At 63.0% G+C, this 51,477-nt stretch carries 50 protein-coding genes and 1 pseudogene; 27 read left to right on the top strand and 24 right to left on the bottom strand.

Annotated elements, in window-relative coordinates; genetic code table 11:
* Positions 1–206: pseudogene (locus AC1Q6J_RS20465) on the top strand (hypothetical protein); the annotation flags it as partial.
* A 105-nt stretch (positions 207–311) separates the two neighbouring features.
* On the opposite strand, the gene AC1Q6J_RS20460 reads toward AC1Q6J_RS20465, so the two are convergent.
* Positions 312–773 carry an Hsp20 family protein gene (locus AC1Q6J_RS20460; protein WP_492281018.1) on the bottom strand — a complete coding sequence of 154 codons (462 nt, stop codon included), beginning with the start codon at positions 771–773 and terminating at the stop codon, positions 312–314.
* Positions 774–1,146: 373 nt separating this feature from the next.
* On the opposite strand from AC1Q6J_RS20460, the gene AC1Q6J_RS20455 reads away from it, so the two are divergent.
* From AC1Q6J_RS20455 to AC1Q6J_RS20445, 3 genes are all read left to right on the top strand, one after another.
* The gene (locus AC1Q6J_RS20455; RefSeq protein ID WP_492281017.1) at positions 1,147–2,094 is read left to right on the top strand and encodes an alpha/beta fold hydrolase; all 948 of its coding nucleotides are present in this window, start codon (positions 1,147–1,149) and stop codon (positions 2,092–2,094) included.
* A gap of 184 nt (positions 2,095–2,278) precedes the next feature.
* The gene (locus AC1Q6J_RS20450; RefSeq protein WP_492281016.1) at positions 2,279–3,679 is read left to right on the top strand and encodes a selenium-binding protein SBP56-related protein; all 1,401 of its coding nucleotides are present in this window, start codon (positions 2,279–2,281) and stop codon (positions 3,677–3,679) included.
* A gap of 47 nt (positions 3,680–3,726) precedes the next feature.
* Complete coding sequence (locus AC1Q6J_RS20445; RefSeq protein ID WP_492281015.1) at positions 3,727–4,401, top strand: hypothetical protein; 675 nt, start codon at positions 3,727–3,729, stop codon at positions 4,399–4,401.
* 13 nt (positions 4,402–4,414) lie between these two features.
* Here the strand turns inward: AC1Q6J_RS20445 and AC1Q6J_RS20440 are convergent, their stop codons facing one another.
* From AC1Q6J_RS20440 to AC1Q6J_RS20415, 6 genes are all read right to left on the bottom strand, one after another.
* Positions 4,415–5,791 carry a M16 family metallopeptidase gene (locus AC1Q6J_RS20440; RefSeq protein WP_492281014.1) on the bottom strand — a complete coding sequence of 459 codons (1,377 nt, stop codon included), beginning with the start codon at positions 5,789–5,791 and terminating at the stop codon, positions 4,415–4,417.
* Complete coding sequence (locus AC1Q6J_RS20435) at positions 5,788–7,185, bottom strand: M16 family metallopeptidase (protein WP_492281013.1); 1,398 nt, start codon at positions 7,183–7,185, stop codon at positions 5,788–5,790. The genes AC1Q6J_RS20440 and AC1Q6J_RS20435 overlap by 4 nt, the downstream gene beginning before the upstream one ends.
* A 177-nt stretch (positions 7,186–7,362) precedes the next feature.
* Positions 7,363–8,082 carry a hypothetical protein gene (locus tag AC1Q6J_RS20430; RefSeq protein WP_492281022.1) on the bottom strand — a complete coding sequence of 240 codons (720 nt, stop codon included), beginning with the start codon at positions 8,080–8,082 and terminating at the stop codon, positions 7,363–7,365.
* Between the two features lie 138 nt (positions 8,083–8,220).
* On the bottom strand, positions 8,221–8,718 hold the full coding sequence (gene lspA, locus AC1Q6J_RS20425; protein ID WP_492281012.1) for a signal peptidase II: 498 nt from the start codon (positions 8,716–8,718) through the stop codon (positions 8,221–8,223).
* A 178-nt stretch (positions 8,719–8,896) separates the two neighbouring features.
* Positions 8,897–12,001: an isoleucine--tRNA ligase gene (gene ileS, locus AC1Q6J_RS20420; protein WP_492281011.1), complete on the bottom strand. Its 3,105-nt coding sequence runs from the start codon at positions 11,999–12,001 to the stop codon at positions 8,897–8,899.
* Between the two features lie 178 nt (positions 12,002–12,179).
* Entirely contained in the window at positions 12,180–13,166 is a 987-nt protein-coding gene (locus tag AC1Q6J_RS20415) for a bifunctional riboflavin kinase/FAD synthetase (RefSeq protein ID WP_492281021.1), read from the bottom strand.
* A 236-nt stretch (positions 13,167–13,402) separates the two neighbouring features.
* Between AC1Q6J_RS20415 and AC1Q6J_RS20410 the strand changes: the two genes are divergently transcribed.
* Positions 13,403–13,798, top strand: a complete 396-nt coding sequence (locus AC1Q6J_RS20410; protein ID WP_006022043.1) for a response regulator — start codon at positions 13,403–13,405, stop codon at positions 13,796–13,798.
* Positions 13,799–13,934: 136 nt separating this feature from the next.
* Here AC1Q6J_RS20410 and AC1Q6J_RS20405 read toward each other — a convergent pair whose 3' ends face one another.
* The 3 genes from AC1Q6J_RS20405 to aptA form a co-directional block, all read right to left on the bottom strand.
* Complete coding sequence (locus tag AC1Q6J_RS20405) at positions 13,935–14,810, bottom strand: TIGR01459 family HAD-type hydrolase (RefSeq protein WP_492281010.1); 876 nt, start codon at positions 14,808–14,810, stop codon at positions 13,935–13,937.
* A 146-nt stretch (positions 14,811–14,956) separates the two neighbouring features.
* Positions 14,957–16,432, bottom strand: coding sequence for an EAL domain-containing protein (locus tag AC1Q6J_RS20400; protein WP_492281009.1), 1,476 nt, complete (start codon positions 16,430–16,432; stop codon positions 14,957–14,959).
* 226 nt (positions 16,433–16,658) lie between these two features.
* A complete protein-coding gene (gene aptA, locus AC1Q6J_RS20395; protein ID WP_492281020.1) occupies positions 16,659–17,942 on the bottom strand; it encodes an omega-aminotransferase AptA in 1,284 nt (427 codons plus the stop codon).
* Between the two features lie 253 nt (positions 17,943–18,195).
* Here aptA and AC1Q6J_RS20390 point away from each other — a divergent pair, with 253 nt between their 5' ends.
* The 6 genes from AC1Q6J_RS20390 (at position 18,196) to AC1Q6J_RS20365 (ending at position 23,385) form a co-directional block, all read left to right on the top strand.
* On the top strand, positions 18,196–18,633 hold the full coding sequence (locus tag AC1Q6J_RS20390) for a TadE/TadG family type IV pilus assembly protein (protein WP_492281008.1): 438 nt from the start codon (positions 18,196–18,198) through the stop codon (positions 18,631–18,633).
* Positions 18,634–18,635: 2 nt separating this feature from the next.
* Positions 18,636–20,423 carry a TadG family pilus assembly protein gene (locus AC1Q6J_RS20385; protein ID WP_492281007.1) on the top strand — a complete coding sequence of 596 codons (1,788 nt, stop codon included), beginning with the start codon at positions 18,636–18,638 and terminating at the stop codon, positions 20,421–20,423.
* Between the two features lie 240 nt (positions 20,424–20,663).
* On the top strand, positions 20,664–22,289 hold the full coding sequence (gene hisS, locus AC1Q6J_RS20380; RefSeq protein WP_492281006.1) for a histidine--tRNA ligase: 1,626 nt from the start codon (positions 20,664–20,666) through the stop codon (positions 22,287–22,289).
* A gap of 188 nt (positions 22,290–22,477) precedes the next feature.
* A complete protein-coding gene (locus AC1Q6J_RS20375) occupies positions 22,478–22,678 on the top strand; it encodes a tautomerase family protein (protein ID WP_492281005.1) in 201 nt (66 codons plus the stop codon).
* 7 nt (positions 22,679–22,685) lie between these two features.
* Positions 22,686–23,081 carry a thioesterase family protein gene (locus AC1Q6J_RS20370; protein ID WP_492281004.1) on the top strand — a complete coding sequence of 132 codons (396 nt, stop codon included), beginning with the start codon at positions 22,686–22,688 and terminating at the stop codon, positions 23,079–23,081.
* Positions 23,082–23,169: 88 nt separating this feature from the next.
* On the top strand, positions 23,170–23,385 hold the full coding sequence (locus tag AC1Q6J_RS20365) for a hypothetical protein (RefSeq protein WP_492281003.1): 216 nt from the start codon (positions 23,170–23,172) through the stop codon (positions 23,383–23,385).
* A gap of 162 nt (positions 23,386–23,547) precedes the next feature.
* Here the strand turns inward: AC1Q6J_RS20365 and AC1Q6J_RS20360 are convergent, their stop codons facing one another.
* Positions 23,548–24,075: a DUF3617 domain-containing protein gene (locus AC1Q6J_RS20360; protein WP_492281002.1), complete on the bottom strand. Its 528-nt coding sequence runs from the start codon at positions 24,073–24,075 to the stop codon at positions 23,548–23,550.
* Positions 24,076–24,096: 21 nt separating this feature from the next.
* Positions 24,097–24,396 (bottom strand): hypothetical protein, encoded by a 300-nt coding sequence (locus tag AC1Q6J_RS20355; protein WP_492281001.1) that lies wholly within the window; start codon positions 24,394–24,396, stop codon positions 24,097–24,099.
* 174 nt (positions 24,397–24,570) lie between these two features.
* Between AC1Q6J_RS20355 and AC1Q6J_RS20350 the strand changes: the two genes are divergently transcribed.
* From AC1Q6J_RS20350 to AC1Q6J_RS20335, 4 genes are all read left to right on the top strand, one after another.
* The gene (locus AC1Q6J_RS20350) at positions 24,571–25,071 is read left to right on the top strand and encodes a hypothetical protein (RefSeq protein WP_492281000.1); all 501 of its coding nucleotides are present in this window, start codon (positions 24,571–24,573) and stop codon (positions 25,069–25,071) included.
* Positions 25,072–25,246: 175 nt separating this feature from the next.
* Entirely contained in the window at positions 25,247–25,987 is a 741-nt protein-coding gene (locus AC1Q6J_RS20345; RefSeq protein WP_492280999.1) for a ribonuclease T2 family protein, read from the top strand.
* 168 nt (positions 25,988–26,155) lie between these two features.
* A complete protein-coding gene (locus tag AC1Q6J_RS20340; RefSeq protein WP_492280998.1) occupies positions 26,156–27,016 on the top strand; it encodes a 23S rRNA (adenine(2030)-N(6))-methyltransferase RlmJ in 861 nt (286 codons plus the stop codon).
* Positions 27,017–27,291: 275 nt separating this feature from the next.
* On the top strand, positions 27,292–27,507 hold the full coding sequence (locus AC1Q6J_RS20335) for a cold-shock protein (protein WP_006022026.1): 216 nt from the start codon (positions 27,292–27,294) through the stop codon (positions 27,505–27,507).
* Between the two features lie 80 nt (positions 27,508–27,587).
* Here the strand turns inward: AC1Q6J_RS20335 and AC1Q6J_RS20330 are convergent, their stop codons facing one another.
* A complete protein-coding gene (locus AC1Q6J_RS20330; protein ID WP_492280997.1) occupies positions 27,588–28,217 on the bottom strand; it encodes an outer membrane protein in 630 nt (209 codons plus the stop codon).
* Positions 28,218–28,477: 260 nt separating this feature from the next.
* On the opposite strand from AC1Q6J_RS20330, the gene uvrC reads away from it, so the two are divergent.
* From uvrC to prmB, 5 genes are all read left to right on the top strand, one after another.
* Positions 28,478–30,544, top strand: a complete 2,067-nt coding sequence (uvrC, locus tag AC1Q6J_RS20325; protein WP_492280996.1) for an excinuclease ABC subunit UvrC — start codon at positions 28,478–28,480, stop codon at positions 30,542–30,544.
* A gap of 87 nt (positions 30,545–30,631) precedes the next feature.
* The gene (gene pgsA, locus AC1Q6J_RS20320) at positions 30,632–31,246 is read left to right on the top strand and encodes a CDP-diacylglycerol--glycerol-3-phosphate 3-phosphatidyltransferase (RefSeq protein ID WP_492280995.1); all 615 of its coding nucleotides are present in this window, start codon (positions 30,632–30,634) and stop codon (positions 31,244–31,246) included.
* On the top strand, positions 31,243–31,494 hold the full coding sequence (gene moaD, locus AC1Q6J_RS20315) for a molybdopterin converting factor subunit 1 (RefSeq protein WP_492280994.1): 252 nt from the start codon (positions 31,243–31,245) through the stop codon (positions 31,492–31,494). The genes pgsA and moaD overlap by 4 nt, the downstream gene beginning before the upstream one ends.
* Positions 31,495–31,552: 58 nt before the next feature.
* Positions 31,553–32,017: a molybdenum cofactor biosynthesis protein MoaE gene (locus AC1Q6J_RS20310; protein ID WP_492280993.1), complete on the top strand. Its 465-nt coding sequence runs from the start codon at positions 31,553–31,555 to the stop codon at positions 32,015–32,017.
* Positions 32,017–33,024: a 50S ribosomal protein L3 N(5)-glutamine methyltransferase gene (gene prmB, locus AC1Q6J_RS20305; protein ID WP_492280992.1), complete on the top strand. Its 1,008-nt coding sequence runs from the start codon at positions 32,017–32,019 to the stop codon at positions 33,022–33,024. Before AC1Q6J_RS20310 ends, prmB begins: the two co-directional genes overlap by 1 nt.
* Positions 33,025–33,173: 149 nt before the next feature.
* On the opposite strand, the gene AC1Q6J_RS20300 is transcribed toward prmB, so the two are convergent.
* Positions 33,174–34,295, bottom strand: a complete 1,122-nt coding sequence (locus tag AC1Q6J_RS20300; protein WP_492280991.1) for a branched-chain amino acid aminotransferase — start codon at positions 34,293–34,295, stop codon at positions 33,174–33,176.
* 311 nt (positions 34,296–34,606) lie between these two features.
* Here AC1Q6J_RS20300 and AC1Q6J_RS20295 point away from each other — a divergent pair, with 311 nt between their 5' ends.
* From AC1Q6J_RS20295 to AC1Q6J_RS20285, 3 genes are all read left to right on the top strand, one after another.
* A complete protein-coding gene (locus AC1Q6J_RS20295; RefSeq protein ID WP_492280990.1) occupies positions 34,607–35,143 on the top strand; it encodes a MarR family winged helix-turn-helix transcriptional regulator in 537 nt (178 codons plus the stop codon).
* Complete coding sequence (locus AC1Q6J_RS20290; RefSeq protein WP_492280989.1) at positions 35,140–35,865, top strand: response regulator; 726 nt, start codon at positions 35,140–35,142, stop codon at positions 35,863–35,865. The genes AC1Q6J_RS20295 and AC1Q6J_RS20290 overlap by 4 nt, the downstream gene beginning before the upstream one ends.
* A 133-nt stretch (positions 35,866–35,998) precedes the next feature.
* Positions 35,999–37,387, top strand: a complete 1,389-nt coding sequence (locus AC1Q6J_RS20285; protein ID WP_492280988.1) for an ATP-binding protein — start codon at positions 35,999–36,001, stop codon at positions 37,385–37,387.
* A 231-nt stretch (positions 37,388–37,618) separates the two neighbouring features.
* Here the strand turns inward: AC1Q6J_RS20285 and proC are convergent, their stop codons facing one another.
* The 8 genes from proC to lgt all read right to left on the bottom strand — a co-directional run bounded on the left by proC (position 37,619) and on the right by lgt (position 45,430).
* Positions 37,619–38,455 (bottom strand): pyrroline-5-carboxylate reductase, encoded by an 837-nt coding sequence (gene proC, locus AC1Q6J_RS20280; RefSeq protein ID WP_492280987.1) that lies wholly within the window; start codon positions 38,453–38,455, stop codon positions 37,619–37,621.
* A gap of 179 nt (positions 38,456–38,634) precedes the next feature.
* Entirely contained in the window at positions 38,635–39,135 is a 501-nt protein-coding gene (locus tag AC1Q6J_RS20275) for a type III secretion system chaperone family protein (RefSeq protein WP_492234730.1), read from the bottom strand.
* Positions 39,136–39,560: 425 nt separating this feature from the next.
* Positions 39,561–40,514: a ribose-phosphate pyrophosphokinase gene (locus AC1Q6J_RS20270; RefSeq protein ID WP_492281019.1), complete on the bottom strand. Its 954-nt coding sequence runs from the start codon at positions 40,512–40,514 to the stop codon at positions 39,561–39,563.
* A gap of 328 nt (positions 40,515–40,842) precedes the next feature.
* Positions 40,843–41,469 (bottom strand): hypothetical protein, encoded by a 627-nt coding sequence (locus tag AC1Q6J_RS20265; protein ID WP_492280986.1) that lies wholly within the window; start codon positions 41,467–41,469, stop codon positions 40,843–40,845.
* A 164-nt stretch (positions 41,470–41,633) separates the two neighbouring features.
* Entirely contained in the window at positions 41,634–42,563 is a 930-nt protein-coding gene (locus AC1Q6J_RS20260) for a MerR family transcriptional regulator (RefSeq protein WP_492280985.1), read from the bottom strand.
* A gap of 93 nt (positions 42,564–42,656) precedes the next feature.
* Positions 42,657–43,424 carry a peptidoglycan editing factor PgeF gene (gene pgeF / locus AC1Q6J_RS20255; RefSeq protein ID WP_492280984.1) on the bottom strand — a complete coding sequence of 256 codons (768 nt, stop codon included), beginning with the start codon at positions 43,422–43,424 and terminating at the stop codon, positions 42,657–42,659.
* Positions 43,421–44,530: a class I SAM-dependent methyltransferase gene (locus AC1Q6J_RS20250; protein WP_492280983.1), complete on the bottom strand. Its 1,110-nt coding sequence runs from the start codon at positions 44,528–44,530 to the stop codon at positions 43,421–43,423. Before AC1Q6J_RS20250 ends, pgeF begins: the two co-directional genes overlap by 4 nt.
* 51 nt (positions 44,531–44,581) lie before the next feature.
* On the bottom strand, positions 44,582–45,430 hold the full coding sequence (gene lgt, locus AC1Q6J_RS20245; RefSeq protein WP_492280982.1) for a prolipoprotein diacylglyceryl transferase: 849 nt from the start codon (positions 45,428–45,430) through the stop codon (positions 44,582–44,584).
* 290 nt (positions 45,431–45,720) lie between these two features.
* Between lgt and AC1Q6J_RS20240 the strand changes: the two genes are divergently transcribed.
* Together AC1Q6J_RS20240 and AC1Q6J_RS20235 are read left to right on the top strand one after the other, a co-directional pair.
* The gene (locus AC1Q6J_RS20240) at positions 45,721–45,984 is read left to right on the top strand and encodes an accessory factor UbiK family protein (RefSeq protein ID WP_492280981.1); all 264 of its coding nucleotides are present in this window, start codon (positions 45,721–45,723) and stop codon (positions 45,982–45,984) included.
* 206 nt (positions 45,985–46,190) lie between these two features.
* On the top strand, positions 46,191–46,748 hold the full coding sequence (locus AC1Q6J_RS20235; protein WP_492280980.1) for a TetR-like C-terminal domain-containing protein: 558 nt from the start codon (positions 46,191–46,193) through the stop codon (positions 46,746–46,748).
* 140 nt (positions 46,749–46,888) lie between these two features.
* Here the strand turns inward: AC1Q6J_RS20235 and AC1Q6J_RS20230 are convergent, their stop codons facing one another.
* On the bottom strand, positions 46,889–47,983 hold the full coding sequence (locus AC1Q6J_RS20230) for an HD-GYP domain-containing protein (protein ID WP_492280979.1): 1,095 nt from the start codon (positions 47,981–47,983) through the stop codon (positions 46,889–46,891).
* 205 nt (positions 47,984–48,188) lie between these two features.
* On the opposite strand from AC1Q6J_RS20230, the gene AC1Q6J_RS20225 reads away from it, so the two are divergent.
* Positions 48,189–49,244, top strand: coding sequence for an acyltransferase family protein (locus AC1Q6J_RS20225; RefSeq protein ID WP_492280978.1), 1,056 nt, complete (start codon positions 48,189–48,191; stop codon positions 49,242–49,244).
* A 6-nt stretch (positions 49,245–49,250) separates the two neighbouring features.
* Here AC1Q6J_RS20225 and zigA read toward each other — a convergent pair whose 3' ends face one another.
* The gene (zigA, locus tag AC1Q6J_RS20220; RefSeq protein WP_492280977.1) at positions 49,251–50,465 is read right to left on the bottom strand and encodes a zinc metallochaperone GTPase ZigA; all 1,215 of its coding nucleotides are present in this window, start codon (positions 50,463–50,465) and stop codon (positions 49,251–49,253) included.
* A gap of 378 nt (positions 50,466–50,843) precedes the next feature.
* Between zigA and AC1Q6J_RS20215 the strand changes: the two genes are divergently transcribed.
* A partial coding sequence (locus tag AC1Q6J_RS20215) for a 50S ribosomal protein L25/general stress protein Ctc (protein WP_492280976.1) occupies positions 50,844–51,477 on the top strand: 634 nt, incomplete at its 3' end.

Raw genomic sequence — 51,477 nt, 5'->3', positions numbered from 1 at the left:
TGGCCACGCCACCGGCGTCGGCCCCGGCGCAACAGCAGGCTGTGGCTCCTTCTGCCGGGTCTGCGGCGGCCGCGAAGCCAGCCGCGGTGGACAACAAATCCGCGGCAGCGGCGACGGTGGGCGCGGCGACGGCGTCCGCCCCTCAGGCTTCGGCGGTGCGGCTATGGCCGACGCAGGCGATGCCCGATGCGCAGACGCTGGAGTGATTTTCCGTATCGAGGGGACGTTCGCGCCTCACGATGACGCGGTAAAGAAACGCCCCGGGAGGACCGGGGCGTTTTGTAGTTTGGGAGGTTCGATAAGCTCGAGACTTAGGCCGCGACTTGCTCGGCGACCTTCGGCGCGGGAGCCGACGTGGTGATCGGAATCTGGCGCGGCTTGGCGGCCTCGGGAATCTCGCGGACGAGATCGACGTGGAGCAGGCCGTTCTCAAGCGAGGCGTTCTTCACTTGCACGAAGTCGGCAAGCTGGAACTGGCGCTCGAAGGCGCGCGATGCGATGCCGCGATAAAGCACTTCGCCGGACTGGCTGTTCTCGTTGGCGGCTTTCTCGCCCTTGATCGTCAGGGTGTTTTCCTTGGCGACGATCGAAATTTCATTCTGCGAAAAGCCGGAGACGGCGACCGAAATCCGGAAATTGTTCTCGCCCGTGCGCTCGATGTTGTAGGGCGGATAGCCCGGCGAGCTTTCGCTTGCGCTCTGGTCGAGCAGCGAAAACAGGCGGTCGAAGCCGACGGTGGAACGGTAGAAGGGGGTGAGATCGAAAGTACGCATGATGAGTCCTCCAATTGAGCGACCAGCGCGTTTTTCAGGCGGGACGGACCATTGCGTAAGCAACGTCCTCAAAGACCGTCTCGCTTGCACAACGCGCCACTCTTTTCCAAAGAGCAGACAACCCGCCATTGGGCCGGGTTTTCGTTCTGCGTGCAGCCTTAACTGGCCTGCACGAAACTGATATGGGAGGGGTGTTTCGGTCTTCAAGAGGTTCCCGCGACATCTATCCCGGCTTAAATTTTTGTCATGCCCGGCCTTGTGCCGGGCATCCACGTCTTGTCTTGTCCGTCCAAGGCGTGGATGGCCGGGACGAGCCCGGCCATGACGCAGTTGCTGGCCCCTCGGTTCTTTTCCGCATCCATTTGGTTGTTCCATGACGCTTGTTTCCATTCCCGCCAATCCCGTTCCCGACAATGTCGTCAGCGGTGCCATCAAGACGCCCGATGGCGCGGAATTGCGCTTTGCGCGCTGGCAGCCGCCGGCCAATCGCAAGGGCACGGTCTGCGTTTTCACCGGGCGGGGCGAGAGCATCGAGAAATATTTTGAGACCGTGCGCGAACTGCGCGAGCGCGGCTTCGCGGTGGCGATGATCGACTGGCGCGGGCAGGGGCATTCGTCGCGGCAACTGCGCGATCCCCGCAAGGGATACGTCCACAGGTTTTCCGATTTTGAAGTCGACGTCGAAACCTTTGTGCAGCAGGTGATGCTGCCAGACTGCCCGCCGCCGTACTATGCGCTGGCGCATTCGATGGGCGGCGCGGTGCTGCTGCGCGTGGCGCATGCCGGCAAACGCTGGTTCGACCGCATCGTGCTGTCCGCGCCGATGATCGATCTGCCGGGCTACGCCACCAAGTTGCCGACACGCATTCTGGTGCGGACGTTGCGCTGGATGGGGATGGGCGGACGCTACGTGCCCGGCGGCACCGGCGAACTCACCGGCACCGACAGCTTTGTCAACAATCCGCTGACCTCCGACCCGGTGCGCTATGCGCGCAACGCCGCGATCTATGAGGAAGATCCGACGCTCGGCATCGCGTCTCCGACGGTGGCCTGGGCCGACAGCGCGTTCCGGGCGATCGTCGAATTCCGCGAGGCGAGTTATCCGTCGCAGATCAGGCTGCCGATCCTGATGATGGCCGCGAGCAGCGACACCATCGTCTCAACCGCCGCCATCGAGGAATTCGCCTATCACCTGCGCGCCGGATCGCATCTGGTGATCGCCGGTTCCAAGCACGAAATCCTTCAGGAGCAGGATCGTTATCGCCAGCAGTTCTGGGCGGCGTTCGACGCCTTTGTGCCCGGCACGCCGCTGTTCAAGTAAGGCGGCATAACGCGAAAGGGGGACCCCTCCCTCTTCGCCGCGATCTTTTTTCCGGCTGGCGTTGACGCGGTGCTATGCTGCCCGCCAGCGGGCTGCCGCGGCTCGCGCTCAATAGGTCATTCTCTTTCTGCAAACTCGCTTCCGCATGCCTTTGGCATTGCGGGTCGAAACAGGAGGTAGTGCGATGACGATGAGGCCAGATCCGACCTTCCACGCATCACCGAAGCTTGCGATGGAGGCTCCCCCCGAAAACTTTGCATATACGCTGTTGCTCAGCCCCGATTTTTCAAAACCCGATGCGCTTGCGGTGATCGACGTGAAGCCGGGCTCGCCCAGCTACAGCCAGATCGTCCACACGGTGACGATGCCGAACAAGGGCGATGAGTTTCATCATTTCGGCTGGAACGCTTGCTCGTCGGCCCTGTCGCCGCTGACAGGTCATGCGTTCGTGGAGCGGCGTTACCTGATCATTCCCGGAATCCGGTCCTCGCGCATCTACATCGTGGACACCAGGCCTGATCCCACCAAGGCGAAGATTCACAAGATCATCGAGCCCGAAGAGATTTTCAAAAAGACCGGCTACTCGCGGCCTCACACCGTTCATTGCGGGCCGGAAGGCATTTACGTCAGCACGCTTGGCGGCGGCGGCAAGGACGGCACCGATGGACCGCCCGGTGTTTTCATCATGGACTGCGAGACCTTTGACGTTCTCGGGCGCTGGGAGATCGACCGCGGACCCCAGACGCTGCACTATGATTTCTGGTGGAACCTGCCGCGCGACTACATGGTCACCAGCGAGTGGGGGCTGCCGCCCCAGTTCGAGAATGGAATCGTGGCCGAGGACCTGTTGTCCAACAAATATGGCCACCGAATCCACTTCTGGGATCTGAGAGCCCGGCGCAATGTTCAGACGATCGATCTCGGCGCCAACCATCAAATGGCGCTGGAAGTGCGTCCCGCGCATGATCCCGTTCGCGAGTATGGCTTTCTCGGTGTCGTGGTCGATACCACCAATCTCGAAGGCTCGATCTGGACATGGTGGCGCGAGGGCGGAAAGTTTCACATTGAAAAGACGGCGACGATTCCCGCTGAACCGGCGCCCAAGGAAAAGCTTCCGCCGCTGCTGCAAGGCTTTGGCGCAGTGCCGCCGCTGGTCTCGGACATCGATCTCTCCATGGACGATCGGTTTCTCTATGTGTCGTGCTGGGGAACGGGCGAGATGCGTCAGTACGATGTCAGCGATCCGAGAAAGCCGAAGCTCGCGGGCTCCCTACACATCGGCGGCATCGCCCGCCGCACGCCCCATCCCAATGGCAAGGTGTATGCCGGCGGCCCGCAGATGGTCGAGATCAGCCGGGACGGCAAGCGCGTGTACTGGACCAACTCGCTCTATTCGACATGGGATGACCAGTTCTATCCCGACGGAATTCCGGGCGCCGAGGTGATGGCCAATGTGAAGCCGGGCGGCGGTCTTGAACTCGCAAAGGACTATTGGCCGAGTTTCCCCGACGGCTATCGCGCGCATCAAATCCGGCTCGATGGCGGCGACTGTTCGACGGACTCCTTCTGCTATCCGTCGGTTTAGTGTGGTGGTTCGCAAGTGATGCGAACTTCGGATTCAGGACATTGGATTTGAGTGCGGCGGAATGGACCCCTGCGGGGCTTTGGCTCGCCGTTGTTGCGAGCGGCATCTATCACGGAGTGAGTCCGGGTATGGGCTGGCCGCTGGCTGTCTCGGCCGGACTCATGGACAGGAGCGGACGCGCGCTGGTCGCGGCGCTGTGGCCGCTCGCGATCGGCCATCTGTTGGCCGTGCTGTTGATCGTTCTTCCATTTGCCGTGCTCGCCGCGCTGGTCGAGTGGCAACGCCAGATCCAGATCGGCGCAAGTCTCCTGGTGATCGGGTTCGGCGTTTTCCGGCTCATCAACCGGCGCCATCCGCGGGCGCTGGCGCGGATACGGCCGACGCAACTCGGGCTCTGGTCCTTCGTGGTCGCGATTGCTCACGGCGCCGGGCTGATGCTGGTTCCGATCTATCTCGGACTCTGCCGTGCCACTGAGCCGGACAGCGGCCACACCGCGACAAGCGTTCTTGTCGGCGCCAACCTCGGCACGGCCGTGCTGGTCTCCGTTGTCCACTCGGCTGCGATGATTGCGGCTGGCGGATTGTCCGCGTGGCTCGTCTATCGCTATCTGGGGCTCAAATTCGTGTCGCGGAGCTGGTTCAATCTCGATGCCGCATGGGCCGCCAGTCTCATTCTGGTGGGCGCCCTGGCGCTCGCGATCAATCTCGCGGCGCCGCACTAGCTCCGGCGACGGCTTAATTCGCCTTTGGTGCGACGCCGGTTGCGGGCGGCGGTGCCGACGCCTGCGCGGCGCGGCCGACGCTGACGCTCAAGAGCCCCTGTCCCCAGATTCGCCTGGCGACGCGCTTGGCATCATCCAGCGTGACGGCATCGACGATGGCGCTGCGCTTTTCGATATAGTCGATGCCGAGATCGTCGAGCTGGTATTGCAAGAGCGCAGTGGCGAATTTCGATGAGGTGTCGAGTGCCAGCATCTGCGAGCCCTTGAGGAACGATTTGGCTTCATCCAGTTCCTTCTGGGTCGGGCCTTCGTTGCCCATGCGCGCGATTTCCGCGGCAATGGTGTCGAGCGTTTCCTTCGCCTTGTCGGCACGGGTCGCGGTCGAGCCTGCGAACAGCGACGACTTCTTCATCCAGATCAGGGATTCCGACACCGAATAAACCAGCCCGCGCTTCTCGCGGACTTCCTTGTAAAGCCGCGTCGACAGCGTGCCGCCGCCGAGAATGTGATTGACGATGTAGGCCGCCATGAAGTCGGGATCGTTGCGCGCGATGCCGGGTCCGCCGAAATTCACCGAGGTCTGCGGCACATCCACGATGGCCGACGTGTGCAGCGGCGGTTTGGCGGCCTGAACTTCCGGAACCGGCGTCAGGTTGCCTTTGGCGGGCAGGCTGCCGAACGTCTCGTCGAGCAGTTTGCCGAGCGCCTCCGGCGTGATGTCGCCGACCACGGCGATCTTCAGCGCATCCCTGGCGATCACGCGCTGTGCGTAATCCTTCAGGTCGACAGACCGGATCATGGGCAGGCTTTCGAGCGTGCCGTTCGGCGGACGCGCATAGGGGTGCGTCCCGTAAGCCTGCTCCCAGAACTTGCGGCCCGCGATCGACACCGGATTGGTGGTCTCGCGCCGTGCGCTGGACAGCATCTGCGCACGAACGCGCTCCAGCGGCTCGCTGTCGAAGCGCGCGGAGGTGAGCGCCAGCTTCAGCAGACCGAAGGCTTCGTCGCTGTTTTCTTTCAGCATACGCATCGAGCCGCGCAGATAATCGCGGGTCACCGAAAAGCTCATCTCGATGGCGCGCCGTTCGAGGCGCTCATGAAAGGCCTTCGAATCCAGATCGGCGGCGCCTTCATCGAGCATGTTGGCTGTGAACGAACCGATGCCGGGTTTGTCCGCTGGATCCTGCGACGAGCCGCCGGCAAAGGCATATTCCAGCGCAACCAGCGGCACGGTGGCGTCCTGAACGAACCAGGCCTCGATCCCGCCGGGCGACACCACGCGCTGAACCTTCGCCGCGGCAGATGCTGGCGTCACGAGTGCGGCAAGCGAGGATGCGGCGACGAGAATGGCAGCCGCGAGACGGGGCAGGTGACGGCGGGTGACAATCACGAGCGTTTCTCCTCGCGCCTTGCGGTCGTCGCTGTCGTGTCCTTGATGAGATAGCCGGTCACGGATCTTTTTTTCTCAAGCCATGTCCGCGCGGCGTCGCGGACCTGTTCGGCCGTGACGGCCCGGATGCGATCGGGCCAGGCCCTGATGTCGTCAACGCTGAGGCCGACGGTGACAGCGGCACCATACCAGCGCGCCAGCGTGGTCTGGCTGTCCTGCGCGTAGATCGCCTGGGCGATCATCTGGGTCTTGATGCGTTCAAGGTCTTCGGCCGGCACGGGATCGGTCGCGAGCTTTGCGATGACCTCATCAATCGCCTGCTCAACCTGCGGGAATTCCACGCCGGGTTTCGGCGAGGCCGAAATGCCGAACTGGGTCGGATCGACGCCCGTGCCTTGATACCAGGCGCCGGCACTGACCGTGAGAGGCTTGTCGACCACCAGCGCGCGGTAGAGCAACGAGTTGCTGCCGGTGCCCATCAATTGCGCCAGCACTTCGAGCGCCGCGCCCTGAGCCGGAGTCGCGGTGACGGATGACGGGACGAGATAGTAACGGCGCAGGCTCGGCTGTTCGACGCGCGGATCGGCCAGCGTCACGGTGCGCGGCCCGGCGGGTTCGGGTTCCTGCGGCCTGATCCGCTGCGGCGGAATCGCGGGCTGGGGCGGAATCTTGCCATAGGCCGCCTCGATCATCGGTCGGACCTCCTCCGCGCTGACGTCGCCGGCGATCACGAGGGTGGCGTTGTTGGGCGCGTAAAAGCGTTTGTAGAAGGCGAGCGCATCCTCGCGGTTCAGCTTCTCGATCTCCTGATGCCAGCCGATCACCGGGCGGCCATAGGGATGGTTGAGATACAGCGCCGCCATGATCTGCTCGGTCAGCCGCGCATCCGGGCTGTTGCCGACACGCATGTTGTACTCTTCCAGTACCACGTCGCGCTCGGGCAGCACGTTCTCGTCCTTGAGAATGAGGCCGGTCATGCGATCCGCCTCGAACTCCAGCATGGCCGCGAGCTTGTCGCGGGAGACGCGCTGGTAATAGGCGGTGTAGTCGTAGGAGGTGAAGGCGTTCTCGTTGCCGCCGATGCGTGCCACGAGTTGGGAAAATTCACCGGCCGGATGCGTACTGGTGCCCTTGAACATCAGATGCTCGAGGAAATGCGCGAGGCCCGATTTGCCCGGCGTCTCGTCGGCGGAGCCCACCTTGTACCAGATCATCTGCGTGACCACCGGCGTGCGGCGATCCGGAATGACGATGACACTGAGGCCGTTCGAGAGCGTGAAGGTCGCCGGCCGTTGCGGCGCGGTCTGCGCCGTCGCCGAATGAATGGCAGCTGGCGCGGACAGGAGGCCAAGTGTCGCGAATGCCATGGCAATGAGGTGACGGGAAATCATCATGATGCTCTACCGGATCGCAGATTTATCGCCCGGGAAACATTCAAATCCGCGAGAGGCGACGCTGCGGGACCTGAAACGATCGCACCTTGAACAATCAAAGGGTGGCGGATCGCGATCGTGAGGCCGCGGCCGTCAACCGGACGGCGCGGCCAGGAAGCTCCATCCCAGCCTTGATCCTTAATCCCAGGTCTTTTCGCACCGGCCGCTGGCAGAGTCGCACTTTTCCTTCGGCGGCTTCAACTGGCCGACGCCATAGGCGTAGTTGGACGACGGGGTCTGGTAACCGCTCGGCGGCTGCGTGAGTTCGGTGCGCTCTGGCTCCGAGGTGAACTTCTCGGTCTCGGTCTTCGTGTTGCCGAACGGGTTCGAGAAAAGACCGCCATTATATCCGAGTTCCGACGGCAGCATCATCAGCGGCGAGTTGGAATTGTTGTTGCCTGGTGTCGACGTGTCGGCGGTCTTGCCGCGCGGGGCACGCTTGTTGAGTTCGCTCGGCATCAGCGGCATACGCGCTTCTTCCGGGCTCTGCGCCTTTTGCTTGGCTCGTTCGCGCGCGGCCGCGCGTTCGGCGACGTCCGGGTCCTTCGGCCAGTTCGGCGCGAGCTTCGGCTTGCCTGACTGAGGCGGAGGGAGATCGATCTTGGAGGGGACCACCAGCGGCGAGCGCTCGCGGTACTCGATGGAGCCGTCCTCGAGCTTCCTGCCGCCGAGGCCGCTCATCAGGTTGTCCATCAGCTTTTCTTCGAACGTCTTGTGTTCGTCGCTGTCCTCGTCCTGCGCGTGAACCGGCCCGGTACCGAACACCAGGCCGACGCCCAGCAGGATGGCGGCGAACCGCAGCGCGCGCGTCGTGCGGCGCGATGAGAGATGCAAACCTGAACCGATGCCGCCCGTCATTGCGTTCATCCTGATCCGTTGTCCAAATCCGTTGCCCAGGGGCTCGGCCGTGCCCCGGTGGGCATGTCGCCGCGGGCCAGATTACCGAGAGCCAGATGGCGAGCCAACTGGCCGATAACTCACGCATATCCCCGGTTATCAGGGCCTTTTTGCGGCGCTTGAGGTTACAAAGGAGTCATACAGGAGGGCGGCAACCCCGGCAACGATGGCCACGTCCGCAAGGTTAAACACATACCAGTTGTAGGTTTTTCCGCCGATCTGGACGTGAAACAGCGCGAAATCGACCACCGCGCCGTAGGCCAGCCGGTCGATGGCGTTGCCGATGGCCCCGCCGATGATGAGTCCGAGACCGGTGACTGCGAGGCGGGTGCCGGATTTCGCCATCCAGACCGCCAGCACAATCACCGCCGTGGCCTTGACCGCCAGCAGGAGGGCCTGACCGGCCGGACCCGTATCCTGAAACCAGCCGTAGCTGATGCCGGTGTTCCAGGCGAGTACCAGGTCGAAGAACGGCGTCACGGAAACCGTGCCGCGCGGGCCGAGTTCGAACACGTTCAGCAGCCAGAGCTTCGATGCCTGATCGAGCACCAGGGCAACAGCGGCGGCGATCAAACCGGAGCGAAGGAGAGGGGACATGTGACTAGATCGCCGAAAAAAAACGAGGGGTCGTCCCCGCGAAGGCGGGGACCCATAGTCCCCGGGCGATCATTTCTACGGAGTTGTTTGCGGTCACTTTTGATCTGCCTTGCGATCCACGCCTGCCACGGGTGGCGGTGGTTATGGGTCCCCGCCTTCGCGGGGACGGCGAAATATCTCAAGTAATCCCCAGCGCCTTCCATTCCCTCAGTGCGTCCGCATCGCGCGGCGAGACATCCGGATAGTCGGGATCGCTCCCGACGGTCGGAAGGATTTTCCACGACCGCGCGCACTTGGTGCCGGCAGCCTTCTCGACCACGACGGCGACGCCCGGGACGTCGCTCAGCGTGAATGCGCCCGCCGGAGCATCTTCGTTCGTGACCATGGCATTCGAGGTGATGCAGACTTCCGCGAGATCGACATCGAACAGCGTCGCGAACACCGCCTTGTCGGTCACGTAAACCAGCGGCGAGGCTTCCAGCGACGAACCGATGCGCTTGGCGGCGCGCTCGACTTCCAGCGCGCCGGTGACGACACGGCGAACTTCGCGGATGGTCTCCCACTTCTTCGCAAGATCGTCGTTGCGCCATGCCGGCAGCGTCTTCTGGAACAGCTCCAGATGCACCGAGACCGCGGCGTCGCCGTAGCGCGACATCCAGGCCTCTTCCGCGGTGAAGCTGAGGATCGGCGCGAGCCAGGTCGTAATGGCGCGGAACAGATAGTCGATCACCGTCAGCGCCGACTTGCGCGCCACCGATGACGGCGGATCGCAGTACAGGGTGTCCTTGCGGATGTCGAAATAGAATGCCGACAGTTCGGTGTTCATGAAATTCGCCAGCGTCGCGACCACCGTCTTGTAGTCGAAGTTCGCATAGGCCGGCCGCACGATGGCATCGATCTCCGATAGCCGGTGCAGCATCAGCCGCTCAAGTTCCGGCATGTCGTCGGCCTTGATGCGATCCTCGTCGCGGAAATGCGCGAGGCTGCCAAGCATCCAGCGGATCGTGTTGCGCAGCTTGCGGTAGGTCTCGATGGTGTTCTTGAGGATTTCCGGGCCGATGCGCTGGTCGTCGGCATAGTCGGTTGCACTGACCCACAGCCGCAGGATATCGGCGCCCGACTGCGAAATCACTTTCTGCGGCTCGGTGGTGTTGCCGAGCGACTTCGACATCTTGCGGCCGTTCTCGTCCAGCGTGAAGCCGTGGGTCAGCACTACGTCGTAGGGTGCGCGCCCACGCGTGCCGCAGCTTTCCAGCAGCGAGGAATGAAACCAGCCGCGATGCTGGTCGCTGCCTTCGAGATACATCACTGTATCCCTGCCGCCATCGACCTTGCGCCTGATGCCTGCGAGGCCGGGAAAATGCACCGGGTCTTCCAGTACGAACGCGTGGGTCGAGCCTGAGTCGAACCAGACGTCGCAGATGTCGTTGACCTTCTGCCATTCCTCGTGGGCGTGCGGTCCGAGGAAGCGCTCGCGCGCACCCTCGACATACCAGGCGTCAGCGCCTTCCTTCTCGAATGCGTCGGCGATGCGCTTGTTGACGGCCTCGTCCTGAAGGATTTCGGCGGAGCCGTCGCCCTTCTCGCGCACGAACACCGCGATGGGCACGCCCCACGCGCGCTGGCGCGAGATCACCCAGTCGGGACGGCCCGCGATCATGCCGGTGATACGGTTCTGGCCCTGTTCGGGCACCCAGCGGGTGACGCTGATCGCCTGCAAGGCGCGGGCGCGCAGGGTGTCGCCGGGCTTCGCATGCGGGCGCACTCCCTCCCCCCCTGCGGGGGAGGGTTGGGGAGGGGGGTAAGCTGCGGATGCTGCCGTTGTGGCCACCCCCACCCCCGACCCCTCCCCGCAAGGGGGAGGGGAGTCGATGGGGGCGATGTCCTTGTCCATCGCGATGAACCATTGCGGGGTATTGCGATAGATCACCGGCTTCTTCGAGCGCCACGAATGCGGATACTGATGCTTGAGGCGGCCGCGTGCGAGCAGCATGCCGCGCTCGATCAGCGCCTTGATGACGGCCTCGTTGGCGTCGCCCTTCTCGCCCTTGTCGGTGAGGACGCGCTTGCCGGTGAAGCCCGGGGCGTGCTCGGTCAGCGCGCCGTCAGCATCGACGGTGTAGGGGATCACCGAACTGATGCCGCGCGCCTCGAGATCGCGTGCGTTGGCGGTCCAGACGTCGAAGTCCTCGCGTCCGTGGCTGGGCGCGGTATGCACAAAGCCGGTGCCGGTGTCGTCGGTGACGTGATCGCCGGCGAGCAGCGGCACGGTGAATTCATAGCCGCCGGCTAGCCCCTTCAGCGGGTGGCTGCACTCGATTGCGTCGAGAATTTCCGTGGAGATATCGCTCACCTTCTTGAACGACGTGACGCGGGCTTGCTTGAAGACGTCTTCGGCCAGCTTGTCGGCGAGAATCAGGAGATCGCCGGCCTTCGTCCAGTTATCGGCCGGAGCATCGGTGACCTCGTAAAGTCCGTAGGCGACCTTTGACGAAAAGCTGATGGCGCGGTTGCCGGGCAGCGTCCACGGCGTGGTGGTCCAGATCACGACCGAAGCCTTGGCGAGGCGGCCGTGCGCGGCATTGACCGGAAACTTCACCCACACCGCGTCCGAGGTGTAGTCCTCGTATTCGATTTCGGCTTCGGCAAGCGCGGTCTTCTCGACCACGCTCCACATCACCGGCTTGGAGCCGCGATACAACGTGCCGTTGGCGGCGAACTTCATCAGCTCGCGCGCAATCTGCGCTTCGGCCGGGAAGGTCATCGTCATGTAGGGATGCGACCAGTCGCCGACCACGCCGAGCCGCTTGAATTCCTCGCGCTGGACATCGACCCACTTCTGCGCGAACGCCCGGCACTCCTGGCGGAATTCGACGATCGGCACCGCGTCCTTGTTCTTGCCCTTGGCGCGGTATTCTTCCTCGATCTTCCATTCGATCGGCAGGCCGTGGCAGTCCCAGCCCGGCACGTAGTTGGAATCGAAGCCGAGCATCTGCTGGCTCTTGGTCACCACGTCCTTGAGGATCTTGTTGAGCGCGTGGCCGATATGGATGTTGCCGTTGGCGTAGGGCGGGCCGTCATGCAGCACGAATTTCGCGCGGTCCTTCGCGGCCTCGCGCAGCTTGCCGTACAGGTTGATTTCGTTCCAGCGCGCCAGGATTTTTGGTTCCTGCTGGGGCAGGCCCGCGCGCATCGGAAACTCCGTCTGCGGCAGATAAAGTGTGCTGGAGTAATCGTTGCCGTCGGCTTTGGGGGCAACGGACTTTTGGGGCTTGTCGGACATGAATGCTCTGGCTTGGCTCGAATGGCGCTCGTGATGTTCGGCGATGAAATCGATCCCGGTCTTGCGCCGAACGTATGCTCAGACGGAAGCCGGGCCGCTAATGCCGATTATGGTGCGCTGCGCCAACATGAGGCCTAGATAGCAGGCATGGGAGGCATCGGAAAGGCCCGTAAGCCGCTCAATCCGTGACAATTCCGAGTTTCGGAAACGCATCCGGGGCGGCGGCGAGCATGGCGCGGGCTTTTGCGCTGTCGTCGTCCATCTGGCGCACCAGCGCGCCGATTCCGTCGAACTTCAGTTCGTCGCGGATAAAGCCGATGAATGCGATATCGAGCTTTTGGCCGTAAAGGTCGCCTTTGAAATCGAACAGGAAGATTTCCAGCAGCGGTGCGCCGTTGTCGAAGGTCGGGCGGCGGCCGAACGAGGCTACACCGTCGACGCGCACTCTATCTCTTCCTTGGCCGATCCCGGCCCGCACCGCATAGATGCCGTGCTTGAGGCCGCAGTTCTTGTCGAGGCGGATGTTGGCGGTGGGATAGCCGAGATCGCGGCCGCGCTTCTCGCCATGAATGACTTCGCCGGAAATGAACCACGGCGCGCCCAGCATGGCGGTGGCCTCGGTCACCTGGCCCTCGGCCAGCGCCATGCGGATCGCGCTGGAGGATACCGGGCGATCGAGAATGTCGACATGAGACTGGACGTGGACCTCGACACCGAGCTTTGGCATCTCGCTCGCAAGCAGTGACGGCGATCCCGCACGCCCCTTGCCGAAATGAAAGTCGTAACCGACGGCGATGCCGCTGATTCCGAGCCGGCCGATAAGATCGTGGTTAATGAAATCATGTGCCGTGGTGCCGGCGCGGGCGCCGTCGAACGTCATCACCACCGCGCCGTCGAGGCCGGTCCCGGCCAGCAGGCGCAGCTTGGCGGCTTCATCGCTCAGTCTGAACTGCGGCGTGTTGGGGCTGAAAAAGCTGCGCGGATGCGGCTCGAATGTCACCGCGCATGCGGGCTTGCCGAGCTTGCGCGCCATGTCGATGGCCGCGGAAATCACCACCCGGTGGCCGAGATGGACGCCATCGAAGTTGCCCATCGCCACCACGGCGCCTTTTACAATTGCGCTGGCGGGAGTGGCGTCGCGAATGACGGAAAAGCTTGTCGTCATGGGTACCGGAAGGAAGACAATGAAGAAATCGGGGCGGACCTGACCCCGGCCTGCCATCGGAGTCAAGCTGCTGAATCGGACCTTAACGGCGCAACTTAAGATAATCCCGATGCGGTCCGATTAACGGGCTGTTTAAGCCGCCGATGCTAGGTTCGCCCCGACTGCGGGTGGCAGAAGCTGCCCGCAAAATGCTGATAACGCACGCCGGTTGCTGCGTTCGAGGGAGAAAAACAGCGATGGCCATGGATTTGTCGATGCCGGTTCTGGTTGTGGACGACTACAACACGATGATCCGCATTATCCGCAATCTGCTCAAGCAACTCGGTTTCGAGAATATCGATGACGCCAGCGACGGTTCGGCGGCGCTCAGCAAGATGCGCGGCAAGAAGTACGGCCTCGTGATCTCCGACTGGAACATGGAGCCGATGACCGGATACGATCTGCTCAAGGAAGTGCGCGGCGATCCGAATCTCGCCACCACGCCTTTCATCATGATCACAGCAGAATCGAAGACGGAAAACGTCATCGCCGCCAAGAAGGCCGGCGTGAACAATTACATCGTCAAGCCGTTCAACGCCGCGACCCTCAAGACCAAGATCGAGGCGGTGTTCCCGGATCACGCGCCGGCGTAAGCGCTCCGTCGCATCCGCAGAATTTCAATGCCCGGTCTTCGCACCGGGCATTTGCTTTTTTGGGTATTCCAGTCGCAGTTCTCTCCCCCTCTCCCACAAGGGGAGAGGGAAGAAGGCGGGGCTCGCCAGCCGCAGCCTACCACTTCAAATCCTGCATCAGTGCAAGCGGCGGCCTGGCGTCTCCGAACAGCCTCCGCACCGAGAATTCGTCGGCGACATCGAGGCCTTCAAACTCCACCGCGTGGATGCCGCGGGTCAGGAACAGGCAATCCAGTCCCATCAGGTTCGCACCGGTCAGATCGGTGCGGACGGAATCGCCGATCGCGAGTACGCGGTTGAGCGGCGTCGCAGCGCCGCGCTTCTCAGCAGCCAGCTCAAGCGCGCGATCGTAAATCGGCCGGTGCGGCTTGCCGTAGAAGATCACTTCGCCGCCCATGTCGCGATACAGTTCAGCGATGGCGCCCGCGCAATAGATCAGCCGGTCGCCGCGCTCGACCACGATGTCCGGGTTGGCGCAGACGAAGGCGAGGTTGCGCGCACGCGCCTGTTCCAGCACGCCGCGATAATCCTCGGCGGTTTCGGTCTCGTCGTCGAACAGCCCGGTGCAGGTGACGTAGTCGGCGTTTTCGATTGTCGTGAACTTCACATCGAGCCCGCGGAACACCGGGTTGTCGCGCTCCGGCCCGATCTGGAAAACGGCCTGCTGATGGTGTGACGCGACGAAGCTGCGCGTGAGATCGCCGGACGACACGATGGCGTCATAGGTGTCATCGGAAATGTTCATCCGGCGGAGCTGGCGCTGCACGGAATCGGCCGGGCGCGGGGCGTTGGTGATCATGATCACAGTGCCGCCCTGCTTGCGGAAGGTTTGCAGTGCTTCGCAGGCCGGAACGAATCCTTTCAGACCGTCATGAATGACGCCCCAGACGTCGCTCAGAATGACGTCGACACCGGTTGTGAGGTCGCGCAAATGATCGGCGAATCGCAGCGCGGCGGCGTCAGGCAGTTTCATGGAAAAGGATCGCTTCTGTGCGGAGGCTTCGGTTATTTCTGCGCGGAGGCCCGGCGCGCCGTGATCCGGTTCTGACATTCGTTCAGCGGTTCCGACAGGCACTCATACGAATGTCAGAACTAAAGGATCACGGCAATTATAATTTGCTAGCGTCCTTTCGTATCCGCCCTTCGTTCGGAAGGTTCTGCGGAGTGAAACGAAGGGCGGGTACGGGACGCTAGCGCGGCATTTCCGGTCGCGCGTGGAGGCTCGGCCCTCGGGTCGAATTTAGCGTCGGCTTTTTCTTCCTTCCGGGCCGTGGCGTCAACCGTTGAAGCGGCAGATGTGGCAGGTTCCGCAGGTGAGGCCGCGCCTTCGGGGCGCAGCGGACGCGGCGGCGCGAACAGGAAACCCTGGCCGAAGCGGACATCGTAGTCGAGCAGATCGACCACGGCGCGCTCGCCTTCAATCCGCTCCGCCACGAGGTCAATTCCAAAACGTCCGAGCAGATCGGACAGGTCGGCGGCGTGAATGTCGGCGGAGGAGAGCTGCTTCTGGTCGAGCAGCATCGCCGCGGGTACCTTGATGAACTTGACGCCGCGGTCGGCGAGTTCGCGCGGATCAAGCCGCAGGTCGGTAACGTTGTCGATCGAGAAGCCGTAGCCGAGCCGTTGCAAGGTGGCGAGATGCTCGCTCTCCACCGGACCGAGGTGGCGGAATGTGTTCTGCTTGAATTCGAGCACCAGCGACGGCGCCAGGATGCGGTTGGCTTCGAGGAAGTCGAGGCATTGTCCGAACACCGACGGATTGCTCAGCGTCGTCCCCGAGATGTTGCAGAACACGCCGACGTCCTTCGAGCGCACCATCAGCCGCCGCAGCACCTGCACACAACGCAGCATCACGGTGTGATCGATCTGGCCCATCAGACCGGCGGCTTCCGCCGTGCCGACGAAATCGTTCGCGGTCAGCAACTGGTCCTTGTCGTCGCGCAGGCGTGCGACGGCTTCATAGAACCGCACCTTGCGCTGAGGCAGCGTCACCATCGGCTGGAGAAACAGATCGATGCGGTTGGCCTCGATGGCGTTCCTCAGGGCGATGAGAAGCTGGGTGTTGTTGAGATTGGCGGGCGAGGGCTGCGCGTCGTCCGCCTTGGCCGGAGCCGGCGCATTGGCGCTGGTTACCGGTGTCGCTTCGTTCGCGGGTTCAGCAACCTGCTGCTCGGCAAGCGTGCTGACGGCATTCGCAAGAAGGTCGTCATGGGCGGCGACGGAGGAAGCCAGTTGCTTGACCAGCGATCCCAGTTCGCTGATTTCGCTCGCTACGGTCTGGACGCGCTCCTGTCCGCTCGCGTCGATCGCCGACAGGCGGCTCTCGATCGCGCTCATGCGGCGTCCGAACTCGGCGACCTGGCGTGCGAGATCCGCGGTGCCGCGCGACAGATCGGCGATCTGGCTGCCGACGTCGGTGCGGTCGCGCAGCCGCATCGACACCGCGTTGTAGAGGATCAGGAAGGTCAGCGCGGTCAGCGCGACGATGGCGGACTCAGACACGCTAAGCCCCGCCAGCGAATACAGCAGCAGGCCAAGCGACGCTGCGATCAGCACCATGCAGATGGCGATGAAAATCGTCGAAATGCGGATCATGAAGCCTGCCCAACCCCGAACGGGCATGAGCTTAGCATCAAGTTTGATTCGGCGCGAAGCGTCTTCCCCTCTCCCCTTGTGGGAGAGGGTGGCGAAGGGGAGCGAAGCGAGACCGAGCCGGGTGAGGGGTTGTTGCCGCCATCGCAGTGGTGAAGAGCGTACCCCTCCCCGCCCTCGCTTTGCTCGGGCACCCTCTCCCACAAGGGGAGAGGGATAAGCCTGTCGCTCACGCCACCGCGCGGATCACCTTGGCGATCTTGTCCATGATCTCGCCGACCTGGCTTTCCGAGACGATCAGGGGCGGGGTCAGGCAGAGGGTATCGCCCGCCACGCGGATCATCAGGTCGTTGTCATGGAACGCCGAGTCCAGCGCCTCGAATCCGCGCTTGCCGGGGCCTTCCTTGTTGGGCGACAGATCGATGCCGGCAGTGATGCCCACGGTGCGGATGTCCACCACGTTCGGCTCCTTGCGCAGCGCCATCACGGCGTCGGCCCATTTCGGTTCCATCGCCCGGGCGCGCTCGAACAGGCCTTCCTCGCGATAGACGTCGAGGGTGGCGAGACCGGCCGCGCAGGCCAGCGGATGCGCCGAATAGGTGTAGCCGTGGAACAGCTCGATGACGTGTTCCGGGCCCTTCATGAAGGAATCATGGATCGCGTCGCGGATCAGGACACCGCCCATCGGCACCGCGCCATTGGTGACGCCCTTGGCGAACGTGATCATGTCCGGCAGCACGCCGTAGCGTTCCGCCGCGAAGGCATAGCCGAGGCGGCCGTAGCCGGTGATGACTTCGTCGAAGATCAGCAGGATGCCGTGCTTGTCACAGATCGCACGCAGCCGCTCGAGATAGCCCTTCGGCGTCGCCAGCACGCCGGTGGAGCCCGCCATCGGCTCGACGATCACGGCGGCGATGGTGCCGGGGCCATGGATGCCGGCGATGCGCTCGAGTTCATCGGCGAAATGCGCGCCATACTCCGGCTCGCCCTTGGTGAAGGCCTGCTTCTCGCGGTCGTAAGTGCTCGGCAGATGATCGACGCCGGTCAGCAGCGTGCCGAACATCTTGCGGTTGTTGACCATGCCGCCGACGGAAATGCCGCCAAAGCCGACGCCGTGATAACCGCGCTCACGCCCGATCAGCCGGGTGCGTCCGGCCTCGCCACGGCCGTTGTGATAGGCCAGCGCCACCTTCAGCGCGGTATCGACGGCTTCGGAACCGGAGTTGCAGAAGAACACGTGTTCAAGACCCTTCGGCGCCAGCGCCGCGATGCGGCTGGCCAGCTCGAACGCCTGCGGGTGACCGAACTGGAACGGCGGCGCGTAGTCGAGGGTCGCGGCCTGCTTCTGGATCGCGTTCACGATCGGATCGCGGTTATGGCCGGCGTTGCTGCACCACATGCCGGAGGCGCCGTCGAGGACGCTGCGGCCATCGGTGGTAAAGTAGTGCATGTCCTTGGCGCCGGCGAGCATGCGCGGCCTGGCCTTGAACGCCCGGTTGGCCGTGAACGGCATCCAGAAAGCATCAAGATCGTTCGGGGTCGCAACAGTCGGGCGAGGGTGCTGAATATTCACGGGTCGTTCCTTCCGGCAAGGAGCAAGTTTTTTCTTGGAAGGGAAGCCTATCAGTTTCCACACGCGTTCGGAACGCATCGCGACGCATGGTCGCCCGTAAGTGAAGGCACGGATCGCAACCGGACAATACTACTACCATTAGTAGTTATATGAATTAGTATGCCCTTAAAGGTTGTATGTGCAAATGCCTGTCATGAAACAGGCCCGCACACTGCTCCAAAAATTCCGCGCCGCGCAGGGCGGCGCCATCGCCGTCGAGTTCGCGATGATCGCGCCGATCTTCCTGATGATGGTGTTCGGCATCATCATGTACGGTTCGTATCTCGCGGCCGTCCATGGCGTGCAGCAACTGGCGGCGGAAGCCGCGCGATCCTCGGTGGCGGGATTGAGTGAAAGCGAACGCAGCACGCTCGCCAACAGCTACGTCACCGGCAACGTCAATTCCTATCCGCTGATCGATCCCGCCCATCTGACCGTCCACGCGGCGACGTCGGGCTCCGATGCCAACGTGTTCGTTGTCACCGTCAACTACAACGCCTCCGGCATGTTCATCTACTCGCTCCCGGCATTCGTGCCGATGCCGTCGTCGACCATCGTGCGCTCGGCGGCGATTCCGCGCGGAGGATATTGAGCATGGTGTGCTTCCATTTTCAGCGATCTCGTCATCCTGAGGCGCGAGGCGCGTTTGCGCCGAGCCTCGAAGGATGCGTTGCAATCGCCGTCGCCCTTCGAGGGCTGCTGCGCAGCCGCCTCAGGGTGACGGCAAGAAAATTCAGGCGAACGACCGGCCGTTTCGCCGCCGACCAGCGCGGCAACATCGCGATCATGGGCGCGGCCAGCCTGCTGCTCGTGATCGCCTGCGCGGCGCTCGGCGTCGATGTCGGCGCCATCTTCGCCGACAAGCGGCGGACCCAGAGTGCCACCGACCTCGCGGCGCTCGTCGCCGCGAGCGACCTGACCAATGCGTCCCGCGCTGCTGCGGCGACAATCGCCAGGAACAACTATCCACCGGAGTCGCTCGTGGCTGTCGAACCCGGTGTTTACACGGCGAATGCGTCCCTGACGCCGCAGCAGCGTTTCGTGGCGGCGGCCACCCCCGCCAACGCGGTGCGCGTCACCATGCAGACCAGGACACCGCTGTATTTCGGCAAGGTTTTGACCGGCGACAGTCAGTGGAATCTCAGGGCGACCGCGATCGCCAGCACCACGCGGCTTGCAAGTTTCGCGATCGGCTCGCGTCTGGTGTCGCTCAACGGCGGGCTGCTGAATTCGCTGTTGGGCGGCATGCTCGGCACCACGCTGTCGCTCTCGGCGATGGACTACAATGCGCTGCTCAGCGCCAAGATCGACGCGTTCGATTTCCTCTCGGCGCTGGCGACGCGGGTCAACCTGACCGGCGTGAGCTACGACACGCTGTTGAACAGCAATCTGAAGGTCACCGACATCGTGGCGGCGCTGCAAACCGCGGCGGCTGGCAACGGCGGTGCCATTGCGGCGTTGTCCAGCCTGTCGTCGGCGATCTCGGGCGTCACCACGCGCATCACCGCGAAGTCTCTGATCAGCGTCGGGCCGTATTCAGGTCTCACCGTCGGGCAGAAGCCGAAGGTCGGCGCGAGCGTGTCGGCGCTGGATCTGCTCTCCGCCATGGCGGCGCTCGCCAATGGCACCAACCAGATCGCGGCCAATGTGAACCTCTCGCTGCCGGGTATCGCGGGCGTGACATTGCAGGCGACGGTCGGCGAGCGTCCGGTGGGAACAAGCTGGATTACCGTCGGAGCGGTGGGCGCCAGCGTACACACCGCGCAGACGCGAGTCTTGCTGAAGATCCAGCTTGTCGGTTCTGGCTCGGTGTCGGTGGTCAACCTTCCCGTCTATGTCGAGATCGCGGCGGGCACCGCGACACTCAATGCCGTTTCCTGCGGCTATCCCAACGTCAACACCTCGACGGTGACGCTCGGGGTCTCGCCCGGCATCGTCGATGCGTGGATCGGCGATGTGACGTCCGCCATGATGACGAACTTCTCCACCAAACCTAATCCGCCGGCGGTCAACATCGTCGATCTTGGCATCATCCAGGTGTCGGGCCGGGCGCATGCCACCATGGCGAATGCATCGCCGACCAGCGTGACGTTCAGCTATGCCGACATTCAGGCGCAGACCAGGAAGACCGTGAACACGACCTCGTTCACGTCGTCGCTGACGTCGAGCCTTCTCGGCGATCTGCAACTCGGCGTGCAGCTCGGGCCGCTCGGCCTGCCGATCCCCGGCATCGGCGCGCTGGTCACCGGCATCATCGGCGGCGCGACCGGATCGATCGACACGCTGCTCAACTCGGTATTGCAGACGCTCGGCGTGGGATTGGGTCAGGCGGATGTCTGGGTCACCGGCGTCCGCTGCGACGGCGCGGTGCTGGTGAATTGACTCCTTACTTCCCTCTCCCCTTGTGGGAGAGGGTGCCTGAGCGAAGCGAAGGCGGGTGAGGGGTCACTTCGTTATGTTCCAACAAAACCCCTCACCCGGCTCGCATCTGGCGATGCTCGCCACCCTCTCCCACAAGGGGAGAGGGTGATACCCGCTGCGCTTGCCCCTCCGTGCCCCGGCTGGTAACTCGTGGTCACCTTAGTAAGGTCACGTCACCTTACGCGCATGACATCGAGCGACATGACCGACAAGAAACCCAAAAAGCCCCAGAAACTGCGCGCGCGGCTGCCGCGCGGCCTTGTGGATCGCACGCCCGCCGAGATCGCCGCCACGCGGCAGATGGTGGAGAAAATCCGCGAGGTCTATGAGCGCTACGGGTTCGAGCCGGTGGAAACCCCGGCGATGGAATATACCGATGCGCTCGGCAAGTTCCTGCCCGATCAGGACCGGCCCAACGAGGGCGTGTTCTCGTTTCAGGACGATGACGAGCAGTGGATTTCGCTGCGCTACGACCTGACCGCGCCGCTGGCGCGTTATGTCGCGGAGAATTTCGAGACGCTGCCGAAGCCCTATCGCTCCTATCGCAACGGCTATGTCTACCGCAATGAGAAGCCGGGTCCGGGCCGCTTCCGCCAGTTCATGCAGTTCGACGCCGACATAGTAGGTGGTGCGTTGTCCGGATTATCAGCCGCTGCGGCAGATGCGGAGATGTGCATGATGGCTGCGGACACCATGGAAGCCCTAGGCCTGAAGGGGCAATACGTAGTCAAGGTGAATAATCGCAAGGTATTAGATGGTGTGCTGGAGACGGCGAAAGTTCCAGCACAAAAGCGTCTGATTGTTTTGCGTGCCTTCGACAAGTATGACCGGCTTGGAATGGACGGTGTCCAGTTATTGTTAGGAGCAGGTCGGCAAGACGAAAGCGGCGATTTTACTAAAGGCGCTGAGTTAGAGCCTAAGCAGATCGAATTTCTGGTCGAGTTCTTAAAGAAGGGCGTTGAAACTTCTCAGGACATAGCTGCTGGGAAGGGAAGCGAGTTTCTAACGCCGGAAAATCTGGACCAAGATGCATTCATGATCCCGACAAGCGGAGGATCATTCTATGCCTCTGAAGAGCTTAATCCTGCGAATCCATCCATAGATGGCTGGAATGAGCTTGAGCAAATTCGGGGTTTGGTCAGAAAGGCGGGATACTCGATCCAGCAGATTCGTATCGATCCTTCCGTCGTCCGTGGCCTCGAATACTACACCGGCCCGGTCTACGAAGTTGAACTGCTGCTCGATACCAAGGACGAGAAAGGCCGCCCGGTGCGGTTCGGCTCGGTCGGCGGCGGCGGGCGCTACGACGGTCTCGTGTCGCGCTTTCGCGGCGAGCCGGTGCCGGCAACGGGTTTCTCCATCGGCGTGTCGCGCTTGCAGGCCGCGCTCACCATGCTCGGCAAGATTGACACCACGCCGGAGTTCGGCCCGGTCGTGGTCGTGGTGATGGATCGCAACGAGATCGCGCAGTACCAGAAGTTCGTCGCGACGCTGCGCAACTCTCTTGTCGATCCTTCAAGGCCGGATGGGCCTCGCATCCGCGCCGAAATGTATCTCGGCAATCCGAAGAACAATCTCGGCGTCCAGTTCAAGTATGCTGACCGGCGCAATTCGCCCTGCGTCGTCATTCAGGGCGGCGACGAGAAGGCCAAGGGCGAGGTTCAGATCAAGGACATGATCGCGGGCAGCGCGCTGGCAGACGCCAGCGGCAGCGACCGCGAGGAGCATTTGCAGGCGCAAGCGAAGGCGCAGGTCGCAGTGCCCGAAGCCAAACTTGTCGATGAAGTGCGTAAGGTGCTCGCGCGGCATCAGGTGAACTGGAAGTAATTCACCCTCTCCCCTTGTGGGAGAGGGTGGCGAGATCGAGTGAAACGAGATCGAGCCGGGTGAGGGGTGTGATAAGTTTTGGTACCCCTCACCCGCCCTCGCTTCGCTCGGGCACCCTCTCCCACAAGGGGAGAGGGGAAGAGAAAATCGAATGCGACCTTGGCGTCGCAAAGAAAAAGGAAACGAACATGCCTGAGGTCATCGTGAACATGGCTGCCGGACGCACCGACGAACAGAAGAAGGGCATGATGCTCGACATCACCCAGGCGCTGGTGAAGAACCTCGGCGTCGATGCGGAAGTCGTGACGGTGCAGATCAACGAAGCGCCGCTGACCCACAAGATGAAGGGCGGCAAGACCTTCCTCGAGCGCAAGGCTGCGCAGAAGTAAATCTCAAATGAATGTTCTGGAAAAAGTCACCGTCGGCATTCCCGGTGAAACGGTCGTGACCGTTGCGCACGAGATGACGGTGCAGCATTTCCTCGCGACCATGCCGCCGGTCTATGCGACCCCGGTCATGATCCTGCACATGGAAAAGGCCTGCACCGCCTCCATCGCCAGCTTGTTGCCGAGCGGTTATGTCAGCGTCGGCATGGAGGTGAATGTCCGGCATCTCGCCGCAACGCCGGTCGGGCGCACGGTGCGCGTGACGTCGCGTGTCCGGCAGATCGACGCCAAGAGCGTGCTGTTCGACGTGGAAGCGTGGGACGGCGACCGCAAGATCGGCGACGGCACCCACCGGCGCGGCGTGATCAATATCGCGGCGTTCGAAAAGCGGTTCGGCGTGGCCTGACAGTGCCGTGCGCCTGATCTTGGGCATTTCTGATTGTTCCCGGCCCTTGAACGGGGCTAGGTTTCTTCGCCCCCAACGGAGACGTCCGATGAGACTCGTATTGATTGCCGCCGCGGCTGTGATGCTGCTCGCCGGGCAGGCCCATGCACAGGGCAGGGGACGCCCCGACACGAGCGGCGGTTCGCAGGCCAAGGGCGAGGATCCGCAGAAGCGGATGGCCCGCGAAGAAGCCGCCGCCAGGGCCGCGATGAAGAACGTCCCGGATTCGAAAGAGAAGTACGATCCCTGGAAAATCGGGAAATAACGATATCGAGACACCCCGATCGTCATCCCCGCGAAAGCGGGGATCCATAACCACCGGGCCCTCCGGTCAGGTGCGGGCGGGCAGCATCTATATAAAATTCAGTGACAGTGGGTCCCCGCTTTCGCGGGGACGACGTGTTTCCACGGAGAAGGCCAAGCACGATCACTGCTTCGGCCGCATCGCCTTCATGTCCTTGATGTTCATCTTTATGCCGCCGGGCATCAGGATATCGCCGGGCTTCTGATCCGGCTTGCAGGCGCCGATCCATTTCGCTTCGATCACGTTGGTGGTCTCGGCCGGCATGCCCGCCGAACCGCCGCTGTTCTTCGCCGTGGTCGTCACCGTGTAGGCCGAGTTGAAATCGCCGTTGAACTCGGTGTGCGAGACCGACGTCATGTTACCGATCTTGCAGGTCGAATCGACGACCAGGCCGGTCGCTGTCTTCTTCATGTCCTGCCTGGAGCACATCTCCTTCGCCATCGGGCCGAAGGCCGCCGCCATCTCCTTTTCGGTGGTGGCGTCGGTGCATTGCTGCATGGTCTGGGCACCGGCCTTGTCCAGCTTCAGCTCCCAGAGGCCCGGCTTGCGGCTCGGCATTTCAACCGGGTCGGCCAGCGCCGGAAGGCCGGCAAGTCCGCCGCAGACAATCGCCAGCGCCATGACACGAAAGAGCGGAAGCACTCGCATCATGGACGGTCTCCTGAAAGGAGCTTAGTAGCCGACGCGCAGCGGCCGGTTGAGATGACCCGGATGGACCCAGACGCAGGCAAAGGAAATGTAGCCGCCGTACTGGGCATCGGTGCCGGTTAGCTTCACCGACTTGCCGTAGCTGGCGCAGTGGTTGACCGCGAGCGCCTTGATGTCCACGCCGTCCTTGTAGAGCGAATAGGCGATGATGCCGCCGGTGTCGTTGCCCTTGAAAGGCGGCACCGTGTCGAACCAGGCGTTGGCCTGCGCGCTCATCAGTGCTCCGAAGACCGCAGCCAGAATCGCCGTACCTGTTGTTCGCATCGTCGTCTCCCTTGGAATCTCCTCCCCACCATAAGGCGGCCGGGCTGCCATGGAAAGAATGCCCGTGCGTTTCGGCGGGGGTTGGCGGCCAAGTGTTGCCGCGCTGCACTTGACCGGCTGATGGCTTCGCGGCACCTTCCGGCGCAACATCATCCCGGATTCCGGTGGACCGCCATGCGCGACCTTTTCTCGACACTTCGCAAACACACTCTTGGCAAACAGATTCTTGGCAAACTGACTCTTGCCGTGGCGCTGGGCGCCGTGGCCGGCCTGATGGCGCTCAGCCCGGCGGCCGAGGCCGCCAATGTGCTTGAGCGGAATTTCTGGCTGTCCGGCCCGCGTTACGATGGCGCGATGCGCCCTTGCAACGAGGTGCTTGGCACCATTTCCCAGCAGTTCGCTGAAAAAGAGGGCAAGTTCTGGAATTCCGCCCTGGAGATCACCGGCTACGCCAATGTCCATGAGGTCGCGTTCCGGGCCTGGGCCAATAACAGCATTCCACGCCGCTTCTGCACCGCCAGCGCCATGCTGAACGATGGCCGCGCCCGTCAGGTGCATTTCTCGATCATCGAGGACGGCGGCTTCGCCGGATACGACTCAGGCGTCGAATGGTGCGTGGTCGGCCTCGACCGCAACTGGGCCTACAACCCGTCCTGCAAGGCCGCGCGTCCGTAAGCTTCGCGAATCGTTTCGTCGTATTCAAAGCGCCTCGTCCGTTTCACGGTGGACGGGGCGATTTTGTTCTTGAAATGTTCTTTTGGCCTGACTAGGCTTTGAGCGGGGTCATCCGCGCGTCAACGATCCGGCGTTGGCCGGTGGAAGCGGAGAGAGTTGGGGGGGGGGCGTCGCCATGTTCGGTTTCAGGTCCGGTTCGTCGGCAGCAGGTTTTTCATCTGGTTTTTCCCTTCGTTCATTTCATCGGCTGATCGCCCCGCTGCTCGGCCTTGCAATGGCCGGCGCGATTGCGGGCTCCGCGGCGGCGCAGGACAAGCGCCAGAATGCCCCCGGGGAATTCGATTTCTACGTGCTGTCGCTGTCGTGGTCGCCGTCGTTCTGTCAGGCCGCGCACGAACGCGGCAATTCCGGCCGCGGCATCCAGGCCCAGTGCGCCGGCCGGCCGTTCTCCTTTGTCGTGCATGGGCTGTGGCCGCAATACGACCGCGGCTTTCCGAACTACTGCCAGCGGCCGTCGCCGCGGCTTGCCCGCAACATCATGGCCTCGATGCTCGATCTGATGCCGGCGCCGGGGCTGATCTACAACGAATGGGACAAGCACGGCACCTGTTCGGGGCTGAGCGCGCGCGCGTATTTCGAAAACATCCGCAAGGCCCGCGCGGCGGTGAAGATTCCCGCCGACTATCTCGAACTGTCCGACGCCAAACTGGTGACTCCCGGCGACGTCGAGGATGCCTTCATCAAGGCCAATCCCGGCCTGTCGAGTTCAGCGATTGCCGTGCAATGCGACAGCAAGCGCCTCAGCGAAGTGCGAATCTGCATGAGCAAGGATTTGCAGTTCCGCGCCTGCGAGGAAATCGACCGCCGGTCCTGCCGCCGCGACAAGCTGGTGATGCCGCCGGTGCGCGGGGGATAGTCCGTGCCGTCACCCTGAGGCGCCGCAGCGTAGCGGAGGTCTCGAAGGGCGACGGCGATAGTCTCAACCGTCATCCTTCGAGGCTCGCAAGTGCTCGCACCTCAGAATGACGGATTCACTCACGCAACTCGCGTTACTTTCATCGCGCGATGTCGTAACTGTCGCGCCATGAACTACCGTCACGCATTCCACGCCGGAAACTTCGCCGATGTCATCAAGCACATCGTGCTGGCGCGCATCCTCACCTATCTGCACGAGAAGCTCGCCGCGTTTCGCGTGATCGACACCCATGCCGGCGCGGGGCTGTACGATCTGACAGGCAGCGAGGCCGAGCGCGGCGGCGAATGGCGCACCGGCATCGCGCGGCTGATGCAGGCGCGGTTGTCCGAGCCGGTGATGGCGCTGGTCGCGCCCTATCTCGACATTGTTCGCGCCTTCAATCCGCAGCGCGATCTCACCGCCTATCCGGGATCGCCGCTGATCGCGCGCGCGCTGCTGCGGCCGCAGGACAGTCTGGTCGCCTGCGAACTGGAGCCCAGCGCCCGCAAGCAGCTGATCGGCGCATTGCGCCGTGACGAGCAGGCGCGCGTGGTCGATCTCGATGGCTGGACCGGGCTGCCCGCGTTCGTGCCGCCGAAGGAGCGGCGCGGGCTGGTGCTGATCGATCCGCCGTTCGAGAGCCGCGACGAGTTCAAGCGGCTGGCGGACGGCTTCAGCGCGGCTCACGCCAAGTGGCCGACCGGCATCTACATGCTCTGGTATCCGGTGAAAGAACGCCGCGCCACCGACTCACTGGCGGAACATGTGGCGCGCGTGGCGAACGCGGGAAGCAGCGACGCGAAATGCCTGCGTGTCGAATTCAGCGTCGCGCCGCAGACACCCGACTCCGGACTGGTGTCCGCCGGCCTGCTGATCGTCAATCCGCCGTGGACTCTCGCCGCGGAGTTGAAGGCGATCCTGCACGAACTCGAAAAGCCATTGGGCTTGGGCGGTGCCGGCCGCTTTCGCGTGGAAGCCGTCAGAGTCTGATGCACTGCACGCGGCTGCTTTCACCATGCTGGATTTCGCGCGTGCGATTATCCAAATGCGCGATAGTCAATTCGGCGGGAACCGTATTATGCTACGGTTGTGAAGGTCGGCTTTTACGTTCCGCGCCCGCGAATGGCCGCGGCGGAATGACGAGAGGCCCCGGGCGTTTCCGGTTTTGGGAGGCGCCCTTCAAGGCCGCCGCTTTCCGGCAGTGAATGCCGGGCCTGGCCGGTGCGCGTTGCGCGCCGGAGGTGCAATGCGGGGAGGGGTTCCCGATGGCCATGATGGGTGTCGTCAAGTTTTTCAATGCCGAGCGCGGATACGGTTTCATCAAGCCGGATGATGGCGGGCGCGATGTGTTCGTACACATCACCGCAGTCGAGCGCGCGGGTCTGAAGGACCTGATCGAAGGACAGCGTATCACTTTTGAAGTCGAGCCCGACAAAAAGGGCAAGGGACCGAAGGCGGTCAATCTCGTGATTTCGCCCTGAGCATTTCCCGGGCGTCATGGCCGAAACAAAAATCCCGGGCGCAAGGCCCGGGATGATGGATCGCGGATACGCGGTTCGGATCAGAAGCGGTAGTTGACGCCGACGCGCAGCGTGTTGAACTGGTAGCCGTTCGACATGCCGGTCATCAGGAAGTTCTTCTCGCTCAGATCGACATAGAGATATTCGACCTTGGCCGACCAGTTCTGGTTCAACGCGACTTCCGCGCCGACACCGACCGTCCAGCCCGCCGAAGTGTTGGTTTCCGAAAGGCCGCCAGGCAGCTGCGCCTTCAGCGCGCCGAACGCGAGACCGCCGGTGCCGTAAAGCAGGATGTTGTTGAAGGCGTAACCCACGCGGCCGCGCACGGTGCCGAACCAGGGGTTGGAGAATTTCCACGCCGCGAACGTATCGTCCGACGAGTTGAGTTGAAGGTCAGCCTCGATGCCGGCCACCCACGCGCCGCTCTGCCAGTTGTAACCGGCCTGAAGTCCGCCGAGGACGCCTGAGGGCTTGGCGCCGTTGTTGGACACATCGCCCCAGCCATAGCCGAGATTGCCGCCGATATAGGGGCCGATCCAGCTATTGGCGAGCGGCTGGGCGACCGTATAGGGCTGCGCATAGGGGCGGCGGCCATAGATGTCCGCGGCCTGCGCGGACGCGCTCACGCATGTTGCGGCGGCGATGATCGCGCCAAAAATTGTCTTGCTCATCTTAACTCTCCTCACGCGCACGCCGGCGTGGCCGTTGTTGGTCCTTCGAGGCGCGGCGGATCCGCGTGGTTACGGAAATCCGCCTTTTCTGCGTAAAATTTATCGAGAGTTTTACGTTAAGCGGTCGTTAAGGCGGTCCGCCGCCGCATTCACATCCTTAAGAAAGTGTTACAAATCCGGCTACGGCGCAGCCGCGTGCGGGTTCCGGCGCGCGCCCGTGCCTGCTGGATGAAATCGCGCGCAGCCCTTAAGTTCTGATCATGATTCACGACACCTCCGACCCGACGCAGCCGCCGGAGCAACCGGCGCCGGACGCGCCTGTGCAGGAGCCTTCCGCACGGAACCTGCGCGGACAGGATCTGGACCCGGCCTCGATTCCCGCCGAGGAAGACGAGGAAGCGCGCCTTCCGGAACCGGTGGACGAGTCCGCTGAGTTCGCGAATGAAGGCACGCTCGCCATCGGGCGCGCGGCGATCGAGCGCGCGGTGAAACTCGCGCCGACCTCGGCCGGCGTCTATCGCATGCTCAACGCGGCCAACGACGTACTCTATGTCGGTAAGGCCAAGAGCGTGAAGAAGCGGCTTGCATCGTATGCGCGGCCGACGGGCCAGGTGGCGCGCATTGCGCGCATGATCGCGATGACCGCCAATGTGGAAATGGTCTCCACCGCGACCGAGACCGAAGCGCTGCTGCTGGAAGCCAATCTCATCAAGCAACTGCGGCCGCGCTTCAACGTGCAACTGCGCGACGACAAGTCGTTTCCCTACATTCTCATTACCGGCGATCACTGGGCGCCGCAGATCGTCAAGCATCGCGGTGCGCAGACCCGGCCCGGCCGTTACTTCGGGCCGTTCGCCTCGGTCGGCGCGGTCAACCGCACCATCACGGCATTGCAGCGCGCGTTTCTGGTGCGCTCCTGCACCGATTCATTCTTCGAAAGCCGGACGCGGCCATGTCTGCTCTATCAGATCAAGCGCTGCTCCGGTCCCTGCACGGGCGAGATCGATTTTCCCGGCTACACCGAACTGGTGCGCGAGGCGAATGAGTTTCTCTCCGGCCGCTCGCGGCTGGTGAAGCAGGAACTCGCGGGCGAGATGGAGAAGGCCTCGCACGAACTCGAGTTCGAGCGCGCCGCGCTCTACCGCGATCGTCTTGCCGCGCTCTCCGCGATCCAGTCGCAACAGGGCATCAACCCGCGCACGGTGGAAGAGGCGGACGTGTTCGCGATCCATCAGGAAGGCGGCTACTCCTGCGTCGAGGTGTTTTTCTTCCGCACCGGGCAGAACTGGGGCAACCGCGCCTATTTCCCGCGCGCCGACAAATCGATCGAGGCCGGTGAAGTGCTCGGCTCGTTCCTTGCGCAGTTCTACGACGACAAGCCGCCGCCGAAACTGATCCTGCTCTCGCATCGGGTCGAGGATCAGGAACTGCTGGCGGAGGCGCTGAGCGTCAAGGCGGGGTTCAAGGTCGAGGTCTCGACACCGCAGCGGGGCGAGAAGAAAGAGCTTGTCGCGCATGCGCTGACCAACGCGCGCGAGGCGCTGGGCCGCAAGCTCGCCGACACTGCCACGCAGACGCGATTGCTGGAGGGATTGTCGACGGCGCTCGGTCTGCCGCGCGTGCCGAAGCGGATCGAGGTCTACGACAACAGCCACATCCAGGGCACCAACGCGGTCGGCGCCATGATCGTCGCGGGGCCTGAGGGTTTCCTGAAGAACCAATACCGCAAGTTCAATATCAAGTCGGAAGGGCTCGCGCCGGGCGACGACTACGGCATGATGCGCGAGATGCTGGAGCGCCGCTTCAAGCGGCTGATCAACAGCGCATCCGACGGCAAGAAGCCGGACAAGGAGAGCGACGACGCGGTGCCGCAATGGCCCGATCTCGTGATTATCGACGGCGGCCAGGGCCAGCTCAATGCGGCGCGCGAGATATTCACGGGACTGAGCCTGACGGACGTCTCGCTGATCGCGGTGGCCAAGGGACCGGATCGCGACGCCGGCCGCGAAACCCTGTTCATGCCGGGCCGGCCGTCGATCAAGCTCGAGCCGCGCGATCCGGTGCTGTACTTCATCCAGCGGCTGCGCGACGAAGCGCATCGCTTTGTGATCGGCTCGCACCGCAAGCTGCGCAAGAAGGACATCCGCGAGGCCGGATTGCAGGAAATCCCCGGCATCGGCCCGTCACGCAAACGTGCCCTGCTGCATCATTTCGGAACCCTGAAGGAGATTGAGCGGGCCTCGGTGGCCGATCTCGGCAAGGTTCCGGGCGTCAGCGCTGAAAGTGCTCGTAAAATCTTCGATTTCTTCCATCCCGGCAGCGGTTGACCACCCGGCCATAGACAGCATTTGGAGTTATCCGAAATGCGCCCGCCGGGCTGTTGACGCGGGCACTTTCGCAGTATTGGTAGGATCATGACCAGTGTCGCCGCCCCGAAGCCAGCAAAGCGCTCGCTGTCTTTGCCCAATATCCTGACCTACTCCCGGATCGCCGCGATTCCGGTGGTGATCGGCTGCATGTATGCGCAATCCATCATGGGCGCGCCGCTGTGGCTGCGCTGGGTGGCGCTGTTCGTCTTTATCGCCGCGGGTGTTACCGATTTTCTCGACGGCTACTACGCGCGGATGTGGGACCAGCAGTCGTCACTGGGCAAGATGCTCGACCCGATCGCGGACAAGCTTCTGGTCGCGTCGTGCCTTTTGATGCTGGCGGCGGACGAAACCATTCGCGGCTGGTCGCTGTGGGCGGCCATCGTGATTCTTTGCCGCGAGATTCTGGTGTCGGGCCTGCGCGAATATCTCGCCGTCATCCGCATCAGCGTACCGGTGTCGCAACTGGCGAAATGGAAGACCACTGTGCAGCTCGTGGCCATCGGATTCCTGATCGCGGGCGAGGCGGGCGAAATGATCCTGCCGCCGACCGTCCTGATCGGCATTATATTGTTGTGGATTTCGGCCATTCTCACCATCTACACCGGATGGGATTACCTGCGCGCGGGGATCCATCATCTGACCGAGGAAGACCGGTGAAGGTTCTGTATTTTGCATGGGTGCGCGAACGCGTCGGCAAGGCCGAGGAAACCCTGGAGCCGCCTGCGAGCGTGCATACCGTCTCCGACCTGATGCAGTGGCTGGTGGCGCGTGGCGAGGAATACGCCAATGCCTTCGCCTCGCCGCGCACGATCCGCGCCGCCATCGACCATACCCATGTGAAGCCTGAAACCGCGATTGCTGGCGCCCGCGAGATCGCGTTTTTCCCGCCGATGACCGGCGGCTAACGCGCATGATCCGGAATCGGTTTTCCGACAAGATCATGCGCAAAACTGAAAAAGCCCAATGACGGCCCCTGTCACCATCCGGATTCAGTCCGCCGATTTCGATATCGCAGCGGAAATCGCCGCGCTGACCAAGGGCAACACGGACATCGGCGCGGTGGTGAGCTTCTCTGGCATTTGCCGCGGCGGTGAAGGCGACGGCGCCATCGCGGCGATGACGCTGGAGCATTATCCCGGCATGGCGGAAGCCGAAATCGGGCGGCATGTGTCCGAGGCGATTGCGCGCTGGCCGCTGACCGGCGTCACGGTAATCCACCGTTACGGCCGCGTGGTGCCGGGCGACAACATCGTGCTGGTGCTGACCGCGTCGGTGCATCGCGAGGCGGCGTTTCAGGCCGCGGAATTCCTGATGGACTATCTCAAGACCAGCGCGCCGTTCTGGAAATCCGAGGAACGCGCGGACAGCAAAATGTGGGTCGATGCGCAGGCCCATGACGACAATGCAGCGGCGCGGTGGAAGAAGTGATGGCGAAGAAAGCGAAATCCGTTGCGGCAAAGAAGAAGGCTTCCGCGAAGCGCGCAGGTGCAAGGCCGAAGGCGTCGTTGAAAGCCGCGAAGCCGCTCAAGGTCGCCCCCGGCGAGTTGCTGACCCTGCTCGATCTGGTGCGCTATGGCGTGAGCCGCTTTGTCGAGGCCGGACTGGTGTTCGCGCACGGCACCACCGATCCGGTGGCGGAGGCAGCGTTCATCGTTTGCGAGACGCTGCATCTGCATCCCGACCAGTTCGAGATGTTCGCGAATGCGCGGGTCACGTCGCATGAGGCCGCAAAAATTCTCGCGACGATCGACAAGCGCATCGCGACGCGGAAACCGTCGGCCTATCTCGTCAACAAGATCTACATGCGCGGCCTGCCGTTCTATGTCGACGAGCGAGTGATCGTGCCGCGCTCCTTTATCGGCGAACTGCTGGATTCGCATTTCGGCGGCGACCTTGAAGAGGAAGGCGGTTCGCTGATCGACGATCCGGGCAATATCACGCGCGTCCTCGACCTCTGCACCGGCTCCGGGTGCCTTGCGATTCTCGCCTGTCAGAGTTTCCCCAATGCCACCGTCGATGCGGTGGACATTTCACCCGATGCGCTGGCGGTCGCCGCGCGCAATGTCGCCGATTACGGCCTCGAGGATCGTGTGTCGCTGTATCAGGGCAACCTGTTCGATGCCGTCGGCGACGCGCGTTACGACCTCATCATTACCAATCCGCCTTACGTCGATGCCGAGGGCATGGCGGGCCTGCCGCGCGAATGCCTGCATGAGCCCTCGATCGCATTCGATGGCGGCGACGATGGCCTCGATCTTGTGCGCAAGATACTGGACGAGGCGAAGGATCACCTGAACCCGGATGGCGGCTTGCTCTGTGAGATCGGCCGTGGCCGCGAATTGCTGGAAGACGCCTATCCGAATCTGCCGCTGCTGTGGCTCGACACCGAGGATTCCGACGGCGAGGTGTTCTGGATCCCCGCAGAGGCGCTGTGATCCTTACCTCTCCCCTTGTGGGAGGGGTGCCCGAACGCAGTGAGGGCGGGTGAGGGGTTTTGGCGAGACAAGAAACCCCTCGCCCGGCTTCGTTTCGCTTCGCTCAACTTCGCCACCCTCTCCCACAAGGGGAGAGGGTAAAGCCCGGTTCACAAAACCTTTCTGATCCAGTTGTGTTCGTCGGCCGCGCGGCCGTACTGGATGTCGACCAGCTTCTTGCGCAGCCCCATCGCGACGGGTCCGGCGGCGCCGCCGTTGATGGTGAAGTCGCCGCTCGCGGACCGCACCTTGCCGATCGGCGAAATCACGGCCGCCGTGCCGCAGGCGAAAGCCTCTTTCAGCTTGCCGCTGGCCGCGTCGGCGCGCCACTGGTCGATCGTGTAGGTTTCCTCACGCACGCGCGTGCCGGATTCCCTGGCGAGCGCGATGATCGAATCCCGGGTGATGCCCGGCAGGATGGTGCCGAGCGGCGGCGTCAGCAGCGAACCGTCGTCGAACACAAAGAACACGTTCATGCCGCCGAGTTCCTCGATGTAGCGGCGTTCCACCGCGTCGAGGAACACCACCTGATCGCAGCCACGTTCGATGGCCTCGGCTTGCGCGCGCAGACTTGCGGCGTAGTTTCCGCCGCACTTGACGGCGCCGGTGCCGCCGATCGCGGCACGCGTGTAGTTCTCCGACACCCAGATCGACACCGGCGCAGGCCCACCCTTGAAATAGGATCCGACCGGGGAGGCGATGACGGCGAAGATGTAGTCCGCGGACGGCTTCACCCCGAGGAAAACCTCGTTCGCGATCATGAAGGGGCGCAGATACAGGCTGCCCTCGCCACCGGGAATCCAGTCGCGGTCGATGCGCACGAGCTGCTCGACCGCTTCGATGAACACGGGCTCGGGCAGCGGGGCCATCGCCATCCGCTCGGCCGAACTCCGGAAGCGCCTGGCATTGGCGTCGGGACGGAACAGGTTCACGCCGCCGTCGTCACGCTTGTAGGCCTTGAGGCCTTCGAAGATTTCCTGAGCGTAGTGCAGGACGGCCGTGGCCGGATCGAGCGAGAAATTCGCGCGGGATTCGACGCGCGCGCCATACCAGCCCTTCGCCTGGCTGTAGCGGACCACGGCCATGTGATCGGTGAAAATCCGCCCGAAGCCGGGGTCAACAAGCTTTGCAGTGCGATCCTTCTCGGATGTCGGATTCGCCGCAGGCTGCGTTTCGAATTCCAGCAGAATCTCGCCGTCGATCTTGTCGAATGAAACTCCCGAAATTCCCATGGGGTCTTCTCCCGGCTCTTGATTGCAGTCCACGCGGCGGCGGGCTGGTTGGTTCAGGTCTTGGACCAGGCCCCGCCGGCCCGAGGGCCGGTTTCCGCTTTGGCGGAAGGCGCGAAGTCCAGTATGTTTGCCGAAATGCCGCTCGACAATCGCACGTTGAAAGAAATTGCGTCCTGGACCTGTCGCCACTGCAGGCGTCTCTGCGAACTTAAGGACCAAGGATGGCGAGTAAAGCGAACTAATATTTCGTCGTCATTGCAATTTTTGTAACATTGAACCCTATATACGTCAATATGGCTGACATAAAATTTATGAAGGCAGGAGCTCATTCCGCTGACGCCGCCACCGGCTCCACGACGCCGGGGGGCGCCCCTTTGCGCTGGGACATCATCGAGCTGCTGTTCTTCGCCTACCGGGACTTCGTCGGCGATGCCGACCATGTGCTGGAGGAGTTCGGTTTCGGCCGCGCCCACCACCGGGTGGTGCATTTCGTCACCCGCTATCCGGGTTTGAAGGTCGCTGACCTGCTGGATGTCCTGCGGATCACCAAGCAGTCGCTCGGGCGCGTACTGAAACAGTTACTCGACGAGGGCTATATCGTTCAGAAAGCTGGCGACAACGACCGGCGGCAGCGTCTTCTTTTCGCCACGGCGAAGGGCGAGGCCCTTGTGGCGAAACTGGCGGGATTGCAGACGGCACGCATTACGCGCGCGCTCGAAACGATCGGGCCGGAAAGCGCCGACACCGTGCGGCAGTTTTTACTGGGCATGATCGACCACACCGATCCCGACAAGGTGCTGGAGGAAATTCTCCGAGGTAGCCGCAAGACGGCGAAGGATTCAAGGTGACAGAGACCTCGATACGGGAGCGAGCGGGCCGCCAACTGGCCGATGACGCGCCGCATCTGCTGCTGGTGGATGACGACCGCCGCATCCGCGACCTGCTGTCGCGTTTTCTCGCCGGCGAAGGTTATCGCGTCACTACGGCCATGAGCGCCGCCGATGCGCGCGCCAAGCTGACCGGCCTGCATTTCGATCTCCTGATCCTTGACGTGATGATGCCGGGTGAAACCGGATTCGATCTCGCGCGTTCGATCCGCACAACTTCGGCGGTGCCGATTATCATGCTCACCGCGCGTCATGAGGCCGAGAGCCGCATCGAAGGCTTGCAGATCGGCGCCGACGACTATGTCGCCAAGCCGTTCGAGCCGCGCGAACTTGTGTTGCGGATCGCCAACATTCTCAAGCGCGCCGCGCCGGTGGTGGCGCCTGCGATCGAGTCGGTCGCGTTCGGGCCTTACGTCTATCATCTCGAGCGCGGCGAACTGCGCGACGGCGAGAAGATCGTCCATCTCACCGACCGCGAGCGTGACATGTTGCGCATTCTCAGCGCGACGCCTGGCGAGACCGTGCCGCGCGGCGCGCTGACCGGCGGCGACGGCACCGTCAACGAGCGCGCGGTGGATGTTCAGATCAACCGGCTGCGGCGCAAGATCGAGCGCGACCCGGCCAATCCGTTGTTCCTGCAAGCGGTGCGCGGCATCGGCTATCGCCTCGTGGCGTCGCCGTGAGAGCGGAGTGTGTTGCCGTGCTCCAGAAAAATGCAGAAAGCCAGATTCGATATTTAGGGGATGCTGCATGGAGCGTGCAGCGAGGACGAACTGCTTCCTCTCCCCGGTGGGGAGAGGTGAAGAAGAAGCGCTCATGAGTACGCTCGACACTGGCCTCACGTTTATCCGCACTGCATCGCGGCGCGTATCCCGCGCCAGCGAATGGCTGGGCCGCTGGTTCAAGGAACTGATGCCGAAGGGGCTCTATGCCCGTGCGCTGCTCATCATCATCGTGCCGATGGTGATCCTGCAATCGGTGGTCGCCTTCGTGTTCATGGAGCGGCACTGGAACACGGTGACGCGGCGTCTGTCCGCGGCGGTGGTGCAGGATATCTCCGCGCTGATCGATGTTTACAGGTCCTATCCTCAGGACAAGGATCGCACGCAGATCAAGCGCATCGCGCAGCAGCGACTCGGGCTGGTGGTGGATTTCCTCCCGGTCAACGACATGCCGGCGCCGGGGCCGAAGCCGTTCTTCTCGCTGCTCGATCAGACCTTGTCGGTGCAGCTCAGCCGCCAGATCGCCCGCCCGTTCTGGATCGACACCGTCGGCCGCTCGTCGCTGGTGGAGATCCGCATCAAGCTCGATGATACGGTGATGCGCGTCTTCGCGCAGCGCAGCGCGGCCTATGCATCGAATTCGGAAATCTTCATCTTCTGGATGCTGGGCACGTCGTCGATCCTGCTGATCGTGGCCGTGCTGTTCCTGCGCAACCAGATCAAGCCGATCCTGCGGCTGGCGGATGCCGCGGAAAGTTTCGGCAAGGGCCGCGAGGTTCCAGACTTCCGTCCGCGCGGCGCGCGCGAGGTTCGCCGCGCGGCGCTCGCCTTCATGGAAATGAAATCGCGCGTCGAGCGCAGCATCGAGCAGCGCACCGCGATGCTGGCCGGCGTCAGCCACGATCTGCGCACCATCCTGACCCGCTTCAAGCTCGAGATGGCGCTGATCGGTGACAGCCCGGAAGTCGAGGGCATGCGCAAGGACGTCGACGAGATGAGCGGCATGCTGGAGGCATATCTGGCCTTCGCGCGCGGCGACAGCGGCGAGCAGGCGCAGCCGACCGACATGGAGCAGGCGCTGGAGGAACTGCGCAGCGACGCCGAGCGTCACGGTCACGCTGCGACCGTTGTATTCCACGGTATGCCCGTCGTGATCGTGAAGCCCGCGGCCTTCAAGCGCTGTATCGCGAACCTGGTGTCGAACGCAGGTCGTCATGCCAACGCCATTTCGATTACCGGCCATCGCGATCACCGCTATCTGACCGTGACGGTGGACGACGACGGCCCGGGCATTCCCCCGGATATGCGCGAGGAAGTGTTCAAGCCGTTCCTGCGCCTTGATGACGCGCGCAATCAGGATGAGGGCGGCACCGGGCTTGGCCTGGCCATTGCGCGCGACATCGCGCGCTCTCATGGCGGCGACATCACGCTGGGCGACAGCCCGATGGGCGGCCTGCGCGCGACGGTGCGCGTGCCGGTGTAGTTCGTTCTGCTTCGCCATGATGATGAAGTGAACGCGTGATTTTTCAACACGTCGTCCCCGCGAAGGCGGGGACCCATACTCCTCACGTCTTCGATCCTGACGAGGATTTGCCGCGACATCCCGCCTGAACTGAAAATCCAGGGGTTATGGGTCCCCGCCTTCGCGGGGATGACATTGTGAATGGAGCGGTGCTTTCGCTCAGTTCTCCCCGCAGGCGGGGAGAGGGAGCTTTTACTTCGCCAGTTCCTTCGAGCGCTTGGCCGCCGCTGCGACCGCGCGCGTCAGCAGCGGCTGAAAACCGTTCGCGCCCATCAGCACCTCCAGCGCGGCCGCCGTGGTGCCGCCCGGGGAGGTGACGTTCTTGCGCAGGGTCGCGCTGTCGAGATCCGACAGGCGGAGCAGTTCACCGGAGCCTGACACGGTGGCCCGCGCCAGCGTTGTCGCCAGTGCTTCGGGCAATCCGGCTGCGATGCCGGCGCGAGCGAGTTCTTCGGCAAGCAGGAACACATAAGCCGGACCCGAGCCGGATACGGCGGTGACCGCATCCATCAGCGCTTCATCCTCGACCCATTCGACGCCGCCGGTGGCGCGCAGCAGCGCATCTGCGACGGCGCGCTGATCTGGTGTAACGCCGTTCGCCGGGACTGCGACTGTGATGCCGCGTCCGATCGCGGCAGGTGTGTTGGGCATGGCGCGGATCACCTTGCCGCCGCAGACTTCGGTGAGGCCCGCGATGGTGGTCCCGGCCATGATCGAGACCACGAGGGTGGATGCGCCCACCAGCGGCTTCAACTGCGGTCCGGCATCGCGAAACATCTGCGGCTTCACCGCAAGCACCAGCACGCCGGCGGTGCCGATGCTCTTGATTTCCGGATTGAGATGTACACCGCGCGCGACAAAACTGCGGGTGTCATCGGACGGGTATGGCTCGATGATGGTCACGCGTTTGGCATCGAGTCCTCCGTCGAGCCAGCCGGACAGCATCGCGCCCCCCATCTTGCCCGCGCCCGCGAGTACGAGTGAGCCTGTGAAGTTCTTCAGCGCGTCGGAGGAAGTTACTGTTGCCATGACTCAATCCACTCGGGTCGTCCCCGCGAAAGCGGGGACCCATAACCACAGAGTTCTATTGAATCAGCGGGGACGCAACAAGCGATAGCAGCTTGCGCGGGAGCAAAAGATGGGTCCCCGCTTTCGCGGGGACGACATCGTTGATTTGGTGAGCGTTCGAACGAACTCAGGTAAGCGAATTACGCCTCGCCCGCGGTATCGAACATCGCGGCGCTCATGGCCTCCGCGGCGGTCTTGCCGGCCCAGACCACGAATTGCAGCGCCGGATAGTAGCGCTCGCAGGCGTGCAGCGCGCCTTCGAGCATCAGTTCGCACTGCGCGGGCGTGGCAGTCATGCCGCCCGGCAGGATCAGCGCCTGCCGGTACATGATCGATCCAGTGGTGAGCCAGACATCGAAATGGCCGATCCACAACTGTTCGTTGATCGCGGCGATCAGGCGCTGCACTTCGCCGCGCCGCGCCTCGGGGATTTTCATGTCGAACGTACAGGCCAGATGCAGCGCATCGATGTCGCCCATCCAGGTGAACGACAACTGATAGTCGGTCCACTGTCCTTGCGTCAGGATGGTGATCTCGTCGTGACCCGAGCGTTCGAACGACCAGTCGTTGGAGGAGGCGATCTCCTCGACGACCGAAAGCGGACTGCTTTGCGAATCCGTTATGATGTCCAGATGGGACATGCTGCCTTCACCCTCTGCTTGGTGTGGGATGTGAAACGCTGAACGAAACGCAAAGAACGAGCGAGAACTGTCGCTGCAAGTTCTCCGTTTACGATCATGACGACCCGGCTTTCGGATCGTGCGCCGCAACGGCAACCTTGTGACAAGATTGATCGGTGATTTGCGCAAGGCGCGCAACGCCACCGCGAATCCCGTCCACAGGCAAAGGGTTAATTTCCTGTCTCTTCAACAGGTAAGCGCGACGCGCAGTGATGACGTCCGCTTTCGCGTCGATTCATGAGTCCGTGCATGAGCTTAAGCTCCACTGACTCAAGCCTGGATTGTGCCAGGCGCGAGAACAAAACGGAATCGGATTCGCGCGGCGCGAGTCGCAAAGACTCATTGCGCGCGCAGGGTGAGAAAAATTAATTCTGAGATTGAGCCGTTCAGTCGAACAGGCTCGACACCGACTCTTCGGACGCGGTGCGGCCGATGGCTTCGGCGATCAGGGAGGCGACCGAGAGCACGCGGATATTCGGAGCCTTGCGCACCGCATCAGTCGGCTGGATCGAGTCGGTGATCACCAGTTCCTTGAGCCGCGATGAGGTGACGCGCGCGACCGCGCCGCCCGACAGAACGCCATGGGTGAGATATGCCGAGACTTCCTTGGCGCCGTATTTGAGCAACGCGTCGGCAGCATTCACCAGCGTGCCGCCGGAATCGACGATGTCGTCGATCAGGATGCAGTTATAGCCGGCGACATCGCCGATCACGTTCATGACTTCGGATTCGCCGGCGCGTTCGCGGCGCTTGTCGACGATGGCCAGCGGCGCGTTGATCCGCTTGGCAAGGCCGCGTGCGCGGGCCACGCCGCCGACGTCGGGTGACACGACCATCACGTTGGCGAGGTCGAACTTCTCCTTGATGTCGCGCACCATCAGCGGCGAGGCATAAAGGTTGTCGGTCGGGATATCGAAGAAGCCCTGGATCTGGCCGGCATGCAGGTCGAGCGTCATGACGCGGTCGGCGCCGGCATGGGTGATCATGTTGGCCACCAGCTTGGCCGAAATCGGGGTGCGGCCGCCGGCTTTGCGGTCCTGCCGCGCATAGCCGAAATAGGGGATCACGGCGGTGATACGGCGCGCGGACGCGCGGCGCAGCGCATCGGTGATGATGAGCAATTCCATCAGATGGTCGTTGGTCGGAAACGACGTCGACTGGATAATGAAGACGTCGGAGCCGCGGACGTTTTCCTGAATCTCGACGAAGATCTCCATGTCGGCGAAGCGGCGCACGCTCGCCTTGGTCAGCGGAACGCCGAGCACGGATGAAATCTCGGCAGCCAATTCGGGGTTCGAATTGCCTGCCACCAGCTTGATGGAGCCATTCTTCGCTGAAATTGCAGCCTCTCCTCGCGGCGTGGGGGAAACGCTTTTCAACATGTGCTACCTAGTGTCCCGAATCCGAAGTTCGCTTTCACTCTGCGGCATCCTCCTTAGCGAACTTCGGATTCGAGAGGACACTAGCAAGTCATAACGCTGGTGTGGCCTTGGTTCGCATGCCCGCAAACAAATTCACGTCGGACGACATGCGGGCCTGCGAACAGCAACACCAGGGAACCCGTTACCAGCTCTTTTGCAGGCGCGTGATAACAAGGACAGAACAAGGCTGGCAATATAGCCCTTGGTGTTTTCCTGCAAAAACCCGCTTGCGGACAGGGCCAAAACCCTAATGGGCGCTGAAGGCCAGCGTCTGCATTTGTCCCGGGGCCGATTCAGGCCGATTCTCGTCGATCTGTGCGATGGCGGGGCCGGATCGCGGGGCGGCCGGAGCAGGGGATTCCTGCGCCGGGGCGGTCCCGCTGATCAGTCCGTTGAGGCCGTTCAGTCCGGCCAGGGCGATTCGGCGCATCAACTGGTCATCCGCCGTGGCCCAGGCGTCGCGGCCACCCTTGCCGGCGGGCTCCTCGCCGCTGAGGCGGACGGCGCGTTCCTGATCCCGGTCGTAGACGTCCCAGACCCAGGCGATGGTGGTCTTTCCGCGCCGGACCTGTGCCGACAGATAGCTGCGGACCCGGTACGAGGCCTGCGCTTCGCGCGATACGATGGTGAAGCTGCGGGCGCTGGATTCGGTTTCCAGCGCGCGGACCAGCCGGTCGAACACCTGCGGCGGCGGGCCGTCCACGGATTCAAAGGCGACCGTCGGCCCGAAGGACGAGGTGGTGGCAATCGGGCCGGACCCGCTGGTGGTGCAGGCGGCGGTCAGGCTCAGCAGGACCAGCAGCAGGGGCGCCCGCGCAATCCGCAGCGCTGCCCAAGAGGCTGTCCAAGTGATTGTTCGCCCGTTGAAAATCATGCCCGCCCCGAGTCCGTCGCCGGCGGGGTTGTGCCCTGCACGGCGGGGTTCGGTCCAGCGATATCGTTAATGAGCGTTAACGTCTAGGGCAGGCCGTGGGCAGGGTTTGCAATCCGCGACCACGGCCGCCGGTATTTGAGCCAAATCCGAGCGAAGGCCGCCCTTCAGACCAGATGATGCTTCATGGCGTCGATGATCCAGGTCCATTCCCGGTTCGGGCTGGTCTGGGGCGACTGGCCTTTCATGATCGCGACAAGCTCCCAATAGCGCACCGCGCGGTCATCATGCGCGGCGTACCTGGTGCGCAGCCACGCCTTGTAATCGTCATCCGGTGCGCGGCCCATCACGCGCGCGGAGGTTTCCAGCCATTCCTGCGCAAGCTCGTGAGCTCGCTCCGATTCCGGTCCGAACCCTTGCGCGATAGCGTCCCTGGCTTTCGCGATGAAGGGGTCGGCAGCCGCCTGCCAGGCGTTGAGATCGAAGTTGGCGCCGTCCCAGACTTCCTTCGCGTTGGCGCGCATGGTGGTGATGAATTCCGGATCGTCGAGGATCGCGGAGAGTTCGATCCATGCGTCGCACTGTTCCGGCGTCGGATTGTCCGGCAGTTCCGGCGTGCTGGCCTCGATCATCTGGCGCATCCATTCGGGATCGATGCGGACGTCCTTGGACACCTGGCTGTAGAAGCGTTCGATGACGTTGCGGCGTTCGGCACGGGACAGATTGGTCATGGTCCAGAATCTCCTCAGATCTGCTTCGGTGAGTTCGGGGGAGCGGAGCGCGGCACGCAGTGTGGACGCGACGCGGCGCTGCGCGGCGATTTCAGCCTCGAGTGCGCGGAGCCGGAGTTTCAGCGCGTCGGTCAGCGACAGTTCGTGCGACAACACTTCGCGGATGGCGTCGAGACCGACGCCGGCGTCGCGCAGGCAGCGAATGAGATCGAGACGGACAAGCTCTTCGTCAGTGAAGACGCGATAGCCGCTCTCGGTGCGTCCCGCGGGCGGGAGTAATCCCTTGTCGGAATAGAAGCGCAGCCGCCGGACCGAAACGCCGCTCAGGCGCGCGGCCTCTCCAATGGTGTAGGTTCGATGTGTCATGGAAGCGTTGTGGGGCTTCCACCGGGTGGAGAGTCAAGGCTGGTCGCCAGAATGAATTCCGGTCAGGGCGCTCGATAATGTCGCAGGCGCGCGCTAGCCGTCCAGCACGATGGCGTGGATGTTGCGGCCGTAGTCCGGTTCCTTGCGGTGCGTGGTGCGGCGGTAACTGAAGAAGCGCTCGTCCGCATAGGTGTCGACGCCGGCATCGTCGATCATCAGGATGCCCGCGCGCTCCAGCCGCTGGCGGATGTAGCCCGCGAGATCGAACATCGCGTGGTCCGCGCGCGTGGACGGGACGAAGAAGCGCGCGTTATCGGGCGCGCCGTCCGAGAAGCGCGCGACGAATTCCGCGCCAACCTCGTAGCTTTGCTGACGGATCAGCGGGCCTATCGCGGCAATGATGGAGCCGCGCGACGCGCCGAGGCTCTCCATCGCGGCAATCGTATTCTCAAGCACGCCGCCGATGGCGCCCTTCCAGCCGGAATGCGCCGCGCCGATCACGCGTGTCTGCGGATCGACAAACAGAATAGGTCCGCAATCCGCCGCGGTGACGCCGAGCGCCAGTCCCGGCACGTTCGTCACCATCGCATCGGCGTGCGGGCGCGATGCGGTGTCCCATGGCGCGGTGGCGACCGCGACATCGGGCGAATGGATCTGGAACACGGTGAGAAACCGCGCGGGCATGACGCCGAGATGTTCCGCCATGCGCCGGCGGTTTTCTGCGACATGCACCGGATCGTCGTTCGATCCGAGACCGCCGTTGAGGCTCTTATAGATGCCGCTCGAGACGCCGCCCTCGCGCGAAAAGAAGGCATGGCGCAGGTTCGGGACAGCCGACAACAGCGGCGACGTGAATGTCATGATTTCGTGTCCTGCTCGGACAGCGCCGCCAGCGTCTCGATCGCGGGATGCGAAATGCCGAGGACCTTGAACAGCGAGCCCATGCCTTCAGGGCTTGGGCCGGTAAGACGGGCCAGTCCCGCGGTAATCAGCTTCTGGCCGTCTTCGGTCGCGTTCTTCATCAGTGCCTGCGCACGGGTCTCGATCCCGAGGCTTTTGAGGAACACGCCTTGCTCCACCGGGCCATGGGCGCGCGCGCCGACATCCTCGGCGGCGCGGGCCAGCGCCTGAAAATCCACATGCGCGGTGACGTCCGCGAGGCCGGCATTGCGCAGCGGGTTGGTGTAGTTGTGCCGTGCGACCGCCTGGAACGTATCGCCGGCATCGCTGCGCAGATGGCCGTAGTCGATGATCAGCGCGGCGCCGCCCTGATCGCGCAACCGGCGCGCGATGGTCATGATCTCGTTGTCGGGCCGCCACTCGAAGATCGCGCCATTGGGCGCGGCGCGCACCAGCGGCGGCAGCAGCACCTCGAATCGCGGCATCGGGTCCTTGGCGATGCCGTAGGCGAGAACGTCGTCATCGATCTCGATGACGCGCTCGTGCCACCCGGTGTCCTGCTTGACCGCCTGATGGACCGGCAGCGCATCGAAAAATTCATTGGCGAGAACGATCGCGGGCCCGTCCGGAATGTCCTCGATCCGGTCGTACCATTCCACATAGGCCGCATCGGCGAGCTTCTCGCGTTGCTTGTCGCGCAGCCTCTCGCTGGCCTCGACCAGATGCACGGTGATCGCGTCATGGAACGCCGGCAGAATCCGCACCGCGCGCAATGCATCCGACATCATGGTGCCTCGGCCGGGTCCCAGTTCGATGAACTTGACCTCCTGCGGCATGCCCATCGCATTCCACACCGACGCTGCCCACAGTCCGACCAGTTCGCCGAACATCTGGCTGACTTCCGGCGCGGTGATGAAATCGCCGTCGCGGCCGAGCGGATCGCGCTTGAGGTAGTAGCCGTATTCCGGATGCGTCAGGCAAATCTGCATGTAGCGCGACACCGGCATCGGGCCGTTCGCGGTGATCTGCTTTCTGATCAGGGTTTCAAGCGGCGAATAATCGGACACGGCGAACTTTCGGAAATCGGGAATCGCAAATTTAAATATGATCTTACGTTATTATGCCGCTTTGGCGGCGCCGTCACCCGCCGAGCGCGGCCCGCGGCGCCATGCAGCGGCGATAAAAGCGAGGCCCGCGATAATCATCGGGACCGACAGGATCATGCCCATCGTCAGGCCGCCCCAGAGGAATCCCAGTTGCGGATCGGGCTCGCGGAAAAACTCGCTGATGATGCGCGCCACGCCGTAGAGCGCGGCGAACGCACCGATAATGAAGCCGGGGCGCTTCAGCGCGCCGCCGCGGATCAGCAGCGCCAGGATGATGAAAAGAACGATGCCCTCGAGACCCGCTTCATAGAGCTGGCTTGGATGGCGCGGCAGCGGGCCGCCGTTCGGGAATACCATCGCCCAGGGAACGCTGGCGTCGGCGTGACGGCCCCACAACTCGCTGTTGATGAAGTTCGCCAGCCGTCCGAGCAGCAGGCCGATCGGGCCGACCGCGCAGGTGACGTCGCCCAGCGACAGCACCGGGATATTCCGCTTCCAGCCGAACAGCAGCACCGCGATCACGCAGCCCATGAACCCGCCATGGAACGACATGCCGCCGGTCCAAAGCTTGAAGATCTCGGCGGGATGCTGGGTGAAGAAGCCGAGATTGTAGAACAGCACATAGCCGGTGCGGCCGCCGAGGATGATGCCGAGCGTCACCCAGAGGATGAAGTCGTCGAAATCCGTGACCGTGAACGGCGCCCTGCCGCCCCACAGCCGTTCGCTGCGGATGATCTTCCGCGCATAGAGCCAGCCCAGCACGATGCCGCCGATATAGGCCAGCGCATACCAGCGGATCGCGATCGGCCCGATGGCGATGGCGATGGGGTCGAAGACGGGGAACGCGATGGTCAGAAACATGAGCAGGCGATGTCCGGCGGGGTGCGCGAATCCTGGCGTCTGTTCCGCAAAACTAGCCCCGGTTTGCGACAGGAATGCGCGTTTAACAATTCACGTGTTTCTTACATCTTGCGCCCCGGCAAGGCCATCACCATTGTCTGATCCAGCCAACCAGTGGTCTGTTGCCACTAGAAATATAATTGCTGGCGGAGCCTTGGATTTGACATTCGCTTTGCGGACGTGTGGTTAGTTGGATAGCGAATGTCAAATCCGCTCCACCAGGCGGGAAATCGGCCCTTCGGAGTGTAATGATGACCCAGACCAGCAACCGTTTTTTCGACGAGATCGCGCGCCTGATGAATGACGCCGCGGGCGCCGCCTCGGGCGTGAAGCGCGAGGTTGAAACCGTCGTGCGCAGTCAGGCCGAGCGCATTCTGCGCGACCTCGATCTCGTCAAGCGGGAGGAGTTCGAGGCGGTGAAGGATATGGCGCGGCTCGCACGCGAGGAGAACGAGGCGCTGAAGACGCGCATCGCCGCGCTGGAGAAGAAGCTCAGTCCCGTCGCGGAGACCTGAGGGTTCCTCTCACCCCTTTCTTCCTCTCACCCCTTTCAGAGCGGGAAGGTCACAAGCGATCGCGACAGGCGACTCGCGTGAAGCCGACGATTTGAATCTAAAGGATTCAAATTCGCGCCAAAGGCGTTGACCAGTGCGCGCCCAGAATCATCATTTTGATTGCACGGGAGTGTATCGTGGCGCGAGCTGAGGTTGCGAGGTGAGCCGTGGCTCAATTCGACCGCACAAGCATTTCTGAAGTCGAGCACGTCATAAAGGCGCCCGCATCAAGGTGGGACAAGAAAATTGCCGCTGACCTGGTTTCCGAAATGGAAGCCTTCTTCGGGAAGGTGGACACGGTCCCGCAGATGAAGCAGGCCCTGGCGATCGCGGGCTACCAGGGGCTTCAGCGGCAGATTGAAAAGGCCGTTGAAGGAAAGACGAATCTGGATGCGGTGAGGGCGATGGCGCTTGCGATGCGCAGTTTCGCCCTCGGCAGCCCCGGACTGGCCGTCGCGTCATTTCGCGATCCGGATGTCGACAATTCCGAATCCCAGAAAGCAGCGGGACAACTGGTTCAGGTCGTCCTGCGCGTTTTTGGCGATGCGGGAATCAACGGCGAGTCCGCCAGGCATGCGATCCGCATTCTCAAGAGCCTCGTCCGCGGATTTGTGCTGAACGAAATGTCGGCTCCGGTGGCCCGCCCCATGGAGTATCAGAAGAGCTACGTCTTCGCCGTCGAGATGTTTGTCAGCGGTTTAGCTTCGCTTCGCAAAGAAGCATGAGCTTGCGTTCATCGGGTCATGCATCGCGATGACAGGGTTTCGCTGATCGCATCAGTCTGGCTCGAATGCCCGGGGGCGAAATCAGCTTTCTCAGGAAAGCGGAATTTTGTGTGGTTCCTTGAAGGGCTGTTCGCTGCTGCTCACGTCCCCAGCGCCACAGGGCGGAACGCCTGGCGCAGCGCACCGTCGAGCTTGCCCGCCATCAATTCCATGATCCCAAAGGCCTGCTCCGGCGTCATGGCGGAGGTTTCGGCATCAGGCTCGAGTAGCGTGGCGTATGTATCCACCAGCGTGATGATACGGACGATGTCGCTGACGCGTTCTCCCTGAAGGCCTTCCGGGTAGCCTGTGCCGTCGAGCATTTCATGATGATGCAGCACGACGTCGAGCACCTCGCCGGGAAATCCGCGCTGCTCTTTCAGCGCGTTGTAACCGAGCCGCGCGTGTTGGGCGAGAATGGCGTTTTCCTCGTCGGTCAATACGCCGGCCTTTTCCAGAATGGGGACGGGAATGAACGCCTTGCCCACATCGTGGAGCAAGGCGGCGCGCGTCAGGCGGCGCTGGTCGTCTTCGCGCATGCCGAGATGGTGCGCGAAGGCGACGGCATAGCCGGTGACGTGAAGGGTGTGGCGGTAGCTCCTGTTGTGATGCTTGTTGACCGCGATGAGCCATTGCCGCAATGAGCAGCGTTTCAGCGCGCGCAGGATTTGCGTTTCCGCCTGCATCACGTCGTCGAGCGAGAGCGGAATGCCGGCGGGGAGCCGGCGGAAAATCTTCGACATCACGACCAGCGCGGCGGTGACGCCGGTGCTCAGGATTCGTGCGTCGGTAGTGCGTTCGTCTTCCGGCGTTTCCGGAAACACCTCGCGGATCCGGTGCAGGATGCTCTCGGGATGAAACGGCCTCTGGATGGTGTCGGTCGCGCCGAGCGCCCAGGCCTGCGCAGAGCCGTGATGAAGCGCATCGGCCAGCACGAACAGCCGGGGCAGCGGCTGATAGTCCTTGCCGGTGAGCTTGCTGCGCACGCGCTGCACGGCGGCGGCCGAGGTGAGATCGATGTCGATGACGACGCCTGCGAAATCGCTGGCCGGGTGATCGGGCAGGTCGAAAATGGAGATCGTTTCCACGCTGCCCGCGTTCCTTAGAATGCGCGCGAGTTCCTCACTTTGGTCCTCACAATCCGATGCGAGCAGCAGACGTCGCGTTGTCTGCGGAAGTTCTGCCAAAGCGGCCATGTCCGTCCTCTGCGGGGCGTTCGGTAGTTATGCACTCCACAGGTGTAGCGAAAAACAGGTTCCCGACCCTTAACAGTTATCCTTAACGGCGAGTGGCAATGCCGGTCACGCAACGGTGGCTTCTGTTCGTGCTACCTTGGCGAAATCTATCCCGGCTGGCTGCCGGAATGGTAACGATCAGGTTAAAGGGCCGGTGCCGCCTGTCATGCCGAAGATTTTGTCGATTCAGTATCTGCGCGCCGCCGCCGCTCTCATGGTGGTATTTTTTCATGCCGACGGCATGGCGCAGGAATACTTCCATTTTCATGGGCTGCCGTTCGGCGCGGCCGGCGTCGATATCTTCTTCGTCATCAGCGGATTCATCATGTGGATCACCACGGCGTCGGAGCGGACCACGCCGGCATCCTTCGCGGTGAACAGGATCATCCGTATCGTGCCGCTCTACTGGGCGATGACACTGCTGCTTTACGGCGGCTGGCTGATCTTTCGCGATCCGGCGACAGTGCCCTCGCTGTGGAATCTCATCCGATCCCTGCTGTTCATCCCGTTCGTTTCGCCGCGAACGGGAGAAATCCAGCCGCTGCTGATCGCCGGATGGACACTGAATTTCGAGATGTTCTTCTATGCGGTGTTCGCCCTTGCGCTTCTGATTGCGCGACGGCACCGGGCGGTGTTCGTTTGCACTGTCCTGAGCGCGCTGGTCGTATCCACGTTATTTGTTCCACCGTCGGGGCCGGTCGCGCTCACCTACACCAGCCCGCTGCTGATCGAGTTCATGATCGGATGTCTGCTGGGTGTCATGTATGAGCGCAAGGCGTTGCCGCGCCCGGCTGTTGCCGTGTTCCTGCTCGCCACCGGATGCGGCCTGCTGCTGACGTCAGGCATGCTGTCGGCAGCCAACATTTCTGCTTCGCGCTTTTTTCATTGGGGGCTTCCGGCATTCCTGATCGTCACCGGCGCGCTCGCGCTCGAACCGAAGTTGAAGGATTGGCGCCTGCCGATGTTGCTGGGCGACGCATCCTATTCGATTTATCTCACCCACGGCGTCGTACTCTCTGCCGTGAAGAGCGCGGTCGTCTTCTCGGGCAACGGTGCGCCGTCACTGCTGGCCGGCGGGTTCATTCTCGCTGGGTGCCTGGCGAGCGTCGTGGGCGGCGTTCTGGCCTACCGGATGATCGAAATGCCATTGGTTGCGATCTGCAAGAATCTGGCCGCGGTGGTTCGGCGGCCGGCCGCGGTCGCCGCGCACCGGCCGACCTGACACCCCTCACGCCGCCTCATTCGCGCGCCGCCACACCGGAAACGGGTCGCGAAGTTTGGCCCAGGCATCGGCGTCCATTCTCTCGGTTTCCGTCGAAGGAACCAGGCACCCATCGAGCCGCCGGGTCAGTTCGGCGATGTCCACGCCGGTGCCGATGAAGACGATCTCCTGCCGCCGGTCGCCCCACACCTGCGACCAGTTACGTTCGATTGCACTTCGCCACTCGGGATGATCGGGCCAGCGTTCCTTTGGGATCGCCGCCCACCAGAAGCCCATCGCCTCGCTGCGCACGATGGCGCCGGCCTGGCTGAGTTCGCCGACCCATTGGGGCCGCGTTGCCAGCCAGAAGTGGCCTTTGGCGCGTATCACGCCGGGCCAGCTTGAATGAATGAAGCCGTGAAACTTCTGCGGGTCGAACGGGCGGCGTGCGCGATAGACGAAACTCGTCACGCCGTATTCCTCCGTCTCCGGCGTGTGGTCTGCGAAGCCGTACAGTTCCTTGAACCAGACCGGGTGCTGCTGCGCCTTCTCGAAGTCGAAGCGTCCGGTGTTGAGGACTTTGTCCAGTGGCACTCTGGAAAAGCTGGTCTCGATGATGTCCGCTTCCGGATTCAGCGCCTTCAGGATGCGGCGCGCGGCTTCGCGCTGCGCGGGCGAAGCGTCCGCGATCTTGTTGAGTACGATGACGTCGGCGAACTCGATCTGATCGACCAGCAGATCGGCCAGCGTGCGCTTGTCGCCGTCGCCGAGCGACTCGCCACGGTCGCGCAGGAAATCATGCGAGGCGTAGTCGCGCAGCAGGTTCACGGCGTCAACGACGGTCACCATGGTGTCGAGTTTCGCCACGTCGCCGAGGCTTGCGCCGTTCTCGTCGCGGAAATCGAAGGTGGCCGCGACCGGCAGCGGTTCGGAAATGCCGGTGGATTCGATCAGCAGGTAGTCGAACCGTCCATCGCTTGCGAGCCGGCTGACTTCCTTGAGCAGGTCGTCACGCAGCGTGCAGCAGATGCAGCCGTTGGTCATCTCGACCAGTGTCTCATCCGTCCGCGACAGGTTTGCACCGCCATCGCGTATGAGGTCCGCGTCGATGTTCACTTCGCTCATGTCGTTCACGATCACGGCCACCTTCAGGCCCTGACGGTTGTTCAGCACATGGTTCATCAGGGTCGTCTTCCCAGACCCGAGGAAGCCGGAGAGCACGGTGACGGGCAGTTTTTTCATGAGAATCGAACAACCTTTTCAAAGCGATGCGGGAGAGACGGCGGGGAGGCATGGGCGGGTTTCAATATATGTTATGTTATAACATAACATAATCAATTCAACCGAAGCAAGGCGGGGAGGCGGCGATGCGAGATGGCCCGCGAATTTACAAAGAAATATCGGTTATCCCCGCCCAGGCGCGGGTGAGGCGGCGGCGTGCCAGGGCGCGAAGTTTCAGGCTCCAGACCGTCAATAAAATCCCGTCATTTCCTTGTATTTCAGGCCCATTGGGGCTAAGAACCCGCCACGTCAGCGGCCCCCGCACCCCTGGAGGCTTGCCGCGTCGTAAAACCGGGCCGCTTTGCGGCCCTTCACTTTTAAAGCTTAAGGAACTCAACAATGGCGACCGTCAAGGAATTGAAGGCGACCGCTCGTCCGAAGGCCGGCAAGGGGGCCGCCCGGGCTGAACGTCGCGCTGGCCGTATCCCGGCAGTGATCTATGGCAACAACCAGCCCCCGCTGACCATCTCGCTCGACGATGCTGAACTGCGCCTGCGCATTCAGGCCGGGCGTTTTCTGACGACGATTCACGACATCGAACTCGACGGCAAGAAGCACCGCGTGATTCCGCGCGACTTCAGCCTCGATCCGGTGCGCGACTTCCCGCTGCATGTGGACTTCCTGCGTCTCGGCGAAGGCTCCAAGATCCGCGTCAGCATTCCGCTGCACGTGCTGAACGCGGAAACCGCGCCGGGCGTGAAGCGCGGCGGCACGGTCAACATCGTGACCCACAACATCGACCTCGAAGTGCCGGCGGACAACATTCCGCAGTATCTCGAAGCTGACGTTGGCAAGCTCGACATCGGCAGCTCGCTTCACATCACCGACATCAAGCTGCCGAACGGCGTGAAGCTGTTCACCCGTGAGGACGCGACGCTGGTCACCATCGTTCCGCCGTCGGGCTACAACGAAGAACTGAAAGCCGCCGCGGCTGCCGCTGCCGGTGGTGCCGCGCCTGCGGCCGGTGCTGCTC

It is taken from the genome of Afipia sp. MLSD5-FHT05B12 (assembly GCF_058793355.1).
The sequence above is the reverse complement of the archived record's forward strand: the minus strand, read 5'-3'. Positions and strand labels throughout refer to the sequence as shown.

What these genes read in the sequence shown, in the direction of transcription:
- AC1Q6J_RS20265 (WP_492280986.1), bottom strand. Translation starts at nt 41,469, where the DNA reads ATGATTTTCAACGGGCGAACAATCACTTGGACAGCCTCTTGGGCAGCG.
- AC1Q6J_RS20350 (WP_492281000.1), top strand. Translation starts at nt 24,571, where the DNA reads ATGCGCGACCTTTTCTCGACACTTCGCAAACACACTCTTGGCAAACAG.
- hisS (WP_492281006.1), top strand. Translation starts at nt 20,664, where the DNA reads ATGACCGACAAGAAACCCAAAAAGCCCCAGAAACTGCGCGCGCGGCTG.
- AC1Q6J_RS20385 (WP_492281007.1), top strand. Translation starts at nt 18,636, where the DNA reads ATGGTGTGCTTCCATTTTCAGCGATCTCGTCATCCTGAGGCGCGAGGC.
- AC1Q6J_RS20225 (WP_492280978.1), top strand. Translation starts at nt 48,189, where the DNA reads ATGCCGAAGATTTTGTCGATTCAGTATCTGCGCGCCGCCGCCGCTCTC.
- AC1Q6J_RS20370 (WP_492281004.1), top strand. Translation starts at nt 22,686, where the DNA reads ATGAATGTTCTGGAAAAAGTCACCGTCGGCATTCCCGGTGAAACGGTC.
- AC1Q6J_RS20405 (WP_492281010.1), bottom strand. Translation starts at nt 14,810, where the DNA reads ATGAAACTGCCTGACGCCGCCGCGCTGCGATTCGCCGATCATTTGCGC.
- pgsA (WP_492280995.1), top strand. Translation starts at nt 30,632, where the DNA reads ATGACCAGTGTCGCCGCCCCGAAGCCAGCAAAGCGCTCGCTGTCTTTG.
- lgt (WP_492280982.1), bottom strand. Translation starts at nt 45,430, where the DNA reads ATGTTTCTGACCATCGCGTTCCCCGTCTTCGACCCCATCGCCATCGCC.
- AC1Q6J_RS20450 (WP_492281016.1), top strand. Translation starts at nt 2,279, where the DNA reads ATGACGATGAGGCCAGATCCGACCTTCCACGCATCACCGAAGCTTGCG.
- AC1Q6J_RS20335 (WP_006022026.1), top strand. Translation starts at nt 27,292, where the DNA reads ATGGCCATGATGGGTGTCGTCAAGTTTTTCAATGCCGAGCGCGGATAC.
- AC1Q6J_RS20330 (WP_492280997.1), bottom strand. Translation starts at nt 28,217, where the DNA reads ATGAGCAAGACAATTTTTGGCGCGATCATCGCCGCCGCAACATGCGTG.
- AC1Q6J_RS20375 (WP_492281005.1), top strand. Translation starts at nt 22,478, where the DNA reads ATGCCTGAGGTCATCGTGAACATGGCTGCCGGACGCACCGACGAACAG.
- AC1Q6J_RS20355 (WP_492281001.1), bottom strand. Translation starts at nt 24,396, where the DNA reads ATGCGAACAACAGGTACGGCGATTCTGGCTGCGGTCTTCGGAGCACTG.
- AC1Q6J_RS20260 (WP_492280985.1), bottom strand. Translation starts at nt 42,563, where the DNA reads ATGACACATCGAACCTACACCATTGGAGAGGCCGCGCGCCTGAGCGGC.
- AC1Q6J_RS20365 (WP_492281003.1), top strand. Translation starts at nt 23,170, where the DNA reads ATGAGACTCGTATTGATTGCCGCCGCGGCTGTGATGCTGCTCGCCGGG.
- AC1Q6J_RS20360 (WP_492281002.1), bottom strand. Translation starts at nt 24,075, where the DNA reads ATGATGCGAGTGCTTCCGCTCTTTCGTGTCATGGCGCTGGCGATTGTC.
- AC1Q6J_RS20410 (WP_006022043.1), top strand. Translation starts at nt 13,403, where the DNA reads ATGGCCATGGATTTGTCGATGCCGGTTCTGGTTGTGGACGACTACAAC.
- AC1Q6J_RS20285 (WP_492280988.1), top strand. Translation starts at nt 35,999, where the DNA reads ATGAGTACGCTCGACACTGGCCTCACGTTTATCCGCACTGCATCGCGG.
- zigA (WP_492280977.1), bottom strand. Translation starts at nt 50,465, where the DNA reads ATGAAAAAACTGCCCGTCACCGTGCTCTCCGGCTTCCTCGGGTCTGGG.
- AC1Q6J_RS20230 (WP_492280979.1), bottom strand. Translation starts at nt 47,983, where the DNA reads ATGGCCGCTTTGGCAGAACTTCCGCAGACAACGCGACGTCTGCTGCTC.
- AC1Q6J_RS20275 (WP_492234730.1), bottom strand. Translation starts at nt 39,135, where the DNA reads ATGTCCCATCTGGACATCATAACGGATTCGCAAAGCAGTCCGCTTTCG.
- AC1Q6J_RS20240 (WP_492280981.1), top strand. Translation starts at nt 45,721, where the DNA reads ATGACCCAGACCAGCAACCGTTTTTTCGACGAGATCGCGCGCCTGATG.
- proC (WP_492280987.1), bottom strand. Translation starts at nt 38,455, where the DNA reads ATGGCAACAGTAACTTCCTCCGACGCGCTGAAGAACTTCACAGGCTCA.
- AC1Q6J_RS20400 (WP_492281009.1), bottom strand. Translation starts at nt 16,432, where the DNA reads ATGATCCGCATTTCGACGATTTTCATCGCCATCTGCATGGTGCTGATC.
- AC1Q6J_RS20455 (WP_492281017.1), top strand. Translation starts at nt 1,147, where the DNA reads ATGACGCTTGTTTCCATTCCCGCCAATCCCGTTCCCGACAATGTCGTC.
- AC1Q6J_RS20435 (WP_492281013.1), bottom strand. Translation starts at nt 7,185, where the DNA reads ATGATGATTTCCCGTCACCTCATTGCCATGGCATTCGCGACACTTGGC.
- AC1Q6J_RS20295 (WP_492280990.1), top strand. Translation starts at nt 34,607, where the DNA reads ATGAAGGCAGGAGCTCATTCCGCTGACGCCGCCACCGGCTCCACGACG.
- AC1Q6J_RS20345 (WP_492280999.1), top strand. Translation starts at nt 25,247, where the DNA reads ATGTTCGGTTTCAGGTCCGGTTCGTCGGCAGCAGGTTTTTCATCTGGT.
- AC1Q6J_RS20415 (WP_492281021.1), bottom strand. Translation starts at nt 13,166, where the DNA reads ATGACGACAAGCTTTTCCGTCATTCGCGACGCCACTCCCGCCAGCGCA.
- AC1Q6J_RS20430 (WP_492281022.1), bottom strand. Translation starts at nt 8,082, where the DNA reads ATGACGGGCGGCATCGGTTCAGGTTTGCATCTCTCATCGCGCCGCACG.
- AC1Q6J_RS20340 (WP_492280998.1), top strand. Translation starts at nt 26,156, where the DNA reads ATGAACTACCGTCACGCATTCCACGCCGGAAACTTCGCCGATGTCATC.
- lspA (WP_492281012.1), bottom strand. Translation starts at nt 8,718, where the DNA reads ATGTCCCCTCTCCTTCGCTCCGGTTTGATCGCCGCCGCTGTTGCCCTG.
- AC1Q6J_RS20390 (WP_492281008.1), top strand. Translation starts at nt 18,196, where the DNA reads ATGAAACAGGCCCGCACACTGCTCCAAAAATTCCGCGCCGCGCAGGGC.
- ileS (WP_492281011.1), bottom strand. Translation starts at nt 12,001, where the DNA reads ATGTCCGACAAGCCCCAAAAGTCCGTTGCCCCCAAAGCCGACGGCAAC.
- pgeF (WP_492280984.1), bottom strand. Translation starts at nt 43,424, where the DNA reads ATGACATTCACGTCGCCGCTGTTGTCGGCTGTCCCGAACCTGCGCCAT.
- AC1Q6J_RS20460 (WP_492281018.1), bottom strand. Translation starts at nt 773, where the DNA reads ATGCGTACTTTCGATCTCACCCCCTTCTACCGTTCCACCGTCGGCTTC.
- prmB (WP_492280992.1), top strand. Translation starts at nt 32,017, where the DNA reads ATGGCGAAGAAAGCGAAATCCGTTGCGGCAAAGAAGAAGGCTTCCGCG.
- AC1Q6J_RS20300 (WP_492280991.1), bottom strand. Translation starts at nt 34,295, where the DNA reads ATGGGAATTTCGGGAGTTTCATTCGACAAGATCGACGGCGAGATTCTG.
- aptA (WP_492281020.1), bottom strand. Translation starts at nt 17,942, where the DNA reads ATGCCGTTCACGGCCAACCGGGCGTTCAAGGCCAGGCCGCGCATGCTC.
- uvrC (WP_492280996.1), top strand. Translation starts at nt 28,478, where the DNA reads ATGATTCACGACACCTCCGACCCGACGCAGCCGCCGGAGCAACCGGCG.
- AC1Q6J_RS20310 (WP_492280993.1), top strand. Translation starts at nt 31,553, where the DNA reads ATGACGGCCCCTGTCACCATCCGGATTCAGTCCGCCGATTTCGATATC.